The sequence below is a fragment of the Pseudomonas sp. ACN5 genome (genome assembly GCF_002303975.1).
Lineage (GTDB): Bacteria > Pseudomonadota > Gammaproteobacteria > Pseudomonadales > Pseudomonadaceae > Aquipseudomonas > Aquipseudomonas laurylsulfatiphila.
Window position 1 is genome coordinate 1 of the sequence record NZ_MRCP01000027.1, and the last position, 57671, is coordinate 57671.

32 protein-coding genes and 1 pseudogene (1 of these 33 running past the window's edge) are annotated in these 57671 nt (G+C 62.7%); 11 read left to right on the forward strand and 22 right to left on the reverse strand.

The genetic code is table 11. The annotated features are described in order from the left end of the window. Nucleotides 1-86: 86 nt before the first annotated feature. The 3 genes from BSF40_RS30330 (at nt 87) to BSF40_RS30340 (ending at nt 6151) form a co-directional block, all read left to right on the forward strand. Nucleotides 87-1736, forward strand: a complete 1650-nt coding sequence (locus BSF40_RS30330; RefSeq protein WP_095968125.1) for a cyclic peptide export ABC transporter — start codon at nt 87-89, stop codon at nt 1734-1736. Nucleotides 1737-1862: 126 nt separating this feature from the next. After that, nucleotides 1863-4280 (forward strand): TonB-dependent receptor, encoded by a 2418-nt coding sequence (locus BSF40_RS30335; protein WP_095968126.1) that lies wholly within the window; start codon nt 1863-1865, stop codon nt 4278-4280. Between the two features lie 257 nt (nt 4281-4537). Further along, nucleotides 4538-6151 (forward strand): diguanylate cyclase, encoded by a 1614-nt coding sequence (locus BSF40_RS30340; protein ID WP_095968127.1) that lies wholly within the window; start codon nt 4538-4540, stop codon nt 6149-6151. Between the two features lie 41 nt (nt 6152-6192). Here BSF40_RS30340 and BSF40_RS30345 read toward each other — a convergent pair whose 3' ends face one another. The 5 genes and pseudogenes from BSF40_RS30345 to BSF40_RS30365 form a co-directional block, all read right to left on the reverse strand. Continuing rightward, complete coding sequence (locus tag BSF40_RS30345; protein ID WP_095968128.1) at nt 6193-6471, reverse strand: hypothetical protein; 279 nt, start codon at nt 6469-6471, stop codon at nt 6193-6195. Between the two features lie 91 nt (nt 6472-6562). Beyond that, a complete protein-coding gene (locus BSF40_RS30350) occupies nt 6563-7069 on the reverse strand; it encodes a PaaI family thioesterase (RefSeq protein ID WP_095968129.1) in 507 nt (168 codons plus the stop codon). Nucleotides 7070-7135: 66 nt separating this feature from the next. Continuing rightward, a complete protein-coding gene (locus BSF40_RS30355) occupies nt 7136-7672 on the reverse strand; it encodes a glyoxalase superfamily protein (protein WP_095968130.1) in 537 nt (178 codons plus the stop codon). A gap of 164 nt (nt 7673-7836) precedes the next feature. Further along, nucleotides 7837-7947 (reverse strand): annotated as a pseudogene (locus tag BSF40_RS33335) (GNAT family N-acetyltransferase); the annotation flags it as partial. Nucleotides 7948-8015: 68 nt separating this feature from the next. Then, complete coding sequence (locus tag BSF40_RS30365) at nt 8016-8405, reverse strand: MerR family transcriptional regulator (RefSeq protein WP_095968131.1); 390 nt, start codon at nt 8403-8405, stop codon at nt 8016-8018. 74 nt (nt 8406-8479) lie between these two features. Between BSF40_RS30365 and BSF40_RS30370 the strand changes: the two genes are divergently transcribed. The 3 genes from BSF40_RS30370 (at nt 8480) to BSF40_RS30380 (ending at nt 12380) form a co-directional block, all read left to right on the forward strand. Next, entirely contained in the window at nt 8480-9559 is a 1080-nt protein-coding gene (locus BSF40_RS30370; protein WP_095968132.1) for an SDR family oxidoreductase, read from the forward strand. Nucleotides 9560-9650: 91 nt separating this feature from the next. Further along, the gene (locus BSF40_RS30375; protein WP_095968133.1) at nt 9651-10550 is read left to right on the forward strand and encodes a DMT family transporter; all 900 of its coding nucleotides are present in this window, start codon (nt 9651-9653) and stop codon (nt 10548-10550) included. Nucleotides 10551-10925: 375 nt separating this feature from the next. Continuing rightward, nucleotides 10926-12380, forward strand: a complete 1455-nt coding sequence (locus BSF40_RS30380) for a TrkH family potassium uptake protein (RefSeq protein ID WP_095968134.1) — start codon at nt 10926-10928, stop codon at nt 12378-12380. A gap of 198 nt (nt 12381-12578) precedes the next feature. Here BSF40_RS30380 and BSF40_RS32595 read toward each other — a convergent pair whose 3' ends face one another. After that, nucleotides 12579-12821, reverse strand: coding sequence for a hypothetical protein (locus BSF40_RS32595; protein ID WP_172435780.1), 243 nt, complete (start codon nt 12819-12821; stop codon nt 12579-12581). Between the two features lie 527 nt (nt 12822-13348). Here BSF40_RS32595 and BSF40_RS30390 point away from each other — a divergent pair. After that, nucleotides 13349-13696, forward strand: coding sequence for a DUF6124 family protein (locus tag BSF40_RS30390; RefSeq protein WP_095968136.1), 348 nt, complete (start codon nt 13349-13351; stop codon nt 13694-13696). A 163-nt stretch (nt 13697-13859) separates the two neighbouring features. Here BSF40_RS30390 and BSF40_RS30395 read toward each other — a convergent pair whose 3' ends face one another. The 7 genes from BSF40_RS30395 to BSF40_RS30425 form a co-directional block, all read right to left on the reverse strand. Then, nucleotides 13860-14825 (reverse strand): alpha/beta hydrolase, encoded by a 966-nt coding sequence (locus BSF40_RS30395; protein ID WP_095968137.1) that lies wholly within the window; start codon nt 14823-14825, stop codon nt 13860-13862. Nucleotides 14826-15125: 300 nt separating this feature from the next. After that, entirely contained in the window at nt 15126-26930 is an 11805-nt protein-coding gene (locus BSF40_RS30400) for a non-ribosomal peptide synthetase (protein WP_095968138.1), read from the reverse strand. Continuing rightward, nucleotides 26927-30025, reverse strand: coding sequence for a non-ribosomal peptide synthetase (locus tag BSF40_RS30405; protein WP_095968139.1), 3099 nt, complete (start codon nt 30023-30025; stop codon nt 26927-26929). Before BSF40_RS30405 ends, BSF40_RS30400 begins: the two co-directional genes overlap by 4 nt. Before the next feature lie 11 nt (nt 30026-30036). Beyond that, nucleotides 30037-31095 carry a TauD/TfdA family dioxygenase gene (locus BSF40_RS30410; RefSeq protein WP_095968140.1) on the reverse strand — a complete coding sequence of 353 codons (1059 nt, stop codon included), beginning with the start codon at nt 31093-31095 and terminating at the stop codon, nt 30037-30039. Nucleotides 31096-31147: 52 nt separating this feature from the next. Continuing rightward, nucleotides 31148-40381 carry a non-ribosomal peptide synthetase gene (locus BSF40_RS30415; protein ID WP_095968141.1) on the reverse strand — a complete coding sequence of 3078 codons (9234 nt, stop codon included), beginning with the start codon at nt 40379-40381 and terminating at the stop codon, nt 31148-31150. Nucleotides 40382-40636: 255 nt separating this feature from the next. After that, entirely contained in the window at nt 40637-41371 is a 735-nt protein-coding gene (locus tag BSF40_RS30420) for a thioesterase II family protein (protein ID WP_095968142.1), read from the reverse strand. 169 nt (nt 41372-41540) lie between these two features. Further along, entirely contained in the window at nt 41541-42713 is a 1173-nt protein-coding gene (locus tag BSF40_RS30425) for an MFS transporter (protein WP_095968143.1), read from the reverse strand. A 254-nt stretch (nt 42714-42967) separates the two neighbouring features. Between BSF40_RS30425 and BSF40_RS30430 the strand changes: the two genes are divergently transcribed. After that, nucleotides 42968-44791, forward strand: a complete 1824-nt coding sequence (locus BSF40_RS30430; RefSeq protein WP_095968144.1) for a glycoside hydrolase family 15 protein — start codon at nt 42968-42970, stop codon at nt 44789-44791. Nucleotides 44792-44831: 40 nt separating this feature from the next. Here the strand turns inward: BSF40_RS30430 and BSF40_RS30435 are convergent, their stop codons facing one another. Next, on the reverse strand, nt 44832-45815 hold the full coding sequence (locus BSF40_RS30435; RefSeq protein ID WP_095968145.1) for a GlxA family transcriptional regulator: 984 nt from the start codon (nt 45813-45815) through the stop codon (nt 44832-44834). Between the two features lie 88 nt (nt 45816-45903). On the opposite strand from BSF40_RS30435, the gene inhA reads away from it, so the two are divergent. Continuing rightward, a complete protein-coding gene (gene inhA, locus BSF40_RS30440) occupies nt 45904-46590 on the forward strand; it encodes an isonitrile hydratase (RefSeq protein ID WP_095968146.1) in 687 nt (228 codons plus the stop codon). 286 nt (nt 46591-46876) lie between these two features. Here inhA and BSF40_RS30445 read toward each other — a convergent pair whose 3' ends face one another. Further along, nucleotides 46877-47365 carry an SRPBCC family protein gene (locus BSF40_RS30445; RefSeq protein WP_095968147.1) on the reverse strand — a complete coding sequence of 163 codons (489 nt, stop codon included), beginning with the start codon at nt 47363-47365 and terminating at the stop codon, nt 46877-46879. Between the two features lie 287 nt (nt 47366-47652). On the opposite strand from BSF40_RS30445, the gene BSF40_RS30450 reads away from it, so the two are divergent. Next, complete coding sequence (locus tag BSF40_RS30450) at nt 47653-48054, forward strand: lysozyme inhibitor LprI family protein (protein WP_095968148.1); 402 nt, start codon at nt 47653-47655, stop codon at nt 48052-48054. Nucleotides 48055-48194: 140 nt separating this feature from the next. Here the strand turns inward: BSF40_RS30450 and peaD are convergent, their stop codons facing one another. The 4 genes from peaD to peaA all read right to left on the reverse strand — a co-directional run bounded on the left by peaD (nt 48195) and on the right by peaA (nt 52766). Then, nucleotides 48195-49313, reverse strand: coding sequence for a quinohemoprotein amine dehydrogenase subunit beta (gene peaD, locus BSF40_RS30455; protein WP_095968149.1), 1119 nt, complete (start codon nt 49311-49313; stop codon nt 48195-48197). A 21-nt stretch (nt 49314-49334) separates the two neighbouring features. Then, a complete protein-coding gene (gene qhpC, locus BSF40_RS30460) occupies nt 49335-49658 on the reverse strand; it encodes a quinohemoprotein amine dehydrogenase subunit gamma (RefSeq protein ID WP_007971075.1) in 324 nt (107 codons plus the stop codon). Nucleotide 49659: 1 nt separating this feature from the next. Beyond that, on the reverse strand, nt 49660-51090 hold the full coding sequence (gene peaB / locus BSF40_RS30465) for a quinohemoprotein amine dehydrogenase maturation protein (RefSeq protein ID WP_007971077.1): 1431 nt from the start codon (nt 51088-51090) through the stop codon (nt 49660-49662). Between the two features lie 95 nt (nt 51091-51185). Continuing rightward, on the reverse strand, nt 51186-52766 hold the full coding sequence (gene peaA, locus BSF40_RS30470; protein ID WP_095968150.1) for a quinohemoprotein amine dehydrogenase subunit alpha: 1581 nt from the start codon (nt 52764-52766) through the stop codon (nt 51186-51188). Nucleotides 52767-53306: 540 nt separating this feature from the next. On the opposite strand from peaA, the gene BSF40_RS30475 reads away from it, so the two are divergent. Beyond that, a complete protein-coding gene (locus BSF40_RS30475) occupies nt 53307-54797 on the forward strand; it encodes an aldehyde dehydrogenase (RefSeq protein ID WP_095968151.1) in 1491 nt (496 codons plus the stop codon). 122 nt (nt 54798-54919) lie between these two features. On the opposite strand, the gene BSF40_RS30480 is transcribed toward BSF40_RS30475, so the two are convergent. The 3 genes in view from BSF40_RS30480 to BSF40_RS30490 are tightly spaced (each overlapping or abutting the next) and all read right to left on the reverse strand, a layout consistent with a single transcriptional unit that may run on beyond the window. Continuing rightward, nucleotides 54920-56215: an NAD(P)/FAD-dependent oxidoreductase gene (locus BSF40_RS30480; RefSeq protein ID WP_095968152.1), complete on the reverse strand. Its 1296-nt coding sequence runs from the start codon at nt 56213-56215 to the stop codon at nt 54920-54922. Further along, the gene (locus BSF40_RS30485; RefSeq protein WP_095968153.1) at nt 56212-56889 is read right to left on the reverse strand and encodes a S8 family serine peptidase; all 678 of its coding nucleotides are present in this window, start codon (nt 56887-56889) and stop codon (nt 56212-56214) included. Before BSF40_RS30485 ends, BSF40_RS30480 begins: the two co-directional genes overlap by 4 nt. Continuing rightward, nucleotides 56879-57671, reverse strand: the end of a protein-coding gene (locus tag BSF40_RS30490; protein ID WP_095968154.1) for an ABC transporter ATP-binding protein. 926 nt of this gene lie beyond the right edge of the window; only the last 793 of its 1719 coding nucleotides appear in the window; its start codon lies off the right edge, out of view — the gene reads right to left on this strand; the stop codon is at nt 56879-56881. The genes BSF40_RS30485 and BSF40_RS30490 overlap by 11 nt, the downstream gene beginning before the upstream one ends.

A 57671-nucleotide genomic window follows, 5' to 3' on the forward strand; every position in this document is an offset into this window, starting at 1 on the left:
CCACCCGTCTCCCCCCCCTTTAAATTAAGCCCTCCATCAGACGTTCTACTGGGTATCTGCCTCAAGACCCAAGGAACCCTCTGCTCATGACCCAGCCAACGCGCGGTGCAATTCATGAATTGTTCAGCCTCCTGAAACCGTTCCGGCTCGTCGTCAGTCTGTCGATCGTCCTGGGCATGGTCGGCGGCTTGAGCGTGACGGTGCTGCTGGCCACCATCAACAACGCGCTGCACTCGCCGGACGGCCTGACCCAGGGCGTGGTCGCGCTGTTCGGCGGTCTGTGCCTGCTGGCCCTGGGCAGTTCGATCTGTTCGGACATCGGCACCAACTACGTCGGCCAGCACATCATTGCCAAACTGCGCAAAGAGCTGGGGGAAAAAGTACTCTCGGCGCCCATCGAGCAGATCGAGCGCTACCGCAGCCACCGGTTGATCCCGGTGCTGACCCACGACGTCGACACCATCAGCGACTTCGCCTTCGCCTTCGCGCCGCTCGCCATTTCCCTGACCGTAACCCTCGGCTGCATGGGTTACCTGGCGATGTTGTCGTGGACGATGTTCCTGATGATGGTGCTGGCGATTGCCATCGGCACCGGCATCCAGTTCTACGCGCAGGGCAAGGGTATCCAGGGGTTCATGGCTGCCCGCGACGCCGAAGACGAATTGCAGAAGCATTACAACGCCATTGCCGGCGGCGCCAAGGAATTGCGCATCCACCGTCCGCGCCGCCAGCGCATGTTCGTCAAGGGCATCCAGGGCACCGCCGATTTCATCTGCGACACCCAGGTGCGTTCGATCAACACCTTCGTGATCGCCAAGACCCTCGGCTCGATGCTGTTCTTCGTGGTGATCGGCCTGGCGCTGGCCCTGCAATCGTTCTGGCCCAGCGCCGACCAAGCGGTGATGAGCGGCTTCGTGCTGGTGCTGCTGTACATGAAAGGCCCGATCGAGCACCTGGTCAGCACCTTGCCGATCGTGAGCCGGGCGCGCATCGCCTTTCGCCGCATCGCCGAACTGTCGAGCCGGTTTTCCTCGCCGGAACCGCACCTGCTGCTCAACGACCAGGGCACCCCACCGGTTGTGGTCAACAGCCTGCAACTGAACAACGTCAGCTACGCCTTCCCCGCCGCACCAGGCAGTGACGCGTTTCGCCTGGGCCCGGTGAACCTGACCATCGCGCAAGGCGACATCATTTTCATCGTCGGCGAAAACGGCTGCGGCAAGACCACGCTGATCAAGTTGCTGCTGGGCCTCTACGCCCCGCAACACGGCGAAATCCTGCTCAACGGCCAAGGCATCGATGCGCACAATCGAGACGACTACCGCCAGTTGTTCACCACGATCTTTGCCGACTACTACCTGTTCGATGACGTGGTGCAGGGTGACCAGCACATCCCCGAAGATGCCAATGCCTACCTGCAACGCCTGGAAATTGCGCACAAGGTCAGCGTCAGGGACGGCCGTTTCACCACCACCGACCTGTCCACCGGCCAGCGCAAGCGCCTGGCGCTGGTCAATGCCTGGCTGGAAGAACGCCCGGTGCTGGTGTTTGACGAATGGGCCGCCGACCAGGACCCGACCTTCCGCCGCATCTTCTACACCGAGCTGCTGCCGGACCTCAAGCGCCTGGGCAAAACCATCATCGTCATCTCCCACGACGACCGCTACTTCGACATGGCCGATCAACTGGTGCGCATGGAATCGGGCCGGGTCATCACCGAGCGCACGACCGCCTGACAGCGGTGATTGCACGCAGGTTGTTGTTTTTTGAAGTTTGTTTTCCGGTTTAGGCAAAGTGGTCCGTCTAATAATAATTATCATTAACTAAAAAACTGCACACACACTTCTGGAGCGATTCGAGCAATGCAAAGCCTTACTCTGTCCCGCGCACCCTTGGCATTAGCCATCGATCGGCAAAAGAAATTCCGAACGGTCGTGCCGGGTGCGCTGTTGACCCTGTTGCTGCTGGGCACTTCCCAGGTCGAGGCGGCCCCGGTGAACGTCAATGTGCCGGCCCAGTCGCTGGCCAGTGCATTGCGCGAACTGGGCCAGCAGACCAACCTGCAGATTCTCTACAGCCAGGACATGGTCAACGGCATCAAGTCCACGGCGGTGTCCGGCAACATGGAACCGGAACAGGCACTGAAAACCTTGCTGCTGGGGAGCGGCATCAATTTTCAGTTGAATGGCAACACCGTGTCGCTGGTGCCAGCGGTCGGTGACTCCAGTGCATTGCAGCTGGGTGCGACCTCCATCACCGGCGTGGCGTTGGGCCCGACCACCGAAGGCACGCATTCCTACACCAGCGATGAAGTGACCATCGGCAAAGGCAACATCAAGCTCAAGGACATGCCGCAGTCGGTGTCCGTCGTCACGCGCCAGCGCATGGACGACCAGAACATGAACAGCCTGCAGGACGCCATGCGTCAGGTCACCGGCGTGACCATCAAGACCTACAACTCCGGCTCCAGCCTCAACGACGTCTACATGCGCGGCTTCCTCGTCGACCAGGTGCAGGTCGACGGCGTCTCGCAACCCACCGGCCAGGGCGACATGGCCACCAGTTTCGACCTGGCGATGTACGACCGCATCGAAGTGCTGCGCGGTCCGTCGGGCCTGTACCAGGGCGCAGGTGAACCCGGCGGTACGATCAACGTGGTGCGCAAGCGCGCCCTGGGCAAATTCGCCCTCGGTGGCGAGCTGGCCGCCGGCTCCTACGATCACTACCGTTCCATGGTCGATGTCACCGGCCCGCTGAACGATCAGGGCACCGTGCGCGGTCGATTCATCACCGCCTACGAGAACAACCAGTCCTACGTCGACTACGCGCAGAACGAACGCCCGATGGTCTATGGTCGCCTGGAGTTCGACCTCGACCCGGCCACCACCCTGTCGGTCGGTGGCGCTTACCAGAAGAACAACTCCACCCCGGCCTTCGGCTTGCCGGCCTATGCCGATGGCACCTTGCTGGACGTTCCGCGCTCGACCTTCGTCGACGCCAAGTGGAACACCCTGAACGAGAAGGTCTGGGAATCCTTTGCCGAAGTTGATCACGAACTGGACAACGGCGGTCAGTTCAAGACCACCCTGACCTACCGCGACGCCGAAACCCCGGAGCGTAACTTCACCTGGGCCGACGGCGCGGTCGACCCGGCCACCGGTGACAGCTGGGCCGTGGCCTACGACTACTACACCCACATCAAGACCATTGGCGTCGACAGCTTCGTCACCACGCCGTTCGAGTTCGCCGATCGCCGCCACGAGTTCACCCTGGGTGCCGAGTACCAGCACCTGGACAAGGACTTCACCTACGGCGGCGGTGAGTACTTCCCGATCAACGTGTGGGATCCGGGCAGCATCGACATCCCCCGCAACGACTATGCGCACGTCAACGGCAACTGGTCCAAGTCCGACCAGTACGGGGTCTATACCCGTGCCAAGTTCAACGTCACCGACTGGCTCGATGTCATCGGCGGCAGCCGTGTGACCTGGTACGAAGCCGACGCGAAGAACGCCAACGCCTTCTTCAACAACTTCGGCGAAGCCCACACCAGCATCAACCGCAAGGTCGTGCCGTACGGCGCCCTCATCGGCAAGATCACCCCGGAACTGTCGACCTACTTCAGCTACACCGGCGTATTCAAACCACAGAGCGAAATCGGCGCGGACGGCGAGCCGGTCGGCCCGCGCGAAGGCAAGCAATACGAGATCGGCCTCAAGCGCGAGTTCTACGACGGTCGCCTGAACGCCAGCATCGCGGCCTTCCGTATCTACGATGAAAACCGCGCCGAATACGACAACAACTCCGGTGCCTACATGACCGAAGGCAAGGCACGCAGCGAAGGTTGGGAAACCGAGCTGAGCGGCAACCTGACCGAGAACTGGAGCATCGTCACCGGTTACGCCTACACCTCCACCAAGTTCCTGGACGGTGATGCGGCCAACAAAGGCAATACCTTCAGCACCATCACGCCCAAGCACAACTTCAACCTGTGGACCAAGTACGAGTTCACCGACGGTCCGCTCAAGGACTTCAGCGTCGGCGGTGGCGTGCGTGCGGTCAGCGACACCTACTACCAGCGTGACGTGAAGTTCCAGCAAGGCGGCTATGCCATCACCACAGCGCAGGTCGGCTACAAGTTCAACGAAAACCTGTCGTCGACACTCACCGCCAACAACCTGTTCGACCGCAAGTACTACGACCGCGTCGATGCCTCCTGGGGCACCAACTTCTACGGCGACCCGCGCACCGTGACCCTGAGCCTGCGCGCGCAGTACTGATTGCCGGCAGCTAATGCCTGTCAACCGAGGCGCAGAACCTGTGGGAGCGAGCTTGCTCGCGATGACGATTGCACAGTCAACATCATCGTTGACTGACATTGCGCTAACGCGAGCAAGCTCGCTCCCACAGAAGTTGCAGCGGCCAAAGCCTTGTCCGATTCTGTTTTCTGTGGCGTGTATGTGACAACTCGGCGCTCTCTGCCTATCCTGCAAGGCAGTCTTTGCCCCCCTCACAACACACCCTTCATGGATCGAAAATGGCGACACCTGCGGATGCCCCCAACAGTGCCATCAACGAGCAAGGTAGCCGCGCGAAGCTGTCCAGGCCCCTGCCCATCAACCTGCGCGGACTGATTCTTTTCTTCGTCCTGCTGTCGGTCCTGGCGACGCTGTGCAACAGCCTCTACGTCGCTTACCGGGTGCAGCGTCAGTCCCTGATCCATACGACGCTTGAGGCCAACGCAGCCTATGCCGCAAAAGTCGCTTCCAGCATCGGTGAGTTCCTGAATTCGGCGCACAGTCGCTTGAACTACAGCGCCAACACGCTGGGCCGGCACTGGAACGACCCCGAAGTGCTGCGCAAAGAAGCCATACGCCTGCAAGCCCAGGATGCCGACTTCAACTCCATTGCCATTGTGGATGCGACAGGCAAAGTCCTGCAGGCCTATCCGGATACTTCGCAGATTGTCGGCGCCACGTTGACGTCGGAGGGCATCCAGCAGGCGCTCAAGGAACGTCGTCCATCGGTCAGCGCAGCTTACGTTTCCGCGGCGGGCAACCTGGTGGTGTTCATTTCACAACCGGTTTTCAACCCGTCAGGAGCGTTTCTCGGCGTCGTCGGCGGCTCGGTCTACCTGCTCAAGCAAAGCACCTTTCATACGATCATCAGCCGTCACTTCCATCACGAAGGGACCTTTGCGTTCATCGCCGACGGTAATCGGCGGCTGCTGTATCACCCGGACGATAAGCGCATCGGTGAGGTCCTGGGCTGGAGCCTGACGGTCGATGCGGCCTTGCGCGGCGAACGTGGCTCCCTGGAAGGCCCGAACTACAAGGGTGTTCCCATGCTCGCCGGTTTTGCCCAGGTGCCAGACGCCAACTGGGCGGTTGTCGCGCAACAACCCCGGGACCTCAGCCTGGCACCGCTGGGGCAACTCATGCGCGACATGGTCCTGGGCATGATCCCCGCCGGGCTGTTGGGGCTCGGATTGATTTTGCTCGGGACCACACTGATCGCCCGGCCGTTGCGCCAGTTATCGGCAGCCGCCGACCAGTTGGCCGCCCCGCAAACGAGCGAGCAACTGCGGCAAGTCCATGCCTGGTACCGCGACGCATCGGCCATTCGCCAGGCCATGCTGACCGGTGTGCAACTGCTCCAGCAAAAGCTTGGCCAGCTCAGCCACGAAGCGCAAAGCGATCCCCTGACCGGCCTGGCCAATCGAAGGGCCATGGGCGGCGTACTGGATCTGCTGGTAAAAACCGGGCAAGCCTATTCGGTGCTGGCGCTGGATATCGATCACTTCAAAAAGGTCAACGACACCTTCGGGCATGACGCCGGTGACGTGGCCCTGAAAGAGGTCGCCGGCATCCTCAAGCAGAACTCCCGGACCGGCGACCTCGCCTGCCGCGCCGGTGGTGAAGAGTTCGCGCTGATCCTTCCGGATACGCCGCTGGATACCGCCAGGGTCATTGCCGAGCGGATACGCGAGCACATCGCACAGACCGAGGTGCCGCAGGTTGGAAAGCTGACGATGTCCATCGGCGTGGCTTGCCGGAGTGCGGACACCCCGATGCCCGAAAGCGTACTGAAACTGGCCGATGAGCGTCTTTATCTGGCCAAGCAGAGCGGGCGCAACCGGGTGATGGCATAGACGTCGCGTAATGTCCGGGAAAAACCGGTCGATTCAGGCTGTCACTGCGTGGGTTCTTTTTCTTCGTCCTTCGAACCACTTGAGGTCGCGGCATCCTTTTCCATCGCTTGCGAATCGGCGTCGGAGTTTGAGCCCGCGGCCTCCTCGCCCTTCTTGTCGGCCTTCTCGTCTTTGGCTTCAGCGCCTTGAGGCTGGTTGATGCCAGGCACGGCAGCAGGCGGGACAGCGGAACCCGCCGTCGCGTTCTCGGCGACCAGCGCAAAAAAAGAGCCCGTCGACAACAGACCCGCAGCCATGAGTGCGAGCATTTTCCTGTTCATTATTGGGGTCTCCCCGGTGAGGTATAAAACCTTGGAAGACCCGGCATCGTAAAAGGTGCTGGCTCGCTGACGAACGGCGAAGGCGCCGGGATCAGGAATCGACCTTGTTGTCGTGCGCGGCGGCCCTGAGTTGCTCGGTATCGACGCGGACAAACGTGGAGTCCCCGACAGCGGTCAGGACGTCCCCGGCGAACACCTCACAGATGACGCGACTTTTGCGCCCGACATCACCCTCGACTTTTGCCCGCAATGTCAGGCGTACGCCCATCGGGGTGGGCTTGATGTACTTGATGCCCAGGTTACCGGTGACGCAGGTGACGTGGGGCAAGCTGCCCACTTCGCGCTGTTCGGCGCGGTAGTGATAAGCCATCGCGGCCCAGTTGGAGTGGCAATCGACCAGCATCGCGATCAAACCGCCGTAAACCAGCCCCGGCCAGCCGCAATACTTGTCTTCGGGCATATGCTCGGCCATGACATGCACCCCGTCTTCATGCCAGAAGCTCTTGATGTGCAGCCCGTGCGGGTTCTGGCTGCCGCAGCCATAACAAACGCCTTCAGGCGCGGCGATGTCTTGAAGCGAAGTGTCCTGCGTGGTCATGGCGTGTTCATCCTGAGTAGCTGGTGGTTCAAAGCGGACCGGGTCGCCCCAGCCCGCACCGCGTGATCAATATTGGCAGAAGCGAATCCGATTGCCGAACGGGTCGTAGACCTGCAACTCCTTGCCCCAGCCCTGCTGAACAATCTCCGGGCGTCCGTAGCCGTAGCGCTTGCCCAGCAGTTCATCCCTGAGCAGTTCGATGTTTTGCATCGGCACAAACACCGTCGAGCCCGGGCTGGCATCGCCGTGATGTTCGGAAAGGTGCAGGTGCAGACCGTCGCGGCTGATGCCCAGGTACAGCGGCAGATCAGCCTCGAAGCGGTGCTCGAACTCGACGCTGAAACCCAGAAAATCCAGATAGAACTCCCGGGCCTTGGCTTCGTCGAAACTGCGCAAAATGGGGATGGGTTTATCGAAGGTAATGCCCGGCGCTGGCGGGGTATCGGCCTGGGCCAGCAGCGCCGACGCGGTGTTCCAGTCCTTGTAGCCCAGTTGCTGCGCGACCAGTTCCAGCGCAGTGGAGTGGGTCACCGCCTGATTGCGTTCCTCCAGCGAGGCGCGCAACTGTTTGGCCATTTGCTTGGCTTGCTCGATTGAAAACATGTCTGCTCCTGTAGCCGAGATGCTTTGGTGCTCGCATTGCCAAACCTCGACCGTCAAGAGAGGCGACAGGGTTTGCATGAGGTGCAGATGCTTTCACCTTTCCCAGCGGGAGCGAGCGGCGGGCAGCATCGGGCCGATGTCGATAATACATAGCGGCTGCCGAGTTATGAAGTGGGCTTCATATGCGTCGCAAAGTCATCCCGTATCGGCTGGAACCCGCAGCGCAGGTAAAAGGCAGCGCCCTCGGGTGTGTCCGTGGACAGTCGCACAACGCGCAAATGCCCGTCTCATGGGCTTGAAACTGAAAGCAAGCTGCAGCTCCCGTTACGCAGATGCTGACAGTTCAGTTGGAAGAGTTGTTCAGCTGCTGAAGCTCAAGTTGTTTGGCAGCACTGGCTTCGAGGTTTGCGCGCTCTTGGTCCAGATACCGATAAATGCTTTGGAAGTTGGCGATTTTCTGTTTGATTTCCGCCATCTTCTTTTCAATGAGCTTGGCGCCGTCAGCACAATCGATCAGTTTGTTGCGTTGCGCATCCAGAATCTCGCCTATTTCCCCCAGGGAAAACCCCATGCTTTGCGCGCGCTGGATAAAGTCCAGATCCTGCAGAGTTTGCTCTGTGTAAACGCGATAGTTGTTAGTTTGCCGCAGTGGTGAGATCAGGCCGATTTGCTCGTAGTAACGCAACGTATGGCGGCTGGCGCCGCTGCGGGTCTCGAGTTCGCCGATTTTCATGAAAACACCGCTTGACTATAGAGTTGGGTCGATAGTTTACGCTTGATTTTTCACCTTGAACAAGGAGCAGGGAAATGAGCGTGGAGTGCTTTGTCACGGGGGGTACCGGCTTTATCGGTCAACATTTGGTGGCGTACCTGAGTGCAAAAGGTCACACCATTCGGGTGTTGATGCGGCGCCCAGAGCGACTGGCTGCATTGCGCGAGCAAGTCGACAATTTGGGAGGTTGCGCGACCCGGGTATTTGCCGTGGCTGGCGATCTGGAACGGGACAACCTCGGGCTGAGTCTTCCTGACCGAGAAGTATTAAGGCGCGCCAGAGTCATATTCCACTTAGGCGCCCACTTCGCATGGGGGCTTTCCGTGGAGCATTCTCGTGCGGTGAATGTGGAAGGGGCAAAGCGCGTGGCGCTGTTGGCGGCTGAGCAAAAAAGCCGGTTAGTGATGATCGGCGGCTACATGCTGAAAAATCATGAACATCTGCAACGCATCGGAATTGACCCTCGTTTCCCGGAGCTGACGGACTGGCCTGCCGTCTACCGACGTGTCGGTGGTTACGAGGGGAGCAAGCTGGAGGCGCATTTTGCGACCCTGGAGGTCATGTCCACCAAGGGCGGAGAGATTACCGTTGTCCACCCTGCGACGGTTTGTGGCCACAGCCGCACGGGGCATATCCTTGACGGTCAGCCGCTGGTGGAGCTGATACGCAACCTTGTGCAGGGAAAGCTGACTGCAGTGCCTGGTACCGCCGAGCACTGGCTGCCACTGGTTACCGTGGATCACCTGGTTGAGCTGGTGGCGATTTGTGCTTTTGATCCTGCCATGGCGGGCCAGGAACTGCTGGCGCTCGATGACCAAACTCCCAACTTGCGAGAACTGCTGGTACAGGTGGCACAACCGTTGGGCTTAAAGTCTCCCAAGCATTACATTCCACTGCGCTTGCTGAAGTTGCTACTGAGTATTCCTCCCGTTGCGCGTTTTTTGAATACAAAACCCGAAGCCCTGGACTTTATCCAGACCACTCGTTTTGATACAACGGCGTTCGAGCAATTTGCCAACAGGCATGGAATAGCCAAACCGGATATACGTCAGTCTTTGCAGCACACTGCAACGTTCGTCAACTCATATTGCATAGCCAAGGGTCAGGCCCTCTGACTGCTCCCTTGGGGGCTATTCGCAAACTTTGCGCCGTCGATGCAGGGCGGCATTCTATCGAACGACAATTCAGCGACAGGGATCGTCAACAATGCAGTCTACTTTCAGCAAAGGCGTCATATTTGCACTCTGCGCTGCAGCGCTGAACGCAACGATCGGTGTACTCAGCAAAGTACTCATGAGTAATGGCTTCACCGCCAGCAGTATTGCTGTCATCAAGACCATACTGGGTTGCGTGCTTCTCTCGATCTTGCTGTTTTTCCTCAAGCGCCCGGCGGCGTCGACCAAATGGACTCAGGCGGCTATCTGCGCATTCCTTGGCATCTTTGTGCTGTTCCATTTCGAAACGTCCGCCTATCGACACTACGCTGCGGCAGGTGTGGTGGTGGTGCTGATGGCCAGTGCCTCAATTTCCTCGATCATTCTGGGGCGCATTTTCCTCAAGGATGCCATCACCGCGAACGCTACCGTTGGCGCCGCACTGGCTATCGCCGGGATCTCGGTGATCTTCGGCGGCGACCTGCAGCTGGGCTTTACCCTGCAAGGTGCTGCGCTCGCCTCCATGGCCGGCTGCGGCTATGGGGCCTTTTCGGTTGCCATGAAGCGTATGGGGGTGTCGGGGGGGCTGCACTTCACCCGACAATTGTTGTTCTTTGGCAGCCTGTACCTGTTGATGCCGGCTGCGGCCGATGGTTTCGCGATGGGCGAGCTGTCGCCGCTGGCGATCGCCGCGCTGCTGGCACTGGCCACGCTGCCGACAATCCTGGGCTTCTTCTGCACCACCAAGGCCATCGAGTATCTCAAGCCTTCCCAAGTGCAAGCGCTGGAGCTGACCGAGCCACTGTTCGCCGCGCTGCTGGCGTTTGTGGCGCTCAATGAAGTACCGCGCGAAAGCCTGTACGCGGGAGCGGCACTGATCATCGTCGGCCTGTGTTTCTCCAATGAACTGATTCGCCTGGGCAGTAAAACATCCGTCCCTTCGACCGAGTGAGCTATTTCGGATCCTGGTTACTTTAGCAATCAGTGGTTTTTAAGTGTTTTGAGCGATTGACAGCCTCTGGTCGATTTCTGTCTTCCGTGACCGGCTAAAATCGACCGATTGTGTTGAAAAAGTCGACCATGGTTTGCGCATCCGAAAAGTACGCGTCCGAGATTGAAATCTTTACTTTTGGCAGAGGCTTCCGGACTCGGATTTCACGTAGCAGCGTGCGAAAAAGGCGTTTTCACGAGTAAATGATCAGGCAGTTTGGGTAGACCGACTTTTTCAACAGAATCGACCCGAAGCTGCCCTTCGTTTCTGCATGTCTTGACGAAGTACTGCTGCTCGTCTGTGAACACGATTGACTCATTTTTGGAATGCTCTGTTATGTCCCTCGCAGCAATTCGGCTTATCGGCTTCATCTTAGGCATTTTTCTGATCACGCTGGCCATAAGCATGGTTATCCCCATGATCACACTGGTGGCTTACGAGCGTAGCGACGATCTGTCGGCCTTTCTCTGGTCGAGTTTGATTACCTTCATCTGTGGCTTGTTGTTGATTGTGCGGGGGCGCCCGGATACTGGCCAGCTTCGCCCGAGGGATATGTACCTGCTGACGACTGGCAGTTGGGTCGTTGTGTGTACCTTCGCAGCGTTGCCAATGGTGTTTATCAGCGATATCAGCTACACCGACGCATTCTTTGAAACGATGTCGGGTATCACAACCACTGGCTCGACTGTACTCACCGGTCTGGATACCTCATCTCCCGGCTTGTTGATATGGCGCTCCATGCTGCATTGGTTGGGAGGTATCGGTTTTATCGGTATGGCTGTGGCGATCCTTCCACTGTTGCGAGTAGGCGGCATGCGTCTGTTCCAGACAGAGTCCTCAGACTGGTCGGAGAAAGTGACGCCGCGTTCCCATGTGGCTGCCAAGTACATCCTTTTGCTTTACCTGGGACTTACTGGAGCCGGAACTCTGGCGCTCTGGATCTCTGGCATGACGCCATTTGAAGCGGTCAACCATGCAATGTCCTTGATCTCTACTGGAGGATTCTCGACTTCGGACGCCTCACTGGGGCATTGGACGCAACCCGCGATTCACTGGGTGGCGGTCATTATCATGATTCTGGGTAGTCTCCCCTTTACGTTGTATGTCGCGACATTACGCGGCCACCGCGGGGCGCTACTCAAGGACCACCAGGTACGCGGATTCATTGGATTCCTGCTCGTCACTTCGCTGGCAGTGGGTACCTGGTTGTGTTTTCACAGCGATTACAAATGGTGGGATGCATTTCGTATCGTGGCGGTCAATGTGACCTCGGTCGTCACGACCACGGGAGTTGCGGTTGGTGATTACACTCTGTGGGGCAGCTTTGCCGTTTTGCTGTTTTTCTACCTGACCTTCGTCGGTGGGTGCTCAGGCTCAACGGCAGGTGGTCTTAAAATCTTCCGTTTTCAGGTGGCTGCCGCCCTGCTGGTCAGTAGTTTGAAGCAGTTGATCCATCCTCGAGCGGTGATTCAGAAGAAATACAACGGTCATCCCATTGATGAGGAGATCTTGCGCTCGCTTTTAACCTTCTCGTTTTTTTTCACCATCACCATTGCCGCCATCGCCTTGGGCCTGGCTCTCATTGGCCTTGATTGGACAACCGCGTTGAGCGGTGCCGCTACTGCGGTGTGTAACGTCGGGCCGGGGCTTGGCACGATCATTGGGCCGGCCGGTAATTTCTCATCATTACCTGATGCCGCCAAATGGCTACTGACCGTTGGAATGCTTCTGGGGAGACTGGAAATCCTGACGGTGTTAGTACTCGTAACTCCCGTTTTCTGGAGATATTGACCCACTTTATAGGGCGCTGAGTCTAAGAGGTGCATGGGGTGGCAAGCGAATGGCTTGCCGCTGGTTTACGTAATCTCGCCAGCGACAATGTTGCATTTTAGAAACGCGGTGAAGACAAAGTCACGACTGACCCCTGTTGGCCGTTCTCTGCCGATCATGGTTACAAAGCGTGCTGGTCAAATCCGATGCAATCGGTGGTCAGAACGAATGCAAATGACTGGTCAGGTCGAATGCAAACGCGTGGTCAAGTTGGGGGTAATTTCGCACGCAGGCTCCCAAAAAGCATTCGCCTGCCTGATCGAATCGAGTCGTTCCCGTTTTCCACTGCGCAATCAGTCGGGTGAGAAACCTGAATCCGTCTGTAGCCGCTTTCGCTTCCAACACCAGGACCTGTGATGCAAGCGCCGAGATCTTACGCATTGTCAGATCATCCATGGTCATGATCACTGGCTATCCCTTGTGTTTTCCAAAGCGACACCGTTTGTCGCACATGCTCGGCAACCTGGCGTCACTCGAAAGCCGCTGGATTCTGCTGGAAGATGTGAGCCTCTTTCCCCCGTTGGTTCGGCCAGGGCTTTTTACTCTACGTTGGATTTGAGAATCAAACACCGCTCGGCAGCGCCTGTTTAAGCGGCCTACAGGTTACTTCATGAAAGCCACAACGCCTTGCGTCGTTGCCTACAGGTACGCCAGAATCCGCCGGCTTGTGCGCCTTTGGGGTGGCCGGTAACTTGGTTCGGGTCACTGATTGTCAGTGATCGGGTTTAGTAGCCTGTCTTACCATCCAAAATCGGTTGCATAAGCGTCATTCAATCAGGTGTCCGCCTGCATTTGATGGTGGCTGTGTGCATGGCGCCTTCGGGTGCGCCGGATTTGGGTGGTATTCCGGTCTACTAACTTGCGCACAGCCGCCACCCTTCCGTTTAGTAGCGAGACAGGTTGCGGCTCAACTGAGAGGTTTACCATCCATGTTCAAGCCCACACCCAATCCGCCGGATTCCGACCCGGCCTCCCCACACGAAAGTCCCGAATCAAAACAATCCCACGAAACCGCCGAATGCGCCTTCGATCCAGGCCCCAACATCATGGCCACCCCGCGCACACCCAGCACGATGTTCATCGTCAATCCCGAACTCAGTACCGAAACCCTGCTGGTGCACGCCTGTGAGTCGCTGGCGTCGGCCAATGTCATGGCCAACGATCTGGTGGATCATTTGCAGGGGACAAGTCGCAATGCGCTGTTGGGGATTGCGCAGGTGATCATGCTGGGGGAACTGGCGGTGAATCGGGCGCTGGATCGGCTTGATCCGCCCTGACCACAATCTCCGGATCACCGATAGACCTGTGGGAGCGAGCTTGCTCGCGATGGCGTTGGGTCAGACACATAGATGTTGAATGTACGACCGCTATCGCGAGCAAGCTCGCTCCCACAGGGATTGCATTTAACTGATCGGCATCCGTTAATCCCCTCACAACAAATCAGCCCAGACTCTCGCTGATCTGCGCCGCCAGTTGCACCAGCATCCCCGGCACTTCCTGGACCATCTCGCCCATGCGCGCAAAGTCGTGGGTCATGCCGGCCATCACCTCCAGCACCAAGGGTTGCCCCTCGGCCCGCAGTTTCTCGGCCCAGGCCAGGCCTTCATCGAGCAACGGATCGTACTCGGCCAGCCACAGCACCGTCGGCGTCAGGCGTTGCAGTCCTTCGGCGTACAGCGGTGAAAAACGCCAGTCGGCACGGTCCGCTTCGCTGCGTTGGTATTGCTGGTAGAACCATTCCAGCGTGGTGGCTTCCAGCAGATAGCCTTCGGCGAATCGCTCAAGCGACGGGCGTTTTTTTACCGCGTCGATCACCGGGTACAGCAACACTTGCAGGCGCGGCACCAGCGGCCACCCCAGCGGGTCCTGGGCCATGGCGATGCACAGCGACGCCACCAAGCTGCCGCCGACGCTGTCCCCTGCCAGCGCTATGCGCCTCGCGTCCAGCCCCAAGGCTTGAGCACCGGTAATAGCCAGCCAGCGCGTCACGTCTTCGGCATCGTTGTAAGCGGTGGGGAAGCGGTGTTCCGGCGCCAGTCGATAATCCGCCGACAACACGGCAAATTCCCCTGCCAGCGCCAGACGCCGGCACAGGGTGTCGTGGGAATAGAGGCTGCCCACCACGTAGCCGCCGCCATGGAAGTACAACAACACCGGGCGTGGCTCGTTGTCTGGTTGCGTTTTGGCGTACAGCCGCGCATTGAGCACATGCCCGTCCCGCGCAGGCAGGCTGACCGCTGTCACCGTCAATGCACCCGTCGGGGTGGCATCGAGCAACTGCGATGTCTGTTCGAATTGCTGCCGCGCTTCGCCAGGCGTCAGCTCATGCATGGGTTGGCTTTTGCCGCTGAGGCGGCCGAACTCGGCCAGCTCCAGAAAACCTTCGATGTCCGGGTGCAATGCCATGGGCGGTAGTCTCCAAAAAATAAACAGGCTTGCCCTGGTAAACGAACCGGGAGGGTCGTTCATTAGGGCTCAATGAAGACCCTGCCAAGCCGAACGAAAAACCTGTGGCGAAAGCTTGCTTGTGGCGAGGGAGCTTGCTCCCGCTGGGTCGCGAAGCGGCCCCAAAACCTGTGATCGCGGTTAGCCAGACATACCGCGTTGTTCGGGTTTGCGACTGCTTCGCAGCCGAGCGGGAGCAAGCTCCCTCGCCACAGGCAAGTCCCCTCACCACAGGGAAGCCCCTAGCCACAAATTATCAGCTTAGATCTGCGGCACCACCTCCCGGCCAAGCAGCGCCACCACGGCGTCCAGACACTCATCCTGCTGCAGGATATCGAAGTGCCCGGCCGTCACCGTTTGCACCTGGCGCAGCCGCGGTTGCTGGCGTTCGAGCGTGGCGCGTTCGGTCGTCGGGTTGCCATCGGCCCACCAGCAATGCAGCCCGGCTTGCGGAATCGGCAGGGTGTCGACCTGCCGCGACAGCGCCTTCAAGCGTGTGCTGACCATGAACGTCTGGGCCAGTTCATCGGCACCGAGCAGCGCATAACCGCTGGCCTGATCGCTTTGGCTGTCGATCACCGCGCGAATGATCCGCGCCACGGCATCGTGGTCCCCCGCCGCCTCGGTACTCAGCGCCCGGGCGATCACCTCGCCATCCATGCCCAGGGCTGCACCGAGGAACTCGGCCAGATCCACACGCCACTCATCTGCACTGGCAACGGCATTGGCCTGGGTCGGTACAAAGCTGTCCACCAGACCGACGAATGCCATGCGCTGGCCCTGCTGTTCGAACAGCTCACTCACCAGCAACGCCAACGCCCCGCCCAGCGACCAGCCCAGCACGTGGTACGGCCCCTGGGGTTGTCTGGCGCGGATCGCCTCGACGTAGTCGGTGGCCATCTGCGAAAGCGAGGTGTCGTGCCACTGCCGGTCGAGCAGCATCCGGCATTGCACGCCGTACACCGTGCGCTCACCGTCCAGGCGCCGGGCCAACGGTTCGTAGTCGAACACCGTGCCGAAACCGGCGTGCAGGCAGAACAATGCCGGCTGATCCGCCACCTGCTGATTGAGCAGCAACAGCGGTTGCGGGCTCTGGCGCACGGGTTGCTCATCGACACCGGACAACCCGGCAATCGTCGGCTTGGCCATCATGTCGCGCAGCTTGATCTGGAAATCCGGCGCGTTCAGCGCACGCACTTTCGAGATCACCTTGAGGGTGCGCAGCGAATCACCGCCCAGTTCGAAGAAATTGTCGGTGATGCCGACCTTCTCGATGCCCAGCACCTGTTGCCAGATGTCCGCCAGCGCCCATTCCAGCGGCGTGCGCGGGGCCACGTAGTCGCGACCGCTGAAGGCCGGATCCGGCAGGGCCTTGCGGTCGAGCTTGCCGTTGGGCGTCAGCGGGAAGCGCGGCAGCACCACGACCTGCGTCGGCACCATGTAGTCGGGCAGGCTTTCGCGCAATGCCGCCTGGCAACGCGGGCCGAGGCCATCGTCTTGCGCCACCACATAGCCCACCAGTTGCGGCCCCTGGCCGTTGTCCCGCACGACCACCAGCGCATCGTTGACCCCGGCCTGCTCGCGCAAGCGGGCTTCGATTTCGCCCAGTTCGATGCGGAAGCCGCGCACCTTGACCTGATGGTCGATACGCCCGACGTAGTCGAACACGCCATCTTCGCGACGGCGCACCAGGTCACCGGTGCGGTACAAGCGCCCGCCTTCAGGGCTGAACGGATCGGCGACGAAGCGCTCGGCGCTCTGCCACGGATGACGATGGTAACCGCGCGCGACACCCCGTCCGCCGATGTACAGCTCACCGACCATGCCCACCGGCAGCGGGTTGAGGTCCATGTCCAGCACGTGCAGGCTGCGGCTGCCGACGCGTTGGCCAATCGGCGCGTACATCGCCTGGCAATGGCCGTCGGCGGCGATCTTCCACAGCAGCGGCGTGACCACGGTTTCCGTCGGGCCGTAGCCGTTGACCAGGTATTGCGGCTTGAGTGTGTGCTTGACCCGCTCGAACGTGGCGTCCGGCACTGCATCGCCACCGAAGCAGTAGATGCGCACCGGCGGCGGATCACCGCCCTGCAATTCGGCGTGCTCGGCCAATTGCAGCAGGTACGCCGGCGGGAAGCAGGCGACGCTGATGCGCTGGCGGTGCAGCACGGCCAAGGTCTGTTCGGCGGTCCATAGATTGTTGTCGCGAATGACCAGGATCGAGCCGCTGATCAGCGCGGTGATCCAGCGTTCATGGGCGCCATCGAAGGCGAACGACATGAAGTGCAGTTCGCGATTGCCCGGGTCCATTTCGTACAGCTCGGCGATGGCCTGTACGTGCATGCTCAGTGGTCCGTGGGCGACGGCGACGCTCTTCGGTTTACCGGTCGAACCGGAGGTGTAGATCAGGTAGGCCAGTTGCTCGGCGTGCACAGCACGTTGCGGTGCCGGCACCTCGACGTCGAGGTTCAATCGGTCCACCGCGACCATGGCCGTGCCCGGATTCAATTGTGCTGTGTCGCGCAGCCGTTCCTGGGTCAGCAGCAGGCGCATGTCGCTGTCGGCCATCATGTAGCACAGGCGTTCCTGCGGGTATTGCGGGTCCAGCGGCACGTAGGCGGCGCCGCATTTCATCACCGCCAGCAGCGACACCACCAGCTCCAGCGAACGCTCCATGAACACGCCGATCACGTCTTCGGCCTGTACGCCTTGTTCCAGCAGATGCACCGCCAGCGCATCGGAGCGTCGATCCAGCTCGGCGTAGCTCAGGTGCTCGGCGTCGCGGTCGGCATAACTGAGCACCAGCGCCGTGTGATCCGGTTGCAGTCGCGCACGCTGACGGATCAGCTCGTGCACGGGTGTCTCGTCACCGTCCGCCACCACTTGCAGTTCGCCGTCCAGCGCCCGGCCTTCGTCCAGGGTCAGCAGGCCCAGTTCGCCGACGGCACGCCCGGCGTCGTCGCACAGGCGCTGCATCAGGCTTTCCATGTGGCCGCGCAGGGTTTCGACGGTCGCCAGATCGAACTGGTCGCGCTGGTGCATGTACTCGATGCGCAGCCCCTCGTCGAGGCTGACCATCAGGTCCATGGCGAAGCTGGTCAGGCCGAAGTCGGACACGTCTTCAAAGCGCAGCGAGTCGCCGTTCCATTCCCGCAGGGTGCGGTCCACCGGCTGGTTTTCGAACACGATGATGCTGTCGAACAACGACTGCCCGCCCTGCCCGGCCCAGCGCTGGATATCGCTCAGCGGGGTTTGCTGGAAATCGCGGATGTCGAGGTTGCAGGCCTGGATGTCGCGCAGCCAGTCACCGACGCTGGCCTCGGTCGGCACGCTGTTGACCACCGGCAAGGTGTTGATGAACAGCCCGAGCATGTTCTCCGAGCCGTTGAGGGTTTCCGGGCGCCCGGACACGGTGGCGCCGAACGTCACCGTGCGCTGGCCGGTGTAGCGCTGCAACAGCAGCAACCACGCGGCTTGCACCAGGGTGTTGAGCGTCACCTGCTGTTGCTGGGCAAACGCCTGCAAACGCGCGGTCTGCCCGGCACCCAAGTGCGTATAGATCGCGTGGTAACCCGCTTGCGGCGCCTTGACCGGCAAGGCGCGGGCCAGGTGCGTGGAGCCTTCGAGGTTGGCGAGTTTGCCTTTCCAGAACGCCTCGCTGGCCTCGGCGACTTGCTGGCCGAGCCAGTCGATGTAGTCGCGATAGGCGGCCACCGGCTCGTGCTCATCGCCGCTGTAATGGCGCAGCACTTCACCGATCAGGCGCGACACGCTCCAGCCGTCCATGAGGATGTGGTGGTAGGTCCAGATCAGACGATAGCGGTCGTCTTCCAGACGCACCAGCAACAGGCGCAACAAGGGCGCGCGATTGAGCGAGAAGCCGCGTTCGCGCTCCTCCAGGGCCAGTTGGCGGACGCGTTCAGGCTGATCATCCAGCTCGCGCCAGTCCAGCTCGGTCAACAGCGCAGGCGCATCGCGCCGCACCACTTGCAGCGGCTCCTTGTCACCTTCCCAGAGGAAGGCAGTGCGCAGAATCCCGTGACGTTGGGCAGCATCGGCCCAGGCTTCGCGGAAGCGCGCGCCATCCACGCCGCGCACGCCCACTTCGATCTGGTTGACGTACAGCCCCGAATCGCCGTCCTGCACCGAGTGGAAGAGCATGCCTTGCTGCATCGGCGACAGCGGATAAACGTCTTCGACTTCGTCCGCTGTCAGTTCCAGCGCCTGAAATTGCGCTTCACTCAGTTCGATGTTTGCTGTCGGTGCAACCACAGTCGGCACGGTTTGATCTGCCGCGACCGGTTGGGCGACCGTCGCCAGTTCGGCGAGGGTCGGATGGCTGAACACATCCTTGGGCGAAATGCTCAACCCGGCCTTGCGCGCCCGGCTGACGGCCTGGATCGAGACGATGGAATCGCCGCCCAGTTCGAAGAAGTTGTCGTGCATGCCAATCTGCGGCACTTCGAACAACGCCTGCCACACCGCTTGCAGCGTCGCTTCCACGGCAGTGCGCGGCGCCACGTACTCGCGAACCTGCTGGTCCGGCTGCGGCAATGCGCGGCGGTCGAGCTTGCCGTTGGGTGTCACCGGCAACTGATCGAGCAACAGTATGTGACTTGGCTGCATGTGCTCTGGCAGCGCGTTGCGCAGGTGTTGCTTGAGTGGCTCAAGGTCGGCATGACCGACGACGTAAGCCACCAATTGCCTGGACTTGCCGACATCCAGGGCAATCACCACGGCTTCGCGCACCTGTGGATGCTCCAGCAGGCAGGCTTCGATTTCCCCCAGTTCGATGCGCAAGCCGCGGATCTTCACTTGATGGTCGATGCGGCCGACGTATTCGATCACGCCGTCCTCGCGGTAGCGTGCCAGATCGCCGGTGCGATACAGGCGTTCGCCCTGCTCACCGAACGGGCTGGCGACGAAGCGCTCGGCGGTCAGGTCCGCACGGTTGTGGTAACCCCGGGCCAGGCCGATGCCGCCCAGGTACAGCTCGCCCACACACCCCTGCACCTGCGGTTGCAGGCTGTCGTCGAGGATGTAGGTCACCAGGTTGGCAATCGGATAACCGATCGGCACGCTGAACCCGCCGTCATCGACACAGGTCCAGTGGGTTACGTCGATCGCCGCTTCGGTCGGGCCGTACAGGTTGTACAGGCCGACGTCCGGCAGGACGCGGAACAGGCTGTGCTGCAAGTCTGCCGACAAGGCTTCGCCACTGCACATGATCTGCCGCAGGCTGGCGCAACGCTCGAAGCCTTCGCCCTGGACAAACGCCTGCAACATCGACGGCACGAAATGCAGGGTGCTGACCTGGTATTGCTCGATCAGGCTGACCAGTTGCGCCGGATCGCGATGGGCCCCCGGTTCGGCCACGGCCAGCCGTGCGCCGGTCATCAGCGGCCAGAAGAACTCCCAGACCGACACGTCGAAACTGAACGGGGTTTTCTGCAACACGGTGTCGCGCCCGTCCAGCGGATAGGCGCCCTGCATCCACGCCAGGCGGTTGTACAAGGCATCGTGACGGTTGGCCGCGCCCTTGGGTTTGCCGGTGGAGCCGGAGGTGTAGATCATGTAGGCCAGCGATTGCAGCTCGACCACGCCGGGCAGGTTTTCCTCGCTCAGCCCTTCGAGCAGCGGCGCCATGTCATCCAGGCAGATCGCCGTGGTGGCGGCCGGGATCGGCAACTGCTCAAGCAAACGACGCTGGGTCAGCAGCAGGTGCACGCCACTGTCGTCGAACATGTGCTCCAGGCGTTCACGCGGGTAGTCCGGGTCCAGCGGTACGTAGGCGCCACCGGCCTTCATGATCGCCAGCAAGCCGATCACCAGTTCCAGCGAACGCTCGGCAGCGATGCCCACCAACACTTCGGCGCCGACGCCCTGGCGGCGCAACAGGTGCGCCAGTCGGTTGGCCTGTTGGTTGAGCTGGCGATAACTCAGGGTCCGGCCGGCAAACACCAGGGCCGGGGCCTGCGGGGTCTGCAGCACCTGGGCTTCGAAGCACTGGTACACCGGGCGCACATCCGCCCAGTCCTGCACGGTACGGTTGAAGCCTTCGACCTGCTGCGCCGTTTGCACGGCATCGAGCAGGCTCAAGCGCCCCAAGGGCTGTTGCGGCGCGCAGACCATGGCATCGAGCAACGCCACCAGCCGAGTGCTCAAACCTTCGATGGCTTCGGCACTGAACAGCGCCGCGTCGTAGTTGAAACGCAGGTCCAGGCATTCGCCCAGCTCGGCGGCAATGGCCAGCGGGAAACTGGTCTGGTCGTGGTTGCTGATGCCGGAGAATTTCAGCGCGCTGCTGTTGCCCTCCTCCAACGCTTGCGCCACCGGGTAGTTTTCGAACACCAGCAGGGTGTCGAACAGCGCCTCGCCGGAATGACCGGCCCAGCGCTGCACATCCGCCAGCGGCGTGTACTCGACTTCGCGCAACCGGAGATTGAGCGCCTGGACTTCATCGATCCATTGGCTGACCGTGCGCTCGGGGTGCGGCGTGGCGATCACCGGCAAGGTGTTGATGAACAACCCGATCTGCTGCTCGATGCCCTGCAGTTCACTCGGACGCCCCGACACCGTGGCGCCGAACGCCACTGTTTGCTGCCCGGTGTAGCGCTGCAAGATCAACAGCCAGGCGGCTTGCAGCAGGGTGTTGGGCGTGACGCGGGCCTCGCGGGCGAAACCGCTCAGGCGCTCGGTGGCTGCGCGGTCCAGGTTGAGGTGCTGGGTGCGATGACCGCTGCCCTGCCCTGCAACCGGCCCCGGCAAGGCGCCGGCCAGACGGGTCGGCTCGGTGAACCCCTGCAATTGCTCCAGCCAGAACGCCTCGCACGCAGCGCGGTCACGGGTGCCCAGCCAGCCCATGTAATCGCGATAACGACCGACGCTCGGCGCGGGCATGATTCCGCAATACCGCTGCAGCACTTCGCCGAACAACTGCGAGGTGCTCCAGCCGTCCAGCAGGATGTGGTGGTTGGTGAAGATCAGGTGATGGCTGTCATCGGCGGTCTGCACCAGGGTCAGGCGCAGCAGCGGTGCCGCCGTCAGGTCGAAACCGCGCAGGCGATCGTCCTCGGCCAGTCGCTCCAGCGCGTGCGGCAGATCAGGCCGGTCGCGCCAGTCGAGCAGGCTCATCGGCAGCGTGGCTTCGGCCAGGATCACTTGCAGCGGTCGAGAGCCATTGCTTTCGCTGAAGAACGCCGCGCGCAGTACTTCATGGCGCGCCAGCGTCTGCTGCCAGGCATTGCGGAACGCCTCGACGTCCAGCCCCTGTACATCCACGCGCATCTGCGGCACGTAGGCACCGGCATCCGGGGCGAACAGGCTGTGGAACAACATGCCTTGCTGCATCGGCGACAACGGCAGGATGTCTTCGATGCGGCTGGCCGCCAGTGGCAAGGCGTCGAGTTGCGCCTGATCGACGCGCACCAGCGGTACGTCGCTCGGGGTCAGGCCACCGGCACCGCTCAGGCAATGTTCGATCAGCCGTTGCAACTCTATCGCATAGGCATCCGCCAGGTGCTGCACGGTTTGCGCTTTGAACAGGTCGCTACTGAAGGTCCAGCTCAAGCGCAGTTGGCCAGCGTAGACCTGGCCGTTGATGCTCAGGCCCCGGTCCAGCCCGGCCGAGGCGCCCTGTTCGGCACCGCCGCTTTCCTTCGCCGGACGCCACGGCGCCTGCTCGTCGAAGCTGGCATCGAACTGGCCCATGTAGTTGAAGGTGACCTGGGGTGACGGCAAAGCCTCAAGGCCAACGTCGGCCAGATAGCGCAGGATGCCGAAGCCGATGCCTTTGTCGGGCACGGCGCGCAGCTGTTCCTTGACCGCCTTGATGCTCGCGGCCAGGTCGCCGGCCGGGGTGAGCTTGACCGGGAAAATCGAGGTGAACCAGCCCAGGGTGCGGGTCAGGTCGATGTCGTCGAACAGGTCTTCACGGCCGTGGCCTTCCAGTTTGACCAGGGTCGAGGATTGACCGGTCCATTGGCCCAGTACCCGCGCCAGTGCCGTCAGCAACAGGTCGTTGACCTGGGTGCGGTAAGCCGCCGGGGCCTCTTGCAGCAGTTGGCGGGTCAAGGTGCTGTCGAGCACGGTTTCCACGCTGATGGCGTGTCGGCTGGCCAGGCTGCCTTGCGGGTTGTCCGCCGGCAGGTGCACCGCAACGTCGTGGTATTGGGCTTGCCAGTAAGCGGCTTGCTGCGCCAGCGCCGGGCTTTGCGCATGGCGTTGCAAACGTGCGGCCCAGGCCTGATAGGCGCTGGTCTTGGCCGGCAGGCGCAGCGGCTCGGCCCGACGTGCCTGAGCGTAGGCGGCTTGCAGGTCTTCGAGCAGCAGACGCCAGGAAACGCCGTCCACCGCCAGGTGATGCACCACCAGCAACAGGCGCTGGCCTGCCGTGCCCATGTCCACCAGCAAGGCACGCAGCAACGGGCCGTCCTGCAGGTTCAGGCTTGCCTGTGCGGCGTTGCACAGTTCAAGCAGTTCATCGGCATCGGCGGCTTGGCGCAGCCACAGTACATCGACGCTGTTCCATTGCTCGGCTTGTGCCTGTTGCCAGACACCATCGACCTGACGCAAACGCAGGCGCAATGCGTCATGATGCTCCAGCAAGGCCGCCAGCGCCTGTTGCAGGCAGCCGCTGTCCAGTGGCTCGCGCAGCTCCAGCAATACCGACTGGTTCCAGTGATGACGAGCCTCGATGTGTTGTTCGAAGAACCAGTGCTGGATCGGCGTCAGCAACACGTCACCGCGCACCGGCCCCTGATCGATGACCAGCCCGGCGCTGCGCACAGCGACTTTCGCCAGGCTCTGCACGGTCTGGTGCTGGAACAGGTCGCGCGGGGTGATGCGAATCCCGGCCTGACGCGCGCGGCTGACCACCTGGATGGAGATGATCGAGTCGCCGCCCAGCTCGAAGAAGTTGTCATCGATGCCTACGCGCTCGAGCTTGAGCACGTCTTGCCAGATCGCCGCCAGCTCGATCTGCATGTCATCCATCGGTGCCGTGTAAGCGTGCTGCGCCAGCGCCGCATCAGGCTTGGGCAATGCGTTGCGATCCAGCTTGCCGTTGCTGGTCAGCGGCCAGTGCTCGAGTCTGATCAGGTGCGCCGGCACCATGTAGTCCGGCAGACCGCCCTGCAAATGTTCGCGCAGGGACTGGCGCAAATCCTTGTCGTCATTGGTCGCGGTGAACCACGCCACCAGTTGCTGGCTGCCGTTGACCTGCGGTGCCAGGACCAGCGCTTGCTCGATGGCCGGGTGGCTTTGCAGGCGGTCCTGGATTTCCCCCAGTTCGATGCGAAAGCCACGGATCTTCACTTGATGGTCGATACGCCCGGCGTACTCGATGCTGCCATCGGCGCAGTAACGCGCCAGGTCGCCGGTGCGATACAGGCGTGCGCCCGGCTCAGCGGCGAACAGGTCCGGCACAAAGCGCGTGGCGGTCAGGTCGGCACGCTGGTGATAACCCCGGGCCAGACCGGCACCGCCGACGTACAGCTCACCGACGCAGCCCTTGGCCACCGGGTTCAGGCGCGGGTCGAGCACGTACCAGCGCAGGTCGGCGATCGGCTCGCCCAGGGGCGAGCTGTTGGCGCCATCGAGGTCGGCGCGGGACAGCGGGCGGTAGGTCACGTGCACCGTGGTTTCGGTGATGCCATACATGTTGATCAGCAATGGCTGCCGGTCGTCAAAAGCGTCGTACCACGGCCGCAGGCTGGCCACGTCCAGCGCCTCGCCACCGAATACCACGTAACGCAGGGCCATGCCTGGCGCGTTGGCGCAGGCGAACGGCATCAACTGGCGGAAGGCCGAGGGGGTCTGGTTGAGTACCGTGACGCCTTCATCACTGAGCAAGCGGGCGAAGTCTTCCGGGGAGCGGCTGACCGCGTGCGGCACCACCACCAGCTTGCCGCCGTAGAACAGTGCGCCAAAGATTTCCCACACGGAAAAGTCGAAGGCATAGGAATGGAACAGGCTCCAGACGTCGTCCGCATTGAAACCGAACCAGTGCCCGGTGGCGCTGAACAGGCGGGTCAAATTGCTGTGGGGCAGCAGCGTGCCCTTGGGTTTGCCGGTGGAACCGGAGGTGTAGATGACGTAAGCCAGATTCTGTGGGCTGGTCAGGTTCGGCAGGTTGTCGGCGCTGGCCTCATCGAGCCAGTCGCTGGCGTGATCGAGGCAGATCACTTCAATGCCTTCGTTCAACGGCAGACGCGGCATCAGCGCCGAATCGGTCAGCAACAGGTGCGTGCCGCTGTCGGCGAGCATGTAGGCCAGGCGATCCTGCGGGTAATCCGGGTCCAGCGGCACATAGGCGCCACCGGCCTTGAGGATCGCCAGCAGGCTGACGATCATCTCCAGCGAGCGCTCCAGGGCGATGCCCACTAACACGTCCGGGCCGACCCCGCGTTCGCGCAGACGATGGGCAATGCGGTTGGCGCGACTGTTCAGTTCGGCGTAAGTGAGGGTGATGCCCTCGCAAGACACGGCAATGTTGTGCGGATGCGCGGCGGCCTGGGCTTCGATCAGTTGATGGGCACACAGGGTATTCGCAGTTTCTGGCGCGTTGATTTCGGCGCTGCGATTCCAGTCCAGCAAGGTGGCCTGCTGTTCGGCAGCGTCGAGCATGCTCAGGTCGGCCAAGGCCACACCGGCATCGCTGCAGATGGCCTGCAACAGGTTCAGCCAGTGGCGGCCGAGACGCTCGATGGTCGCGGCGTCGAACAGTTCGGTGGCGTAGACGAACGACGCGTGGATGCCCTCGTCGCTTTCGACGGTGTCGAGCATCAGGTCGAACTTGGTGGTCTTTTCGTCCCAGATCAGCGGTTCGACGCTCAGCCCCGGAAGGTCCCAGCGTTGCGGGTCGCCACTGTCGCGCTGGTGGTTGAACATCACCTGGAACAGCGGCGTGTGGCTCAGGCTGCGCTCCACGCCCAGGCCATCGACCAGTTGCTCGAACGGCAGGTCCTGATGAGCCTGTGCGCCGAGCGCTGCGGCCTTGACCTCGGCCAGCAATTGCACGAACGGCTGGTCGGCCCGGGGCTGGCTGCGCAGCACCTGGGTGTTGACGAAAAAGCCCAGCAGGTTTTCCACGTCCTGGCGGGTGCGGTTGGCAATCGGCACGCCGACGCGAATGTCCTGCTCGCCACTGTAGCGATGCAACAGCGTCTGCAGTGCTGCCATCAGCAGCATGAACAGGGTGCAGCCTTCGCGGCGGGCCAGCTCGCGCAGTTGCGCGGTCAACGCAGCGGGGATTTTCAGCTCGACGCTGGCGCCCTGCTGGCTCGGGATCGCCGGGCGACGGCGGTCGGTCGGCAGCTTCAGTGGCGGGTGTTCATTGCCCAGCTGTTCGCGCCAGTAATCGAGCTGACGCTCGGCCTCGCCGGCCTCCAGCCACAGGCGCTGCCAACGGGCGAAGTCGGCGTATTGAATGCCCGGTTCCGCTAGCTGCACGGCCTGCCCTGCACTCAACTGCCCGTAGACCCGGGTGAATTCCTGCAACAGGATCGGCAGCGAGCCGCCATCGGTGACGATGTGATGGAAGGTCAGCACCAGCACATGTTGCCGGGCATCGAGGCGGATCAAGCGGCAGCGCATCAATGGGCCGTGCTGCAGGTCGAACGGCTGCTCGGCGTTGAGGGCGATCTGGCGTTGCAGTTCGATGTCGTCGGCGGCAGTGACTTCGACCAGCGGGGTGTCCATCTGCGGGTGGATGTGCTGCAGCACTTGCTGTTCGTCGAAGACGAACGTGGTACGCAACACCTCATGACGTTGCACCAGTGTCGCCAGGGTCTGCGCCAATGCATCGCGGTTCAGCTCGCCATTGAGGCGGAAGGCACCGGTCAGGTTGTAGGCCGTGGCCTGGGGCTGCATCTGCCAGAGGAACCACAAGCGCTGCTGCGCGTAAGACGCCGGCAGCGTGTCGACGGCGCGGTCCCGTGGCGGGATCGGCAGCAACTCCAGGGTTAGCCCCTGAGCGTGCATCTTTTGTTGCAACGCACGCCGGGCGTCCGCGCTCAAGCCGCAGAAACGCTGGGCCAGGGTCATCATTCTGTCCGGTGCAGCACTCATCGCGCGTGTTCCTCATCCACTTCGTCGAACAACGCTTCGAGGGCGTCTAGATCGTTTTCCTGGTGTTCACTTTGCTGGCGGAACTGCTCGATCTGCGCCGCCAGGCGTTCCAGGGTGTCACCGTCGAAAAACAGCTTGAGCGGGATCACCAGGTTCAGTTCGTCCTGAATCCGCGCGCGAATGCGCGTGGCCAGCAGCGAGTGCCCGCCGAGTTCGAAGAAGCTGTCGTGCACACCCACGCGCTCGACGTGCAGCGCTTCAGCCCAGATCGCCGCCAGGGTTTTTTCCAGGTCGTTGCGCGGCGCGACGAAAGCGCTGCGGCGCACATCGAGATCGAGCAAGGCCTGGCGGTTGAGCTTGCCGTTGGGCATCAGCGGGAAACGTTCCAGCACCTGCAAGCGCGCCGGCTGCATGTGCTCGGGCAGCGCCTGCCCCAGATGGCTGCGCAATTCGTTGAGGCGGATGTCGGCGGTGTCGGCCGGGGACACCACGAAGCCCAGCAGTTGCGGGCCGGTCGGGGTTTCCCGGGCGATGACGGCGGCGTCCTCGATGCCCGGCGCGCTGCGCATGGCCGCTTCGATTTCGCCCAGTTCGATGCGGAAGCCGCGGATTTTCACCTGGTGATCGACCCGGCCCAGATACTCCAGCACGCCATCGGCGCGATAGCGCGCCAGGTCACCGGTGCGGTACAGGCGTTGGCCCGCCGCCTTTGCAAACAGGTCGGGGACAAAACGCTCGGCCGTCAGCGTGGCACGCTGCAAGTAGCCCCGGGCAATGCCGGCACCGCCGACGTAGAGTTCACCCTCGGCGCCCACGGCCACCGGTTGCAGGTCCGGGCCGAGCACGTGAATGCGCATGCCGGCAATCGGCTGGCCGATCGGGATGCTGTCGGCGTCCTGGCCGAGCGGCAATTCCCACGCCGAGCACCACACGGTGCCTTCGGTCGGGCCGTATTCGTTGACCAGTGCCCCCCCCGGCAATGCCTCGCGATGTCGCTGCACCAGGGCGTTGCTGCAGGCTTCGCCGGCAACGATGACGCAGGCCAGGGTCTGCTGATCGAGGTGTTCGAGAATCTGTGCGTGGTAGGACGGCAGAGTCAGGTAGTGGGAAATCTCTTCGCACTGGATCAGTGCCGCCAGTTGCGCCGGATCCTTGTAGCTGTCCTCGTCCGGCAGGCACAGGGTCGCGCCCTGCCCCAGCGCCCAGAACACCCCGGCCACCGAACTGTCGAAGGAGAACGACGAGAGCATCAGGAACGCGCGCAGCGGCTGGCGATAAAACCCCGTGCGCGCCAGGGTCGAGGCCACGGCGTTGGCATGGCTGATCATCACGCCCTTGGGTTGGCCGGTGGAGCCGGAGGTGTAGATGACGTAGGCCAGGTTGGCGCTGTCGCCCTGAGGCGCAGGTTCGGTTTGCGCGGCGGCCCAGACCTCGGCCCCGGGCATCAGGGACATTATCCGCTCATGGCGCAATGCGTCCGGCAGCGGCTGACAGGCCAGCACCTGGCGCGCGCCGGTATCGGCGAGCATGAACGCCAGGCGCTCGATCGGGTAGTTCGGGTCCAGCGGCAAGTACGCACCGCCGGCCTTGAGCGTACCCAACAAGGCAATGACGATTTCCAGCGAGCGCTGGCCGTAGACCGCCACGATTTCATCCGCCACCACGCCTTGGGCGCGCAAGGTATTGGCCACCTGGTTGGCGCGCGCATCCAGCTCGGCATAGGTCAGGCGCTGACCGTTGATACTCAGGGCGATGCGTTGCGGATGCAGGCGCGCCTGTTCGCTGAACAATTCCTGCAGGAAACGGCACGGCAATGCCTGCCCGGTGGCGTTCGGGTTGAAGCCCTCGATCAGGCGGGTCCGTTGTGCAGCATTGAGCAGACTCGCCTGAGCCAGGCTCAGCTCGGGCGATGCCAGCAATTGACGGCTGAACTCGACAAACTGCTCCAGCCATTCGGCCAGCATCGACTCCGGCAGCGCACCGTCGAGGCACGACAGCTGCAACTGCTCGCCCTGGACACGCAGGCGCAGGACTTCGGGGTTGGCGTCATCCACCTCGATGTCGGCATCAATGGCGGCTTGATAGACAAAGCCGTAACGCAGCGGCGCGGTGCCTTCGGCGCTCAGTTCGAACTCGTTGAGGCAGTCGAGCCAGGACAGCGACTGCTCAACGCTGGCCGCAAAGGTTACCAAGGCTTGCGTCAATGTCTGCTGGCTACGGTGCTCGAAGGCCACCGGCAGACGCCGGGCGAACCGGCCGAGGGTGGTGGCGGTCTGCTCGTTGCGACCGTCCACCTGCCAGCCCATCAGCAGTTTTTCCTGCTGGCCGATGCGTGCAACGAACGCGGTCCACAGCAACAGCGCCAATTGCTCCGGTTCAACGCCCGCTTCAACAGCAGCCCGTTGCACCCCAGCCAACCATGGGGCGTCAATCAAGGTGGCCTGACGACGAACCCAGGTGACATCGAGCGCTTTTTCGAAGGGCAAGCGATGGCCCACGACGAACTGCTGTTGCAGGTTGCGCCAGAACGCGGCGCCCTGGTGGCCGATGTCTTCTTCGCGCAGCGTTTCCTGCCACGCGCTGTAGTCCAGGTATTGCAGCGCGTCCTCGTCTTCGACCAGGGTTTCGCCGCGCAACAGACTGGCGAGTTCAGCCGACAGCACCCGCAGCGAGGCCTCGTCGAAGCTGCACGCCGGGGTCAGCAGAGTGACGATGGATTGCCCTGCTCCGCCCTCGACCTGTGCCACCACCAGCACTTGATTCGAATCTTCAACCAGGACTTCACGGCTGCGGCTCAAGGCCTCGGCCACCGAAGGCTGGTCGCCCAGCACTGTCAGTGGCAGCGCCTCGCACAGGCTCTGCACCGGCCACTTCATGCCCGGCAGGCGGCGGTACACCGTGCGCAGGGTTTCGTGACGCCGGCCCAGTGTCTCCAGCGCCGCCCGTAACGCCCGGGCATCCACCGGCCTGGCGACCGGCAATGTCAGGGCGGCGAACAGCGGCTGGGCACCCAGTTCCTGGACGCGCAAATAAAAGGCCTGCTGGGCCGAAGTCTGGAAGACGTCTACCGAAGGTTCGAGGGCGGTGGTGTTCATGTCGGGTGTCCTTATTCCTGATCCAGGTCGGCGCTTTTCTGCGCGATGGCCATGGCCGTGAGGGTTTTTCTGAAACCGGTGAATTCGTTGCGCGCATGCACGCTGAGGATGTTGTCGAGCAGGACCACGTCGCCCTTCTCCCAGGCGAACTCGACCATCACCTCGCGGTAGATGCCTTGCAGGTGGCGAATCACGTCGTCGGGAATCGGTGAGCCATCGCCGAAGAAGGTGTTCTGCGGCAGGTCTTGCGGGCCGAACTCACGCAGCAGGTTGTCGCGGATGCTGTCCGGCAGGGTCAGCGCGTTGAAGAAGGTGCCGTGGTTGAACCAGATGCGCTCGCCGCTCAGCGGGTGGCGCACGATGGCCGGACCGTTCTGCCGGGTGCGCAGGCGGTTGCCGGACTTCCACTCGGTCTGGATACCGATTTTGGCGCAGTAGGCTTCGACCTCCGCGCGGTCCTCGCTCTGGAACACGGTCTGCCACGGCAGCCCCATGCCGTCGCCGTAGTTGCGCACGTACATGATGCGTTTACGGGCAAATTCTTCGCGCACCGCCGGGTCGATCCGCGCGAGGATCCGGCGGGTATCGCCGAAGGGTGTTTCGCCGCCGGTGGCCGACGGGGTGTCGCAGTAGAAATACAGGTGACGCGGGAACACCGGCGAATACGAGTGTTCGTTGTGCGGGAAGATTTTCTCCGGCGCCGGGTAATCGGTGGAGCTGTAGATCTTGAACTGACCGGTGATCTGGGTGCGTGGCGAGGCGCGGAACAGGTACTCCAGCGCGCCGCCGGAAATCGCATCGACACAGCGGTTGAACTCGCCGATATCGGCCACCTGGAAGCCACGGAACAGGATCACCGCGTGCTCCAGCAGCTTGCTTTCGATCAGCGCGCGATTCTGGCTCGCCCATTCCACCAGGTTCACGCCGGACACGGCCGGACGGCACACCAGCGGCATGCTGTGGCCTTCGAACATCGGCGCAAAACTCACCAGCCGCGTCGGATCGGTGGACAGGCTTTTGCGGGCACCACGACCCATCTTGGGAATGGACTTGGTCGTTGAAACGGTCATAAACCCCTCCAGAAAATGTTGACGGCGGCGCTATAGGGCGCCGCTGCCTGAATCAGTCCGCTGCGGTTTGCGCTGTCGGCGCGCCCCGGTTCGCCGAGCGGCGCTTGATCGCCATGGCACCGCCGAGCAGGGCCTTGCGTTGCTCGTTCAAGCGCGCCTCGGCACGGCGCTGGACATCGCTGGCCAGGTTCAGCAACTCACCGACCTGCAACGGCTCAGCGCTTACCAACGCTTCGAGCACCGCCTGGATCTGTTCGAACAGACATTCCAGCGTGCTCGGCAGGTACTGTCCGGCCGGTGTCTCGAAGCTCAGGTGGATGTGCTGCGCGTCGTTGTAGAACGCAGCGACCATGCCGATCTCGGCGGCCTGACGCCCGGAGGGGAAATCCTCCACGTGCAACCCATCCATCGAGGGCAAGCGAGCGACGCCTTCCTGGTAAATCAGCTTGATGTCGAACAGCGGCGAACGGCCGGCCCGGCGCGGCAAGCGCAAGGCCTCCACCAGGCGCTCGAACGGCAAGTCCTGATGGTCCGAAGCCTCCAGCACCGCCCGGCGACAGGCCTCCAGCAATTGCTCTGCCGGCTGCCCGGCATCGACTTCCACTTGCAGTACTAGTTGGTTAACGAAGAAGCCGACCATTTCTTCAAGCTCGGCTTGATTTCGGTTGGCGATATCGGTGCCGATGCGCACCCGAGCGATTTCGGTGCGCTGGCGCAACACCAGGGTGAAACCGGCCAGCAGCAGCATGAACAGCGACAGGTCACGCTGTTGGGCAAAGTCGCGCAACTGCTGGCTGAGTTCGGCACTGAAGGTGAAATGCGCGCTGGCGCCTTCCTGCGCCGTGCGCCGGTCGCCATCGGCGGGCAACTCCAGCACGGCTTGCGGCTCGGCAAGGCGCTGCTGCCAGTAGTCGAGCTGGCGCTGCAACTCGCCGCCCTGCTCCAGCCACTGGCGCTGCCATTTGGCGAAGTCGGCGTACTGCACGCTGTGCGCCGGCAGTTGCGGGGTCTGGCCACGGTTGAGGGTTGGATACAGTGTGACGAATTCATTGATCAGCACGCGGAACGACCAGTCATCGGCGACGATGTGATGCACCGTCAACAACAGCACATGCTGGTCATCCGCGACCCGCAGCACCCGCACCCGCAGCAACGGGCCGTGGCGCAGGTCGAATGGCCGCGCGACTTCCTCGCGGGCCAGGTGTTGCGCCTCGACGTCCGGCGCCGGCAGATGCCGCAGGTCGCCGGCCTCGAAGCTCAACGGCAATTGCCCGTGTACCCGCTGCCAGGTCTGGCCGTCTTCTTCGTAGAAGGTGGTGCGCAACACCGCGTGGCGCTGCACCAGGGTTTCGAAGGTCTGGCGCAGGGCGTCGAGGTTCAGCTCGCCACGCAGGCGCAAGGCGCCCGGCATGTTGTACATCGAACTGTCCGGCTCCAGGTTCCACAGGAACCACAGGCGCTGCTGGGCAAAGGACAGCGGCTGGCGTTCGCCGGAGGTGTCCGCCACCAGCGCCGGGCGCTCACAGCGGTGCTGCAGTGTCTGTACCTGTGCGGAGAAATCCTCAAGGCGCGGGTGTTCGAACAGGCTGCGCAGGCTCACCGACAGGCCCATGCGCTGGCGGATCTGCGAGACGATTTGCGTCGCCAGCAAGGAGTGCCCGCCCAATTCGAAGAAGCTGTTCTCGCGGTCGACGCGACTGACCTGCAACACCTGCTGCCAGATCTGCGCCAGCTGGATTTCCAGTGCCCCCTGCGGTGCGCTACCGGTTGCGGCTTCCCAGACTGGCGGGGCTGGCAATGCGGCGCGGTCGAGTTTGCCGTTGCGGTTGAGGGGCAACGCGGCCAGCAGCACCAGTTGCGTCGGCAGCATATAGTCCGGCAGGCGCTCGCCCAAGGTGCGGCGCACGGTGTCGGTGAGTTGTCGCGCATCGGCACCCAGCTGTTCATCCGAGGCAGGCACTACGTAGCCGATCAACTGCATGCCACCGACGCCTTCGTGCACCAGCACCGCGGCTTCGCTGATCATCGGCAGGCCTTGCAGGTGCGCCTCCAGCTCACCCAGTTCGACGCGGAATCCGCGAATTTTCACCTGATGGTCGATACGCCCCAGGTATTCCAGTGTGCCGTCCTCGCGATAGCGCGCCAGGTCGCCGCTGCGGTACAGCCGTGCCCCCGGTGTGGCGGAGAACGGATCGGCAATGAAACGCTCGGCGCTCAAACCCGGACGCTGGTGATAGCGCTGGGCGAGGCCGACATCAGCGCCGATGCACAACTCGCCGACACAACCGGTCGGCAGCAGGTGGCCTTCGCTGTCCAGCACATACAACGCACGCCCCGGCAACGCCCGGCCAATCGGCACGCCAATGGGGTTGCGGGTATCGGCCAGGGTGCATTCGTGGGTACTGGAAACGACCGTGGCTTCGGTCGGCCCATAGGTATTGAGCAGGCGCACATCGCCCAGACCGGCGGCATGCCACAACTTCAGGCCTTCCAGCGACATGGCCTCGCCCCCGACGTGGACCTGACGCAAGCGCCCTTTCTCACGCTGCGGTTGCGCAGCCCACTCTTGAGCCAGCAAGAACCAGTAGGCGGCCGGCAGGTCGGCCAGGGTCACGCCGTGCGCGATGATCTGCCGATAAAGGGTGTCGGTGTCCCATAACTCATCGCCGCGCATCACCAGCGCCGCGCCCACGCACAGCGGCGGGTAGCACTGCTCGACAAAGCCGTCGAAGCTGAAAGTGGCGAATTGCAGCACACGGTCTTGCGCCGTGAGTTGTGAATAGTCCGCCGCGATCACGCAAAACTCGCGCAGCGCGGCGTGGGCCAGGCACACGCCTTTCGGGCGTCCGGTGGAACCGGAGGTGTAGATCAGGTAGGCGAGGTCTTCGGCGCTGGCGAGGTTGTCCGGGTTTTCGGTGGAGTAACCGTCAACGCTCGACTCCAGCGCCAGGCGCGGCAAACCTTGCGGCAACGCTACATCGGCGAGCAACCCCGGTTGCACCAGCAGCAGATCCATGCCGCTGTCTTCGATCATGTAGGCCAGGCGCTCGGCCGGGTAATCCGGATCGAGCGGCACATACCCGGCGCCGGACTTGAGGATGGCCATCAGGCTGACGATCATCTGCGCATTGCGTCGCACCGACAGGCCGACCCGCTGCCCCGGTGCCACACCCAGGGCGCGCAGGCGATGGGCGAGCTGGTTGGCTTGCGCATTGAGCTGGGCGTAGGTCAGGCACTCGTCGCCGACCATCACCGCCAGTGCATCGGGCGTGCGTGCCGCCTGTTGCTCGAAACGCTGATGGGCCAGCAACGGGCTGTCGAGTGGCGGCGCAGGCGGACGCGAACCGTTCAACACCTTTGCTTGAGCCTGTGCATCGAGCAAGCTGACCGCGCCCAATGCCTGCTGTGGCTGAGCGACGAACTGCTCCAGCACCTGCAACAGGCTGGCGCCCAACTGGCTGATCTGCGCCGCGCTGAACTGGCTGCGGTCGAAGCTGAAATCCAGACGCAGGGTGGCACCGACTTCGATGCCGAGGGTCAGCGGGTAGCTGGTGATTTCGTGATTACGCAGCGCGCCGAAGGTCAGGCCCGCCGGCGCACCTTGTTTGAGGGCTTCGGCCACCGGGTAGTTCTCGAACACCAGCAGGCTGTCGAACAGCGCCCCCTGTTGCCCGGCCCAGCCCTGGATGTCGTACAGCGGCACGTGCTCGAACTCGCGCAGGCTCAGGTTCAGTGCTTGCAGGTGGGTGAGCCAGTGGGCCACCGACTGCCCTGCCGGCGGCGCGGCAATGATCGGCAAGGTGTTGATGAACAGCCCCAATTGCTGCTCGATGCCCGGCAGCGGCGCGGAGCGTCCGGCCATGGTGGCGCCGAACGCCACGCAGGATTGGCCGGTGTAGCGCTGCAACAGCAGGCCCCAGGCGCCTTGCAGCAAGGTGTTGAGGGTAATTTTCTGATGGCGGGCGAAATCGCCCAGGCGCTGTAGTGCGGCACTCTCAAGGGTCAATTGATGCTCGCCCATGCCGCGTCCTTCGGTGGGCGCCGGCAAGGCTTGCGCCAGCAGTGTCGGCGTTTCCAGTGGCGCCAGCGCTTGCTTCCAGAACTGCTCGGCAGCCAGCAGCGGCTGCTGTTGAATCCAGCCCAGATAATCGCGGTATTGCCCCAACGGCCTGGCCAGCGTCTGCCCGGCATACTGCTGGATCACTTCGCCGAGCAACTGCGCGTTGCTCCAGCCGTCCATGAGGATGTGATGGCTGGTGTAGATCAGGTGCCAGTCCTCAGTGCTTCGGCGCACCAGCACCAGGCGGAACAACGGCGCGGTGCCGAGTTCGAAGCCGCGACTGCGCTCCTCGGCGGCCAGTGCATCCAAGTCGAGGTCGGCCGCTTCGATCACTTGCAGTTGCAGGTCGATCTGGCGATGAATCACCTGGTGCGCAGATTCCAGTCCCAACCAGTGGAAACTGCTGCGCAGAATGTCGTGTCGGTTGATCGCCGCTTGCCAGGCCCGGCCGAATGCCGCCAGTTCCAGCCCCCGGATGTCCAGGCGCAATTGATTGATGTAAGCCTCGGCCTGGGGTTCGTACAGGGTGTGGAACAGCATGCCCTGTTGCATCGGTGTCAGCGGGTAAACGTCCTCGATGGCCGGTGCCGGGACAGGCAAGGCATCGAGTTGTGCCCGGGTGATGCGCGCCAGCGGGAAGTCCGACGGTGTGACCTGGCCTGGCGTTGTCGCGCAGCAATGTTCGATCAGTGCCTTGAGTTCTTCGGTGTAGGCATCGGCCAGTCGCTGCACCGTGGATTCGGCAAACATGTCGCGGCTGAAACCCCATTGCAGTGAGAGCTGCCCGCCATACACCTGACCTTCCACGGTCAGCCAGTTGGCCAGTGGCGCGTCATCACCCTGGGCCTGACCAGCGCTTTGCGCGGCCGGGACGAACAGCGCAGCCTCATCGAACTGACGGTCGAACTGCCCCAGGTAGTTGAAGGTGATGCGTGGCGCCGGCAAGTCTTGCAGAAGCTGGCGCTGCGCCGGTTCGCCGAGATAACGCAGCAGCCCATAACCCAGGCCTTTGCCGGGAATGGCCCGCAGTTGTTCCTTGATCGACTTGATCGAATTCGCCGCCCCGACTTCGGGTTGCAGGCGCACGGGAAACAGGCTGGTGAACCAGCCGACGGTGCGGCTCAGGTCGAGTTCGTCGCCCAGGTCTTCGCGGCCGTGGCCTTCAAGCTGGATCAGCGTCGAGCCCTGCCCGCTCCAGCGGCAGATGACCCGCGCCAACGCCGTGAGCAACAGGTCATTGACCTGGGTGCGATAGGCCGCCGGCGCCTGTTGCAGCAACCGGCGGGTCAGCTCGGCATCCAGTGTCGATTCGATCTTGTGCCCGTGGCGCTGCTGCAAGCTGCCCTGCGGATGCTCACACGGCAGGTCCCGGGCATCCGCCAGTTGCGCCTGCCAGTACGGCAATTGCCCAGACAAGGTGCCGGCATGCTGTTGCAGGTGCGCGGCCCAGGCTTGATAGGCGCTGGTTTTCTCGGGCAGCGCCACTTGCCGGTAAGCCTGTTGCAAGTCTTCGAGCAACACCCGCCACGACACGCCGTCCACCGCCAGGTGATGAACCACCAGCAACAGGCGCTGGCTGCCATCGTCGAGGTTGACCAGCAAGGCGCGCAGCAGCGGTCCGTTGGCCAGATCGAGGCTGCGTTGCGCTTCATCGCACAGTGCGGTCAAGGCTTCGGCCGAAGAGGCCCGACGCAGCCACAACCCAGCGGATTCGACCTGCGGCCCATGGCGTTGCTGCCAGCCTTGGGCACCGTCGATGAAGCGCAGGCGCAAGGCGTCATGATGATGGATGACGGCCACCAAGGCCCGTTCCAACGCTTGCGGATCCAGCGCTTCCCGGGGCGTCAGCAGCAGCGACTGGTTCCAGTGCTGACGCTGGGCGATGGCCTGTTCGAAGAAGTAATGCTGCGTCGGGGTCAGGATTACCTCGCCGCTGACCGGGCCTTGATCGATGCGGCTGCGGCTTTCGAACGTCGCGACCAATGCCAGGCTGCGCACGGTCTGGTACTGGAACAGATCCCGCGGACTGAGGCGAATGCCGGCCTGGCGGGCGCGGCTGACCACCTGGATGGAAATGATCGAGTCGCCGCCGAGTTCGAAGAAGTTGTCTTCAAGGCCCACGCGCTCCAGGCCCAATACGTCCTGCCAGATCTGCGCCAGCGTGGTCTGCATGGCATCCTGCGGTGCGACGAACGCCTGCTGCGGCGCGGCGTCCGGTGGCGGCAAGGCCTTGCGGTCGAGCTTGCCGTTGGCAGTCACTGGCAAGGCATCCAGCGGCATCAGGTAGGTGGGCACCATGTATTCCGGCAGGCTGCCGAGCAGCCAGGCCTTGAGGGTTTGCGGCCATTGCACATCGGCGTCGGCGTTTTCCAGCACCAGGTATGCCACCAGATGCTTGCCGCCCTGCACCAGCACCACGGCCTCGCGCACCAGGTCATGCTGCATCAGGCGGGTTTCGATCTCCCCCAGTTCGATGCGCAGGCCGCGCAATTTGACTTGATGGTCGAGGCGCCCGAGGTATTCGATCACGCCATCGGCGCGCTGCCGCACGCGGTCACCGGTGCGGTACAAGCGCGCACCGTCGTGGAACGGACACGGCACGAAGCGCTCGGCGGTGAGCGCCGGCCGCCGGTGATAACTGCGCGCCAGCCCGGCGCCGCCGAGGTACAGCTCCCCCGCCACGCCGGCCGGAACCGGAAGCAATTGCGCATCCAGCACATGGGTGCGCAGGTTGGCGATGGGCCGGCCGATGGGCACGCTGTCGGCGCCTTCGTCGACGCAGGTCCAGTGGGTCACGTCGATGGCCGCCTCGGTCGGGCCGTAGAGGTTGTACAACCCGGCACCCGGCAGCTTTTTGAACACCTGCAATTGCGCATCCAGCGGCAAGGCTTCGCCACTGCAAGCAATGCGTTTGAGGCCCGTGCACGTCTCGACACCCGGCTCGTGAATGAACGCCTGGAGCATCGACGGCACAAAGTGCAGCGTGCTGATGCCGTGGTCAGCGATGAGGCGGATCAACTGCGCCGGTTCCCGATGTGCGCCCGGTGGCGCCACCACCAGACACGCGCCGGTCATCAGCGGCCAGAAGAACTCCCAGACCGACACGTCGAAACTGAACGGGGTTTTCTGCAATACCGAATCGCTGTCATCCAGCCCGTAAGCCTGCTGCATCCAGCACAAGCGGTTGACCAGCGCCGCGTGACTGTTGCCGGCGCCTTTGGGCTTACCGGTGGAGCCGGAGGTGTAGATCACATAGGCCAGGTTCAACGGATGCACTTCGACCTGCGGGCAGACTTCGCTGTAGCCGTCGAGCCAGTCGTGGTGCCGGTCCAGGGCGATGACCTTGACGCCGTCGGTGGGCAGTGCGCCGAGCAGGTTGCCTTGCGTGAGCAGCAGGCCAATCGCGCTGTCGTCGATCATGTAGGCCAGGCGTTCGGCCGGGTACTCCGGGTCCAGCGGTACGTAGGCACCCCCGGCCTTGTGAATGGCCAACAGGCCAAGGACCATCTCCAGCGAACGCTCGACGCAGATCCCCACCAGTACATCCGGACCAACGCCCTGCCCGCGCAGGTAATTGGCCAGTTGGTTGGTGCGGACATCGAGTTGCGCGTAGCTCAACCGGCGCTCGCCAAACACCAGCGCCGGTGCCTCGGGCGTGCGTCGGGCCTGGGCCTGGATCAACTGATGCAGGCACTGCTCGACGGGATAGACCTCGGCGGTGCGGTTCCAGTCCTGCACCAGCACCTGTTGCTCATCGGCGCTCAGCATCGGCAACTCACCGATTTTTTGCGTCGAGTCGTCGACTAACCCCTGCAACAGACGCGTCCAGTGCCGGGCCATGCGTGCGATGGTGTCGGCTTCGAACAGGTCGTTGGCATAGGTCAGCGCGGCGTGCAGCTTGCCACCCTTCTCCCAGGTGTCGAGGGTGAGGTCGAACTGGGTGGTGCGGCTTTGCCAGTCGATGCTGCCCAGCACCAGGCCGGAGGCGGTGCTGACCGACGCCATGTCGGCCACGTGCGGCTGGTGGTTGTACATCACCTGGAACAACGGCGTGTGACTGAGGCTGCGCTCCAGTTTCAACGCTTCGACCAGGCGCTCGAACGGCAGGTCCTGATGGGCCTGGGCGCCGAGGGCGGTTTCCTTGACGGCGCGCAGCAGGTCGTCGACCCGGGTCTGGCCGTCCAGTTGGGTACGCAGCACCTGGGTGTTGACGAAGAAGCCGATCAGGCCTTCGATTTCCGCACGGTTGCGGTTGGCGATGGGCACGCCGACGCGGATGTCGGTTTGTCCGGTGTAGCGATGCAGCAACGCGTTGAAGGCGCCGAGCAATAGCATGAACAGGGTAATGTTGTGCTTCTGTGCGGCGCTGCGCAGTTGTTCGGCCAGTTGCGTTTCGACCGCGAATTCGTAGCGGGTGCCGCGATAGCTCGGCATGGCCGGGCGCGAATGATCCAGGGGCAGTTCCAGCACCGGATGCTCATCGCCCAGTTGCGCCTGCCAGTACGCCAGTTGCCGCGCCTGCTCGCCCGCCTCCAGCCAGCGGCGCTGCCACAGGGCGTAGTCGCTGTACTGGATCGGCAACGCGGCCAGCTGCGGTTGGGTGCCCGCATCGAAGGCGTCGTAGCAGCGGATGAATTCGTCGATCAGCACGTTCATCGACCAGCCGTCGGAGACGATGTGGTGCAGGGTCAGCAACAGCACGTGCTCAAGTTCTGCGAGCTTGAGCAAGGTGACCCGCAGCAGCGGACCGGTCGACAGATCGAACGGCAGCATCGATTGCTGCTCGGCGGTATGCGCCACGGCCCGCTCGCGCTCCTCGGCGGGCAGTGCGCTGAAATCCACCTGTTCGATCAGCAACGGCGCCGTGGCCGGCACTTGCTGCAAGCTGTCGTCGACCTGACGCTGGAACACCGTGCGCAGGGTTTCATGCCGCGCCACCAGACTGGCGAACGCCTGTTCCAGCGCCGACAGGTTCAAGTGCCCGGTCAACCGCACTGCGCCCGGCAGGTTGTAGGCGCCGCTGTGCGGGTCCAACTGCCAGAGGAACCACATGCGTTGCTGGGCGTACGACAACGCCTGGCGATCCTCGGCCTCGATGCCGGCCGGGATCGGGAAACGGGCGAAGTCCACGCCCTCCTTGTGCAAGGCCGCCAGGAACATCTGGCGCTTTTCCAGGGGCAACCCGATAAACCGGCGAGCAAGTTTCAAGGAGTCTTCAGCATTCATCTATCGGCATCCGCATCAGTAGGCAGCAGGCGCAAAGGCGCGTCGTCCCTGTAAAACGAATGCAGGCGGGAAAAATTAGCGCAGGGGAACAAGTATCAGGAGGGAGAGAAACGCGAAAAAACAGGCTGATGAATACTACTGTGGGAGCGGGCTTGCTCGCGAAGGCGGTGTGTCAGGCAACGGGTATGTTGCTGACACTCCCTCTTCGCGAGCAAGCCCGCTCCCACAGGGGTCCAGTGAAGTTTGAGGAGGGTGTTAACCCACGGCAGCCATGGAATGCCGCCGATGATGCCCCTCAAGCTGGTCCTTGATCACCCGCAGCACCTTGGCCTCCTGCTCATGGATGAAGAAGTGTCCGCCGGCCAGCATGTCCACCGAGAAACTGCCGCGGGTTTCCTGGCTCCAGCCGATCAATTGCTCGGTGGTGGCGCGGTCGGCCTTGCCGCCGAGCACGTGCACCGGGCACTTGAGCGGCGGGCGCTGGATCGGTGCGAAACGCCCGCACAACAGGAAGTCCGCGCGCAGCACCGGCAGGGTCAGGCTCATCAACTCTTGATTGGCCAGGATCTCTTCGCTGGTACCGTTGAGGGTGCGCAATTGCTCGATCAGTTCGGCATCGGTTTTCGGCTGGGCAAAGCCGCGGTCGTAGTCGGCGCGCAGGGTCGGCGCGGCGGTGCCCGAGGCGAACAGCGCGACCGGTTCCGGGCAACCCAGCGAGCGGAACGCGTGGGCCATCTCGCAGGCCAGCAACGCCCCCATGCTATGGCCGAACAACGCATACGGCGCCTTGAGCGTGGCCTTCTGTTCGTGGGCCAGCTGCAGCGCCAGGCGGCGCATGTCGGTGTGCAGGGGCTCGCCATATCGCGCGCCCCGCCCTGGCAATTCCACCGGTTGCAGCTTGAGCCACTCCGGCATTTTGCGCCGCCAGCGGCTATAGACCATGGCACTCGCGCCCGAATAGGGCAGGCACAGCAATGTCAGCGGGGTCACCGGGATTTCCTCGAAGGTTGTCTGCTTGGAGAACGGATGAGGTGTAGCCGGAATTAGTCGCAGATCCCAATGTGGGAGCGGGCTTGCTCGCGAAGGTGGTGTGTCATGCAACATTGATGTCGACTGACACTCTGCTTTCGCGAGCAAGCCCGCTCCCACAGGTCGATCTTCATTTCAGATGGCGATAGCTCGGGATCGCCGAGCCGAGCACCAGCGCCCCCGCCGCAATCGCCAGCCAGAACCCGCTGCGCGCGCCGAAGGCGTCCACCAGCCAGCCGGAGCCGGCTGCACCGATCGCGACGCCGATGCTCAGCCCGGTGACCAGCCAGGTCAGGCCTTCGGTGAGTTTGGCCGGTGGCACGATCTGCTCCACCAGGGCCATGGCGACGATCAGCGTCGGGGCAAAAAACAGCCCCGCGACAAACACCGCCAGCGACAAGCCGAGAATGTTCGCCGCCAGCAACAACGGCAAGGTGGTCACCGCCGTTGCCACGCCGCCGTACAGGAACAGGCGCGCCAGCGGTACTTTCGAACGCAGTGCGCCGAAGGCCAGCCCGGCCAGGCACGAGCCGATGGCGTACACCGACAGCACGATGCTCGCCGCTGCCGGTTGACCCTGCTGCTGGGCGAAGGCGACGCTGACCACGTCCACCACGCCGACGATGGTGCCCATGGCGACCATCAACAGCATCAGCAATTGAATGTCGCGCGAGCGGATGATCGAGCCTTGATGGTGATCTTCGTGGGGATGTACCGGCGGTTCCGTGCTGCGCTGCAACACGAACGCGGTGACGCCGACGGCCAGCGCCAGCAAGGCCGCCAATGGCCCGGCCTCGGGAAACGCCACCACACACAGGCCAACGGAAAGCGGCGGCCCGACGATGAAGCAGACTTCATCCAGTACCGACTCCAGGGCGTAGGCAGTCTGCAACTCGGGGCGGCCGCGGTACACCTCGGTCCAGCGCGCCCGCACCATCGCCGACATGCTCGGCATGCAGCCGGCCAGCGCAGCGAAGACAAACAGCGTCCAGTGCGGCGCCTGCAACCGCGTGCACAGCAACAGCAACAATAGCGCCCCACCGCCGAGCAGCGCCGCCACCGGCAGAATCCGCCCCTGGCCATACCGATCCACCAGCCGCGAGACCTGCGGCGCACAAAAGGCCGTGGCCAGGGCGAACGTCGCCGCCACCGCGCCCGCCATTCCGTAGCCACCCTGCAATTGCGAGAGCATGGTGATCAGGCCGATGCCGGTCATGGAAATCGGCATGCGCGCGAGCATGCCGGCCAGCACGAATGCGCCGCTGCCGGGGGCTTTGAACAACTCGCGATAGGGGTTTGCCATGGGTCAGGTCTCATCAGGGGACTGCACGTTGCCATAACGGCGAATCGGGGGGGAAGCGGCAATTTGTTGGTTGTCGGTGAAGGCCCCTTCGCGAGCAGGCTCGCTCCCACAGTTGATCGCTGTACGCCGTCCATTGTGGGAGCGAGCCTGCTCGCGAAGGGGCCAGTACAGACAACCTACGCCCCGCCAAGTGAACTCTCGGCCACCCAGACCAGTCAGCTAAATAGGCCCCAGACTCCCGGAGTTGCGCGACAATGGCTGATCACCCCGAACGCCAAAGCCCCATCGACGCCCACGGCATCATCGGCGACATGCGCAGCGCGGCGCTGGTCAACGACAAGGGCAGCGTGGATTTCTTCTGCTGGCCGGAGTTCGACAGTCCGTCAATCTTCTGCTCGCTGCTGGACACCCCCGAGGCGGGAATTTTCCAGCTATCGCCGGACTTGCCCGACGCCCGCCGCGAACAGATTTACCTGCCCGACACCAACGTGCTGCAAACCCGCTGGCTCAGTGACCGGGCGGTGGTCGAGGTCACCGACCTGCTGCCCGTCGGCGACACCGAGGACGATCTGCCACTGCTGATGCGGCGGATCCGCGTGGTCAGCGGCCGCGCCACCTTCCACATGCGTTGCGCGGTGCGCCATGACTACGCCCGTGCCAACACCCGCGCGAGCATGGATAAGGATGACGTGATCTTCGAGGCTGCCGACCAGCCGTCCCTGCGACTGTGCGCCGATCAAGCCATGCACATTGATGCCAATGGCGCGGTCGCGCAGTTCACCCTTGAGCAAGACCAGACCGCCCAGTTCCTGCTCGGTGCGTCTGGCGACCCACGCTTCAAGGAGGGTGCCGCCGATCTGTGCCTGACACGCACCCTGAAGTTCTGGCGCGACTGGATCGGCCAGTCCAACTACCGCGGGCGCTGGCGTGAAATGGTCAACCGCTCGGCCCTGGCCATGAAGCTGCTGACCTCGCGCAAGCACGGCGCCATTCTCGCCGCGGCTACTTTCGGCCTGCCGGAAAGCCCTGGTGGCGAGCGCAACTGGGACTATCGCTACACCTGGATCCGCGACGCTTCGTTCACGGTCTATGCATTCATGCGCCTGGGCTTCGTCGAAGAGGCCAATGCCTACATGCGCTGGTTGCGTGGGCGGGTCAGCGACTGCCGGGGCAAGCCGATGAAACTCAACATCCTGTATGCCATCGACGGTCGCCAGGAACTGCCGGAAATCGAGCTGACGCACCTGTCCGGCCATGGTGGCGCACAACCGGTGCGCATCGGCAACCAGGCGTATGAACAGGTCCAGCTCGACATCTTTGGCGAGCTGATGGACGCGATTTACCTGGTCAACAAGTACGGCGAAGCCATCTCCCATGAGGGCTGGAAACACACGGTAGAGGTGGTCGATCAGGTTTGCCAGACCTGGGAGCAAAAGGACGTCGGCATCTGGGAAATGCGCGGCGAGCAATATCATTTCCTGCATTCACGGCTGATGTGCTGGGTCGCCCTGGACCGCGCCATCCGCCTCGCGTCCAAACGCTCGCTGCCCGCCCCGTTCGCCCGTTGGGACCAGACCCGCCAGGCGATCCATGCCGACATCTGGGAGAACTTCTGGAATGAGGAGCACGGGCATTTCGTCCAGCACATCGGCGGCACCGGCCTGGACGGTTCGATGCTGCTGATGCCGCTGGTGCGCTTCGTCAGTGCCCGTGACCCGCGCTGGCTGGCAACCCTGCAAGCCATCGAAAAGAGCCTGGTGCGCGACGGCATGATCTACCGCTACCGCAACGACGACAGCCAGATCGACGGCCTGCCCGGCAGCGAAGGCGCCTTCGCCGCCTGCTCGTTCTGGTACGTCGAATGCCTGGCCCGCGCCGGCCAGCTCGACAAGGCCCACCTGGAGTTCGAACAGCTGCTCAGGTACGCCAACCCGCTGGGGTTGTATGCCGAAGAGTTCGACAGCCATGGGCGGCACATGGGCAACACGCCGCAGGCGCTGACGCATCTGGCGTTGATCAGTGCGGCGTGTTTTCTGGATCGCAGGTTGAGTGGGGAGAAGGTTGTCTGGCAGCCGTAAGTACGGATCAAACAATGTTCGAGTTCTGGTAGTAAGTGACTCAAGGCACTGCTGGATCTACTCCGGCACTGACCGAAAACCGCTCCCGGTAAGCCTGCGGTGTCACCCCCATGGCCCGCAGGAAGCTGCGGCGCAGGGTTTCTTCGCTGCCGAAGCCGCATTGCACCGCCACCCTTTTGATCGGCACACCGGTATCGCTGAGCAGACGCCGCGCGGTTTCGACGCGGATCAGTTCGATGGCCCGGGCCGGGGTCTGGCCGGTGTCGGCGCGGTAGTGGCGTACGAAGCTGCGTTCGCTCATGCCGGCCTGCAAGGCCAGGGTCGGGATGCCAAGGTCCTTGGTCAGGTTTTCGCTGATCCAGGCGTGGAGTTCGTCGAATCTCTTGCCTTCCTGTTGCAGGGACAGGGTCACGCTGAATTGCGACTGGCCACCCGGACGCTTGAGAAACACCACCAGTTGCCGGGCGACTTCCAGGGCCATGTTGCGCCCCAGGTCCTGTTCGACCATGGCTAGTGCCAGGTCGATGCCAGCCGTCACGCCGGCCGAGGTCCAGACCGGGCCGTCGTTGATGAAGATCGGGTTGGGCTCGACCTGCAAGCGCGGGTGCTGTTGCGCCAGTTGCTCGCAGCGGGTCCAGTGGGTGACCACCCGCCGGCCATCGAGCCAGCCACTGGCCGCCAGCAGAAACGCACCGGTACACACCGAGGAAACCCGTCGGCAGCCACGGGCATGCTCGCGCACCCAGGCGACCAACGACGCATCTTGCGCCGCCGCGTAGACACCCCAGCCACCGGCGATGATCAGGGTGTCAGTGCCGTCATCCGGTAAGGGTTCGGCCAACAGCGCCAGGCCCGCCGACGACATCACCGCCCCGCCGCCGCTGGCAATCACCGTCGGTGCATAGGGTGGCGGCAGGCCTTGCTGGCGGGCAATGTCGTTGGCCGAGGCGAAGACCTGCAACGGCCCGGTGACGTCGAGCAATTGCACGTTGGCGAACGCGAGTACATGGATGGTTTTCGACATTTGGCGTAATTCGTGGGGATATTGGCGTATACGCCAAATCCTACGAGCCTACAGTCAAGCCGTCCACCCACTTCACGAGAAAAACACCATGACGTTGCAGATCGGCTTTCTGTTGTTTCCACAGGTTCAGCAACTGGACCTGACCGGCCCTTATGACGTACTGGCCTCGCTGCCGGATGTGAAAGTGCATCTGATCTGGAAGGACCTGATGCCGGTCACCGCCAGCACCGGCCTGCTGTTGAAACCCACTACCACCTTCGAGGATTGCCCGGCGCTGGACGTGATCTGCGTACCCGGTGGCAGTGGCGTCGGGCCGTTGATGGAAGATGACCAGACCCTGGACTTCCTCAGGGCCCAGGCCGCCAACGCCCGGTACATCACGTCGGTGTGCACCGGCGCACTGGTACTGGGCGCGGCGGGATTGCTCAAGGGCAAACGCGCCACCACTCACTGGGCCTATCACGAGTTGCTCAAGCCGCTGGGCGCAATCGCGGTGAAGGATCGGGTGGTTCGCGACGGCAATCTGTTGACCGGTGGCGGGATCACCGCCGGTATCGACTTCGCCCTGACCCTGGCCGCCGAACTGTTCGACCCGGCCACCGCCGAGTTGGTGCAGTTGCAACTGGAATATGCTCCGGCCCCGCCGTTTACGGCGGGCAGCCCCGAGACGGCGCCGGCCAGTGTGCTGGAAGAGGCTCGCCAGCGGGCTGCGGGGTCATTGAAGCTGCGGGCGGAAATCACCGAGCGCGCGGCGGCGAAACTCGATCGTCTGTAAGAAAACGGCGGCGGGTATCCGCTTGCTGCCGCCCCGACCTTTCCTGCGGTCACAAAAAAACCCGCCGAAGCGGGTTTTTCCAAGACCATGACGACTCCTTGTCGCAGCGTTCCTTGCATATGGTCGATCATCCGTGATCCTGAGCACATCCTGTGCTTCAGTGGGTGAGGCCAGAATACGCATCGGATCCAAATTGTAACAGGCGATATCGCTACCATCGCGTGTAAGACATTCGCTATAAGCCACCTTCCGAAAACCCTTAGATGCCTCAGGCGTCGAGCCGACTTCAGCCTCCCTGTTGCTCGTGGGACTTTGCATTGTCGATCAAAAACTGCTCGATATTGTTCATTTGCTCTTCCCATCCACGACTATCCATCCGGAAAGCCTTTTCCCGGCGCACATCGGGGATGTGATCGAAACCAGACTCGGAGACTCTGAGCAAGGTGCCTGCGTCATGATCTTCCAGTTCGAACTTGACCAGGGTGGTTGGCTCCTGGGAATAGTCGATCTCGGGACGCACCGCGTACGGATGCCAGCGAAACGAAAACAACCGCTCCGGCTCGACCCGCTCGACCAACACGTTCCACAATACGTGTTCATAACCGGGGTACGTAACCCGGCCCTGGGTCCACTCGCCTGCCACAAAACGCTTGCCTTCCAGCGCCACGCCAAACCACTTCCCGAACTCTTCGGCATGGGCTATCACTCGCCAGACCTGCGAACGCTTGGCCTTGAGCAGGATTTTCCTTTCGATGCGATCAGATGCTGGGTTCATAAGTCACCTCCTGTACTTGAACAGTAGGTCAGTAAGACCACAAGACCAACCCTAAAGTTGTACCAATCGGGATGCGCAATCAACCATACCTGAGATATTCGGTTGCATTTGCACGGATAAGTTCTGGGGCAATCACAAAGTCGGAGGTCGAAACTGCTAACGTTTTCCTTCGAAACAGCATCGAATGGCAATCGCTGGTGAAACATTCGCAGTGGCAAGCGTAGCGGGCTGAATCCGTCACAGCGCTACACTGCACCTCAACTTTCGGTCACAGCGAGTCATCCGGCATGAACCCACGCTTACTATTGGCATTGACGCCCCTGCTGTTCACCTCCATGGCTGTCGCCGTTGACTGCGACAACGCCAGCAACCAGGCGACGATGAACCAGTGCGCGGCGCAACAGAATGCGGCCGCCGACAAGGAATTGAATGCGCTGTACCAGCAGATCACTTCGCGGTTCAAGGGCAACCCGGACAACAAGAAACTGCTGGTGGGTGCACAGCGGGCGTGGGTTGCGTTCCGCGATGCCGAGTGCAAGTTCTCGGCGTCCGGGGTGGAAGGCGGGAGTGTGTATCCGCTGATCTACAGCAACTGCACCACGGAACTGACCAAGGCACGGGTTCAGACGTTCAAGAACTACCTGAAGTGTCAGGAAGGGGATATGAGTTGTCCGGTGCCGGGGGTTTAAGATTTTCAGAGTTTTTGAGGGCCTCTTCGCGGGCAAGCCCGCTCCCACAGGGTTCAGCGGTGTTCACACAATAGTGACCACACCACAAATCCACTGTGGGAGCGGGCTTGCCCGCGAAGGCGTCGGTTCAGTCGCCGCAATTACCGGACAAATATCTGCGCCGTGGTAATCGCCATGTCCCCGCCCGGCAATTTGATGCTGCCCGTCTGTTTGAGGCTGTCGGCATCGAAGATCGCCACGTCGTTGAACGTCCCGGCCAGGTAGATCTTGCTGCCGTCCTTGTTGAAGGAAATGCAGTAGTAGGAGTGATCAAGCGTCGCCGCCTGGAGCATTTTCTTCTCCTTGATGTCGTACTTGGCCAGGCGATTAAGCACACCGAACATCAGGTTCGGGTCCTTGGGCGAGCGCATGCCGCTGAAATAGATTTCCGTCAGTGGCCCGAAGTCGGTGGTTTCGGTCTTGCCGGTTTTCAGGTCGACGCTGAACAGGCCATACAGGTATTCGGCGGTGGCCGGGTCCTGCTTCTTGTCCTTGAATTTCGCGGCGGTGTAGAGCAGCGAGAAGTCATGCCGGTACGTCTGCTGGTTCCACACGTAGAGCACGTCCGGCGCGCTGTAGTTCGGGCGTTTCCAGTGACGGCTGGGGATCAGCACGTCGAACTTGCCGGTCTGCACATTGACCTTGTAGACGTCCGCCCCCGCCACATACAAGGTGCCGTCGTCGCCACTCTGCATGATGGTCAGCTGCCGCGGCGCTGGGAAGCTGCGCACCGGCTTGGCATCCATCCCGGCGTCGGTCGAATACACATCGAGCCGAGGCTGCTGCACTTCATAGCGGTCGTTCATCATCAGCGTCGGGTTGGCGACGGTGTACAGTTCCTTGCCGTCGTGGCTGACCGTGAAGGCGAACATCGACTTGGCCTTCTCCCCCGGCTTCTGGGTGATGCTGGCGTGGAACACCTGTTTGCAGTTGTCCAGTTCGACGCCGTAGACATCCGCGTAGTGGTTGTTCAGCACGTAGGCGGTCTTGCGGTCCGGCGACAACTGCACGGTGCCGGGGCCGAAGGCGTCGGGCATCTTGCAGGTCTTGAACAGGGTGTCGGTGGCCAGGTCAATCACGTGCAGGTTGTTCGGGTAGTTGGTGGTCACCATGTATTCGTGACCGACTTGCAGCGCGGTGTTTTCATCGGCCAGAACACTGACGGAACAGCTGCTCAGGACGGCGAACGCGGCCAGGCCGCAGGCTTTGATGTTACGCATGCTGGAATCCTTCTTCTGTGATCACTTGTCTTTGGGGAAGACAGTGCCGAGGTTGCGCCAGTTTTCGTTGGACGCCTGGGCATCCTTGTTCCAGTCCGGGTAGGTGCTCATCATGTCGGGCACCTGGGCCGGCCACCAGCACGGGTCGGAGCAACCGTAGAGATCGGCCTCCATCGGCTGGCACAGCGACGACACACCGCCAAACGCATCGATTTCCCAGCCCGGGTCGGTGGTCGAGGCACAGCCCGCCACGGAGCTCATGGCCACCACTTCTTCTATGCGGTTCTCGTCCGCGGCCTGATCCAGCTTCAACGCTTTGTTATTGATTGCCTTGAGATGTTTCATATCAGTGAGCCTTGCGCGGAGTGATGTAGCTGCTGATGAACGCAGGGTTATGGGCCATGATCCTGGTGTAGACCTCGATGCCGAAGTCGACCCAGTCACGCATCAGTTCGCAGTAGTGATAGGTCGGGTGCGTCGGGTCTCCGTAGCGGGCGTAGCTCTCGTGGTAGCAACCGCCGGAGCACAGGTTGCGGATCTGACAGTCTTCGCAACCGGTGTTGGTGCGGTCCAGGCGCTGGGACAGGAAGTCGTTCAACTCCACCTGCTTGACGCCGCTGTGCACGTTGCCGAAGGTCGGCAGGCTCGAACCGGTAAAGCGGTGGCACAGGTTCAGCTCGCCCTTGTGATCGACCGCCAGCATCTTCAGGCCCGCGCCGCACGGCAGGGCCTTTTTGTGGCCTTCGTGGATATCGGTGATCAGCTGGTGCAGGTTGGAGAAACCGATGTTGCGGTGCTCCAGCGCCGCTTCCAGATAGCGCCGACCGAGTTTTTTCATGTTGGCGAAGACTTCGATCAACTCGTCGCTGGTCAGGTTGAAACTGCTGATGTCGCCGGAAGTCACCGGGGCAAAGCCGACTTCGGCGAAACCCAGCTCGTTGAACAGGTGATCCCAGATGGTTTCAACGTCGGTCACGCCGGTGGTCAGGGTCACCCGCGCGCCCACCGGACGGCTGTTGTAGCGCGACAGCAGCATCTCGGCCTTGCGCCGCACCACGTCATAGGTGCCCTGCCCGCCCACGGTGATGCGGTTGCGGTCGTGTACGGTTTTCGGACCGTCGATGCTCACCGACAGCCCGAAACGGTGGGCGTTGAGGTAGTCCACGGTTTCTTCGGTGAGCAGCGTGGCGTTGGTGGTCATGACGAATTCGACGAACTTGCCGGCCTCGCGAAAACGCTTCTCACAGTAATCGACCATGTACTCGATCAGCTTGCGGTTGCTCAGCGGTTCGCCGCCGAAGAACACCACGGTGAAACGCTCTTCATCCGGGGATTCGCGCAGCAGCATTTCCACCGAGGCGATGGCCGTTTCCACGTCCATCTTCTTGCCGGCCGACGGCTTGTCGAGGTCTTCCTTGTAGCAGTAGGTGCAGCTCAGGTTGCAGCCGGTGTTGACGTTGAGCACCACGGTGTTGATCGCCGTGCGCTCGACCCGTTTGGTGGCGATGTCCGGGGTCAGCGGCGAGCCGTCGCTGACCAGTTCCAGGGCCATCAGCTCGCGCAGGGTCTCGGTGATTTCCTCGCCGTTGAAGCGCGCCGCCAGGCGCTGGATCAGGTCGTCCGAGGAGCAGCCGGGACCACGCAAGGTATCGATGATGGTGCCCGTCAGTTCATCGCTGGCGAACAGCGAACTGCTGGGGATGTGAAACAGCATGCGGTCGGCATCGACCTGCACTTCGTGCAGGTTGCGTTCGACCAGATTCAAGATAGCGCCCATTGCAAACCTCCTGTGCAGGCCCCGGTTTGCGGGACCTGCGGTCATTCCGAAAAGTGTCTGAAGCCGTTGTTTTCAGCGCAGCTCAGGTTTCAACATCACGGAATGGGTGGATTGTTCCAGCGTTGCACGGTCACGATCAGGTGACCTTCGCCGGTCAGGGATTTCCCTGCGTCGTCGACGGCGGCGATCACCTTGAGGTTGCCGGCGTTGTTGGTGGACATCTTGCGTGCCGGATTCGGCCCGGCATCGCCCGGGGTGAACACACCTGCGTCGGCCTGCATGGTGCCGGCGAACTTGACGTCTTCGTCCTCTTTGGCGCGTTCGTCGAAGGCCTCGACCTTCCACTGCGCCGGGAACACGCCGATGCGGTACGGCTTGCCATCGGCGCCTTTGCCCCAGGCCTCGGCATCGAAACGGCCCTGGACTTTCGGCGTCGATCCACCACCATCGCCGATCCGCGCCACCGAGAACTCCGGCACGACTTTGACTTCGGCGATTTTGCTGTACACCGACAGGCTCGGGCCTTTCAGCGTGCCGACGGTGACTGCACGCGCGCCCGGCTGGGCATTGGCGGCGGCCTTGAGCTTGACCTTGATCTGCTCCGGACTCTGCGAGACGACTTCAACCACTTCCACGCCTTTGCCGAAGTTCGGTTTGCCGGAAAGGCCGCTGCCGATCAGGGTCACTTCGGTTTCGCTGCCGGCTTTCACGTAGCCCGGTTGCACCGCCAGCAAACGCTGGGAACCCTGTTTGGCGGCGACGAAGTCCAGGCCGCGTTCGTCGTGCTCGGCCTCGAACATCCGGCCCTGCATGGCATTGCCTTGCGCGGCGAACACCTGGCGCATGGTCACGCCATCGATGGTCACGTTGCCGCGCCATTCATAGCCAGTGTAGAGAATCGCGCTGCCATCGCCATTGAACGGCGAGCCGTCCGCGTACTGGCCTTTGACGCTGACCTTGAAGGTGTCGCTACCGTCGGCGGTCACGCTCATCACACCGGCCAGTTCACCTTTGCCCGGCAAGTGGCCGCTGAAGCTCCAGTCCCCCGCCAGCGCCTCGCTTTTCGGTGCGGCGCTCTGCCATTTTTTCCAGGCCGGGTTGTCCAGCGGATAACGCTTGGCCAGCAGCGGCACCATCTCTTTGCGGGCCAGATCGAACCAGTCGCGGTCGCGGGACAGGGCCTGGTATTCCAGTGACGGCCATTGGCCGAGGTGGAAGTTCACCAGACGTTCCCACTCCTGGGCGGGCCGCCGTTGCAGGGCCACCCGCGCACCGGAGTGGCAACGGCCGCACATCTGACTGGTCTGGTCATCGAATTGCTCGACGGTATTGAGCCGGCGCTCCAGCGCATAACGCACGCCGTCGGTTTCGCTCGGTGCCAGGCCCTGGGTGTCGGCCAGGTATTTGACCAGCGTGCGGCGGTCGTCGTCGCTGATCTGCAAACCGTGCATGGTCTGCATCCGGGCAATGCTCATCAGCCAGCCTTCCGGCGTCTTGCGCTGGTGGCTGATGCGGCTCAGGGCGTTATCGGCTTCGGGGGTATGACAGCCCTGACAGGTTTCCTTGAGGATGGTCTGGGCGTCGCGGGCTGCCAGGCTGTGAGGCGAATGCAGCGCTACAAAAGCGGCTACGGCCAGCAGGCTGGCGCTCATGCCTGATCGGAGTTTTCTCTTCATCAACGTCGAACCTCGCACGGTGCGTTCTTATTGTTGTGGCTTATCGTTTTTATGGTTTCTGCCGTCGGCGGTGAACCGCTGACGGAGGCAGGAGAAACGTCTGCAATGAGCAATACACGGAGCGTGCCAGCTTATGAATACCTCAATGAATCAATGATTTGCCGATAATGGCCGGTGTTTTGCCAATCCTGTCGCCGGCGTTGCGCGTTTAATTTCGCGACAACTGTTTCAGCCTGAGACAAGCATAGCTTTCTGTAGGAGCGAGCTTGCTCGCGATGGTCGTTAACGATTACGCGTGCTTGCCGACTAAACGTGGCGCTCTTTCGTCCATCGTCGGAACGCCGCCCGGAGCAAGCTCGCTCCTACAGGGTGTTGTGTTCGGGACGTCTCACGTCGTCGCAATTTGCGACGTTTATCGTTCGCAGGGTGATCCGCAGAGAATCTGTCACGCCCCGGCAGATGGGGCCCTCGGGCCGAAAATGGACAACTGGCACAGCCATTGCGAAAGACCTCGCCACACGAACAAGACGAGGTTTCATCATGTCGCTCCCACACCTGCTTCCCGCCACTTCGGCATTCATCCAGCGCGCCCCGCGCATGCTCATCGGCGGAGACTGGGTCGAGGCCACCGACGGCCAGACCATGCCCCTGCACAACCCGGCCACCGGTGAAGTGCTGTGCGTGGTGCCACGGGCAACGCCGGAGGATGTCGACCGCGCGGTCCTCGCCGCCCGCCAGGCATTCGACGATTCATCCTGGACCCGCACCCGCCCTCGGGAGCGGCAGAACCTGTTATGGAAACTCGCCGACCTGATGCAGCGCGACGCCGAGCTGCTGGCACAACTGGAATGCCTGAACAACGGTAAAAGCGCGGCTGTGGCCCAGGTGATGGACGTGCAACTGGCCATCGACTTCCTGCGCTACATGGCCGGCTGGGCGACCAAGATCGAAGGCTCGACGGTTGACGTCTCGGCACCGCTGATGCCCGACGATCAGTTCCACAGCTTCATCCGTCGAGAAGCGGTGGGCGTGGTCGGTGCCATCGTTGCCTGGAACTTCCCGCTGCTGCTGGCCTGCTGGAAACTCGGTCCGGCCCTGGCCACCGGTTGCACGGTTGTACTCAAACCCGCCGATGAAACCCCGCTGACCGCACTGAAACTCGCGGAGCTGGTGCTGGAGGCCGGTTATCCCGAAGGCGTGTTCAACGTGGTCACCGGTACCGGTATCACCGCAGGTTCCGCCCTGACCCACAACCCGCTGGTGGACAAACTGACCTTCACCGGCTCCACCGCGGTGGGCAAGCAGATCGGCAAGATCGCCATGGACTCCATGACCCGGGTCACCCTGGAACTGGGCGGCAAGTCGCCGACCATCGTCATGGCCGATGCCGACCTGAAAACCGCCGCGGCCGGGGCCGCCAGCGCTATTTTCTTCAATCAGGGCCAGGTCTGCTGTGCAGGTTCGCGGCTGTATGTGCAGCGCAAGCATTTTGACAATGTGGTGGCGGACATCAGCGACATCGCCAACGCGATGAAGCTCGGCAACGGCCTGGACCCGAGCGTCGACATGGGCCCCTTGATCTCGGCGCGCCAGCAGGAACGCGTCTACGGATACATCGAAAAGGGCCGGGAAAGCGGTGCGACCATCGCCTGCGGCGGCGAGCAGTTTGGGCCGGGCTTTTTCGTCAAGCCGACGGTGATTGTCGATGTCGATCAGAAGCACTCACTGGTGCAGGAAGAAATCTTCGGCCCGGTGCTGGTGGCGATTCCGTTCGACGACGAAGCCGATGCCCTGCGCATGGCCAATGACAGCCCCTACGGCCTGGGGGCGAGCATCTGGTCGAATGATCTGGCGGCGGTGCACCGGATGATTCCACGCATCAAGTCGGGGTCGGTGTGGGTCAACTGCCACAGCGCCCTGGACCCGGCGTTGCCGTTCGGCGGCTACAAGATGTCCGGCGTTGGGCGTGAGATGGGGTATGCGGCGATCGAGCATTACACCGAGCTGAAGTCGGTGTTGATCAAATTGTGATTTGTAGCGTCCATTAGGCCGCCTTCGCGGGCAAGCCCGCTCCCACAGTGTTTTGCGTCGTACACAAATCCACTGTGGGAGCGGGCTTGCCCGCGAAGAGGCCGGTCCAGACAGCCCAAATATCAGGGTTTGAATCCCTGAGCCAACAACCAGCCGCGAACCCTCCTTCCCTGCTCCACCGTCAACCCGGCCAATACCTGCTCAGCCGGCTCCGTGCGCAATCTTCTTACAAGCGGCGCCACCTCCACCCCCTGCACATGCCAGATCCCCAGCGGTTGATCCACCGTGATCACCACCTCGGCCTCGTCGACAAATCCGTCACGCAACACCGGCGCGAGTTCGATTCTCAGGGCATTAAAATCGGCCTCGGCATGGGCAATTTCAGCATCCGGCCATTGCCGTCGTGCCTGCCAGAATGGCTGATCCAGCCAACGCTGTTCATCGGCATAGAAATCCCGGCCGATCCGCGCAAAACGCAAAAACAGCTGCTCCACCCGCTGCTCGTGGAAACGCCGGGCCAGAGCCGCTCGCTCAGGTTTGCACAACAGCGTGTTGATCACCGTCGGCGCCTGCAACGCCGAGGAGAGGGATTGAAAGATGCCATTGCCCGACAACGGGTCCACGGCCATCGCCGCATCACCGACCCGAATCCAGTTATCGCCGCACACCTGCGGGTTGAGAATCGCCGTGCTGCTGCGGGCATGCAGCTGCACATCCAGCTCCGGTTCGCCGCCGAAAAAACCACGGGCCACTGCCGACTCCCCACGTCTTTGCCGGCAGTAATCGAGCAACATGGCCTTGCCCGGCAACCCGGCACTGGCCACATCCACCGTCCATTGCCAGTAACACTGGCCGTCGGCCCGCCGCGCCATCCATGCCCAGCCGTCTGCAAGGCTTTCCACGGCGCTGGCGGTGCTGCCCGGCGTACCTTGCCAGCGATTGAGCAGGCTGACGGTCTCGGGGCCACGCAAGCCCTTGCCGATAGCGGGTGCCTGCCGCCCTCGGGCTTCCACGAGAAACGGCGCGAGCAGCGCTTCGTGTCCGTCGATTTCGATTCGGTGACCATTGGCCGATGACTGAACCCTGAGCACCCGGCCTTCGATCAGCTCGACCCCCGCCAGGCGCAAATCCTCACGCAGGCCTCGGTCAAACAGCGGACGGTCGAGCAAGTACTCGATGTTCTGCGCATGGTGCTGGCCGTTCCAGCTCACCTGGCGTTGAGAAGGCAGTGTCGCCTCCGTCAACGCCTGATGCAGGCCCGCGCTGCGCAAGGCATCCAGAACCCGCACGGACACGCCTTCAAGCGCCGCAAACCGGCGCCATTCGCTGATCAGCGTGACGCCATGGCCAAGCCGCCGTAGCCCCAGTGCGACAGCGGCTCCAGCCGGTCCGGCGCCAAGAATGACGATGTCCGTCATGGCCCGAAGCGCCGTTCAGGGCCACGGTAACGGGCATGGTCGCGCAACCACTCGATGACTTGCTCATTGCTGGCATCAGGCTGCTCGACAAGGAACCCGGCGATGTGCCCGCTCAACGCGGCACATCCGAGGCTCGCCCCGGATTGCCCCGGGTACGTGCCATGCACACAGGCGGCGAAATCCGCCTGGGCGCTGTTGAGCCACGACCATTCCCGCTCGGCGCAGCGCGCATCGCCGGTCACCCGCAACACCTGCGGATAATTAGCCGGAAACACCCCGCCCCCCTGGGCCGGGCTCGATGCACACAGCAGCACGCCCTGCGCCACCGCCGCCGCACACGCTGTGCGCAACAGGCTGCGATCCTGACGCAAGCCGAGGCTCAGATTGATCAGTCGCACGTTCTGCGCCACCAGCCAGTCAATCGCCGTGGCGATCTGCAGGGCACTGGTGACACCGCGCTGGTCGAACACCTGGGCCACGCAAAACAGCGCCGAGGGTGCACGCCGGCCAATCGCCTCGATCACCGCGCTGCCATGTCCCAGCGGATCCTCGCGCAAGTCGCCCTCGGCCAGGCCATCTTCGAGCAATGAAAAGCGCCGACCGGCGATCACTTGCACCCTTTGCGCCGCCGAATGGCCGCTGTCCACCACACCGATGCGCAACTCAGGTTTCATGCAGCACCGTTTTCGAGGTCAGCACGCCGTCGAGCAATTCGAAACGCAGATCGGCATCGGCCAGGGTTGAAGGGCGATGGCTGATCAGAATGCGCGTGCGTGCGGCAAACAAGCGGTCGATGGCGTCGATGACTTCGCGCTCGGTGGCTTCGTCCACCGCAGAGGTCGCTTCATCGAGCACCAGAATCAATGGGTCCTGCAACAGCGCCCGGGCAATCGCGATGCGCTGCTTCTGCCCACCGGACAACTGCTGGCCGCGCTCGCCCAGCGGACTGTCGAGGCCCTCGGGCAAGGACTCGATCAGGCTGTCGAGTTGCGCCAGGCGCGCCACTTCGGCAATCGCTTCGCGACTGGCGTCCGGCACCGCGTAAGCCAGGTTGTCGGCGAGGCTGCCGCGAAACAGCACGATGTCCTGGCTGACGATGGCAATGCGTCGACGCAACTGGAACAGGTCCAGCTCGCGCACATCGACGTCGCCCAGCAGTACCCGTCCCGATTGCGGATCGTGATGGCGTTGCAGCAGGTCGATCAGGGTGGATTTACCGACACCCGAGCCGCCGCTGAGGGCCACTTTCATACCGTAGGGAATCCGCGCTTCGATGCCGCGCAGGGTCGATTGGCGACCGGGATGGGCGAAATGCACGTTGTCGAACCAGAGATCGCCGCCATTGGGCATCGGCCGTGGTCTGGCAGGCGTCGACACGGTCGGCTGTTCGCCGCGCAACTCCATGACCCGGCCGAGGCTGACGGTCATCCGCTGAATCGCCACGTAGAGCCCGAGC

Excerpts from the sequence above, each read along its gene's own strand:
- BSF40_RS30330 (WP_095968125.1), top strand. The coding sequence starts at position 87 with ATGACCCAGCCAACGCGCGGTGCAATTCATGAATTGTTCAGCCTCCTG.
- BSF40_RS30335 (WP_095968126.1), top strand. The coding sequence starts at position 1,863 with ATGCAAAGCCTTACTCTGTCCCGCGCACCCTTGGCATTAGCCATCGAT.
- BSF40_RS30340 (WP_095968127.1), top strand. The coding sequence starts at position 4,538 with ATGGCGACACCTGCGGATGCCCCCAACAGTGCCATCAACGAGCAAGGT.
- BSF40_RS30345 (WP_095968128.1), bottom strand. The coding sequence starts at position 6,471 with ATGAACAGGAAAATGCTCGCACTCATGGCTGCGGGTCTGTTGTCGACG.
- BSF40_RS30350 (WP_095968129.1), bottom strand. The coding sequence starts at position 7,069 with ATGACCACGCAGGACACTTCGCTTCAAGACATCGCCGCGCCTGAAGGC.
- BSF40_RS30355 (WP_095968130.1), bottom strand. The coding sequence starts at position 7,672 with ATGTTTTCAATCGAGCAAGCCAAGCAAATGGCCAAACAGTTGCGCGCC.
- BSF40_RS30365 (WP_095968131.1), bottom strand. The coding sequence starts at position 8,405 with ATGAAAATCGGCGAACTCGAGACCCGCAGCGGCGCCAGCCGCCATACG.
- BSF40_RS30370 (WP_095968132.1), top strand. The coding sequence starts at position 8,480 with ATGAGCGTGGAGTGCTTTGTCACGGGGGGTACCGGCTTTATCGGTCAA.
- BSF40_RS30375 (WP_095968133.1), top strand. The coding sequence starts at position 9,651 with ATGCAGTCTACTTTCAGCAAAGGCGTCATATTTGCACTCTGCGCTGCA.
- BSF40_RS30380 (WP_095968134.1), top strand. The coding sequence starts at position 10,926 with ATGTCCCTCGCAGCAATTCGGCTTATCGGCTTCATCTTAGGCATTTTT.
- BSF40_RS32595 (WP_172435780.1), bottom strand. The coding sequence starts at position 12,821 with ATGACCATGGATGATCTGACAATGCGTAAGATCTCGGCGCTTGCATCA.
- BSF40_RS30390 (WP_095968136.1), top strand. The coding sequence starts at position 13,349 with ATGTTCAAGCCCACACCCAATCCGCCGGATTCCGACCCGGCCTCCCCA.
- BSF40_RS30395 (WP_095968137.1), bottom strand. The coding sequence starts at position 14,825 with ATGGCATTGCACCCGGACATCGAAGGTTTTCTGGAGCTGGCCGAGTTC.
- BSF40_RS30400 (WP_095968138.1), bottom strand. The coding sequence starts at position 26,930 with ATGAGTGCTGCACCGGACAGAATGATGACCCTGGCCCAGCGTTTCTGC.
- BSF40_RS30405 (WP_095968139.1), bottom strand. The coding sequence starts at position 30,025 with ATGAACACCACCGCCCTCGAACCTTCGGTAGACGTCTTCCAGACTTCG.
- BSF40_RS30410 (WP_095968140.1), bottom strand. The coding sequence starts at position 31,095 with ATGACCGTTTCAACGACCAAGTCCATTCCCAAGATGGGTCGTGGTGCC.
- BSF40_RS30415 (WP_095968141.1), bottom strand. The coding sequence starts at position 40,381 with ATGAATGCTGAAGACTCCTTGAAACTTGCTCGCCGGTTTATCGGGTTG.
- BSF40_RS30425 (WP_095968143.1), bottom strand. The coding sequence starts at position 42,713 with ATGGCAAACCCCTATCGCGAGTTGTTCAAAGCCCCCGGCAGCGGCGCA.
- BSF40_RS30430 (WP_095968144.1), top strand. The coding sequence starts at position 42,968 with ATGGCTGATCACCCCGAACGCCAAAGCCCCATCGACGCCCACGGCATC.
- BSF40_RS30435 (WP_095968145.1), bottom strand. The coding sequence starts at position 45,815 with ATGTCGAAAACCATCCATGTACTCGCGTTCGCCAACGTGCAATTGCTC.
- inhA (WP_095968146.1), top strand. The coding sequence starts at position 45,904 with ATGACGTTGCAGATCGGCTTTCTGTTGTTTCCACAGGTTCAGCAACTG.
- BSF40_RS30445 (WP_095968147.1), bottom strand. The coding sequence starts at position 47,365 with ATGAACCCAGCATCTGATCGCATCGAAAGGAAAATCCTGCTCAAGGCC.
- BSF40_RS30450 (WP_095968148.1), top strand. The coding sequence starts at position 47,653 with ATGAACCCACGCTTACTATTGGCATTGACGCCCCTGCTGTTCACCTCC.
- peaD (WP_095968149.1), bottom strand. The coding sequence starts at position 49,313 with ATGCGTAACATCAAAGCCTGCGGCCTGGCCGCGTTCGCCGTCCTGAGC.
- qhpC (WP_007971075.1), bottom strand. The coding sequence starts at position 49,658 with ATGAAACATCTCAAGGCAATCAATAACAAAGCGTTGAAGCTGGATCAG.
- peaB (WP_007971077.1), bottom strand. The coding sequence starts at position 51,090 with ATGGGCGCTATCTTGAATCTGGTCGAACGCAACCTGCACGAAGTGCAG.
- peaA (WP_095968150.1), bottom strand. The coding sequence starts at position 52,766 with ATGAAGAGAAAACTCCGATCAGGCATGAGCGCCAGCCTGCTGGCCGTA.
- BSF40_RS30475 (WP_095968151.1), top strand. The coding sequence starts at position 53,307 with ATGTCGCTCCCACACCTGCTTCCCGCCACTTCGGCATTCATCCAGCGC.
- BSF40_RS30480 (WP_095968152.1), bottom strand. The coding sequence starts at position 56,215 with ATGACGGACATCGTCATTCTTGGCGCCGGACCGGCTGGAGCCGCTGTC.
- BSF40_RS30485 (WP_095968153.1), bottom strand. The coding sequence starts at position 56,889 with ATGAAACCTGAGTTGCGCATCGGTGTGGTGGACAGCGGCCATTCGGCG.